The organism is Pantanalinema rosaneae CENA516 (assembly GCF_050753385.1).
In the GTDB taxonomy this organism is placed as follows: domain Bacteria; phylum Cyanobacteriota; class Cyanobacteriia; order Leptolyngbyales; family Leptolyngbyaceae; genus Pantanalinema; species Pantanalinema rosaneae.
In genome coordinates this window covers 1-57,671 of sequence record NZ_JBLZFZ010000036.1, presented here as the reverse complement: position 1 = coordinate 57,671, position 57,671 = coordinate 1, and the positions used below count along the sequence as shown (strand labels likewise).

General features: G+C 49.4%; 43 protein-coding genes and 2 pseudogenes (1 of these 45 running past the window's edge). 13 read left to right on the top strand and 32 right to left on the bottom strand.

The window, feature by feature from the left end; all coding sequences use genetic code 11:
• Together ACN4EK_RS19905 and ACN4EK_RS19900 are read right to left on the bottom strand one after the other, a co-directional pair.
• Positions 1–213: the 5' end (the start) of a putative glycolipid-binding domain-containing protein gene (locus ACN4EK_RS19905; protein WP_431659940.1), read on the bottom strand. Its footprint begins 348 nt before the window's first position; the window shows 213 of its 561 coding nt (coding positions 1–213); it begins with the start codon at positions 211–213; the stop codon falls past the left edge of the window.
• Positions 214–219: 6 nt separating this feature from the next.
• Positions 220–717, bottom strand: a complete 498-nt coding sequence (locus tag ACN4EK_RS19900) for an anthrone oxygenase family protein (RefSeq protein ID WP_431659939.1) — start codon at positions 715–717, stop codon at positions 220–222.
• A 91-nt stretch (positions 718–808) separates the two neighbouring features.
• Here ACN4EK_RS19900 and ACN4EK_RS19895 point away from each other — a divergent pair, with 91 nt between their 5' ends.
• A complete protein-coding gene (locus tag ACN4EK_RS19895) occupies positions 809–1,708 on the top strand; it encodes a transposase family protein (RefSeq protein WP_431659938.1) in 900 nt (299 codons plus the stop codon).
• Positions 1,709–1,981: 273 nt separating this feature from the next.
• On the opposite strand, the gene pyrC is transcribed toward ACN4EK_RS19895, so the two are convergent.
• Positions 1,982–3,010 (bottom strand): dihydroorotase, encoded by a 1,029-nt coding sequence (gene pyrC / locus ACN4EK_RS19890; RefSeq protein WP_431659937.1) that lies wholly within the window; start codon positions 3,008–3,010, stop codon positions 1,982–1,984.
• Between the two features lie 314 nt (positions 3,011–3,324).
• On the opposite strand from pyrC, the gene ACN4EK_RS19885 reads away from it, so the two are divergent.
• Complete coding sequence (locus ACN4EK_RS19885; RefSeq protein ID WP_431659936.1) at positions 3,325–4,446, top strand: site-2 protease family protein; 1,122 nt, start codon at positions 3,325–3,327, stop codon at positions 4,444–4,446.
• A gap of 62 nt (positions 4,447–4,508) precedes the next feature.
• On the opposite strand, the gene ACN4EK_RS19880 is transcribed toward ACN4EK_RS19885, so the two are convergent.
• Positions 4,509–4,688 carry a manganese catalase family protein gene (locus tag ACN4EK_RS19880; protein ID WP_431659935.1) on the bottom strand — a complete coding sequence of 60 codons (180 nt, stop codon included), beginning with the start codon at positions 4,686–4,688 and terminating at the stop codon, positions 4,509–4,511.
• Between ACN4EK_RS19880 and ACN4EK_RS19875 the strand changes: the two genes are divergently transcribed.
• Positions 4,682–5,095, top strand: a complete 414-nt coding sequence (locus tag ACN4EK_RS19875) for an AraC family transcriptional regulator (RefSeq protein ID WP_431659934.1) — start codon at positions 4,682–4,684, stop codon at positions 5,093–5,095. The genes ACN4EK_RS19880 and ACN4EK_RS19875 overlap by 7 nt on opposite strands.
• A gap of 90 nt (positions 5,096–5,185) precedes the next feature.
• Positions 5,186–6,574, top strand: coding sequence for a transposase (locus tag ACN4EK_RS19870; protein WP_431659933.1), 1,389 nt, complete (start codon positions 5,186–5,188; stop codon positions 6,572–6,574).
• Between the two features lie 217 nt (positions 6,575–6,791).
• Here the strand turns inward: ACN4EK_RS19870 and ACN4EK_RS19865 are convergent, their stop codons facing one another.
• Together ACN4EK_RS19865 and ACN4EK_RS19860 are read right to left on the bottom strand one after the other, a co-directional pair.
• A complete protein-coding gene (locus ACN4EK_RS19865) occupies positions 6,792–16,334 on the bottom strand; it encodes a Tc toxin subunit A-related protein (RefSeq protein WP_431659932.1) in 9,543 nt (3,180 codons plus the stop codon).
• A 514-nt stretch (positions 16,335–16,848) separates the two neighbouring features.
• Positions 16,849–24,681: a SpvB/TcaC N-terminal domain-containing protein gene (locus ACN4EK_RS19860; RefSeq protein WP_431659931.1), complete on the bottom strand. Its 7,833-nt coding sequence runs from the start codon at positions 24,679–24,681 to the stop codon at positions 16,849–16,851.
• Between the two features lie 389 nt (positions 24,682–25,070).
• On the opposite strand from ACN4EK_RS19860, the pseudogene ACN4EK_RS19855 reads away from it, so the two are divergent.
• Positions 25,071–25,608, top strand: a pseudogene (locus ACN4EK_RS19855) (IS1 family transposase); the annotation flags it as partial.
• Positions 25,609–25,613: 5 nt separating this feature from the next.
• Here ACN4EK_RS19855 and ACN4EK_RS19850 read toward each other — a convergent pair.
• Entirely contained in the window at positions 25,614–25,760 is a 147-nt protein-coding gene (locus ACN4EK_RS19850; RefSeq protein ID WP_431659930.1) for a DUF5996 family protein, read from the bottom strand.
• Between the two features lie 498 nt (positions 25,761–26,258).
• On the opposite strand from ACN4EK_RS19850, the gene ACN4EK_RS19845 reads away from it, so the two are divergent.
• The 3 genes from ACN4EK_RS19845 to ACN4EK_RS19835 are packed head-to-tail and all read left to right on the top strand — an operon-like array spanning position 26,259 to position 27,457.
• Positions 26,259–26,744, top strand: a complete 486-nt coding sequence (locus ACN4EK_RS19845) for a VOC family protein (protein ID WP_431659929.1) — start codon at positions 26,259–26,261, stop codon at positions 26,742–26,744.
• A gap of 4 nt (positions 26,745–26,748) precedes the next feature.
• Entirely contained in the window at positions 26,749–27,132 is a 384-nt protein-coding gene (locus ACN4EK_RS19840) for a nuclear transport factor 2 family protein (protein WP_431659928.1), read from the top strand.
• A gap of 22 nt (positions 27,133–27,154) precedes the next feature.
• Positions 27,155–27,457, top strand: coding sequence for an isochorismate lyase (locus tag ACN4EK_RS19835; protein ID WP_431659927.1), 303 nt, complete (start codon positions 27,155–27,157; stop codon positions 27,455–27,457).
• Between the two features lie 41 nt (positions 27,458–27,498).
• Here the strand turns inward: ACN4EK_RS19835 and ACN4EK_RS19830 are convergent, their stop codons facing one another.
• From ACN4EK_RS19830 to ACN4EK_RS19800, 7 genes are all read right to left on the bottom strand, one after another.
• Entirely contained in the window at positions 27,499–28,560 is a 1,062-nt protein-coding gene (locus ACN4EK_RS19830; RefSeq protein ID WP_431659926.1) for a hypothetical protein, read from the bottom strand.
• A 128-nt stretch (positions 28,561–28,688) separates the two neighbouring features.
• Positions 28,689–28,877 (bottom strand): PEP/pyruvate-binding domain-containing protein, encoded by a 189-nt coding sequence (locus ACN4EK_RS19825; protein WP_431659925.1) that lies wholly within the window; start codon positions 28,875–28,877, stop codon positions 28,689–28,691.
• Positions 28,874–29,389, bottom strand: a complete 516-nt coding sequence (locus ACN4EK_RS19820; RefSeq protein ID WP_431659924.1) for a GNAT family N-acetyltransferase — start codon at positions 29,387–29,389, stop codon at positions 28,874–28,876. Before ACN4EK_RS19820 ends, ACN4EK_RS19825 begins: the two co-directional genes overlap by 4 nt.
• Positions 29,390–29,445: 56 nt before the next feature.
• The gene (gene blaOXA / locus ACN4EK_RS19815; protein WP_431659923.1) at positions 29,446–30,330 is read right to left on the bottom strand and encodes a class D beta-lactamase; all 885 of its coding nucleotides are present in this window, start codon (positions 30,328–30,330) and stop codon (positions 29,446–29,448) included.
• 274 nt (positions 30,331–30,604) lie between these two features.
• Complete coding sequence (locus tag ACN4EK_RS19810; RefSeq protein WP_431659922.1) at positions 30,605–31,165, bottom strand: protein-tyrosine phosphatase family protein; 561 nt, start codon at positions 31,163–31,165, stop codon at positions 30,605–30,607.
• 82 nt (positions 31,166–31,247) lie between these two features.
• Positions 31,248–32,120, bottom strand: coding sequence for an MOSC domain-containing protein (locus ACN4EK_RS19805; RefSeq protein ID WP_431659921.1), 873 nt, complete (start codon positions 32,118–32,120; stop codon positions 31,248–31,250).
• A gap of 284 nt (positions 32,121–32,404) precedes the next feature.
• Positions 32,405–33,549, bottom strand: a protein-coding gene (locus ACN4EK_RS19800) for an IS3 family transposase (protein ID WP_431659920.1) whose coding sequence is annotated in 2 segments (ribosomal slippage) — positions 32,405–33,279 and positions 33,279–33,549 — 1,146 coding nt in all. Because the reading frame shifts where the segments join, the coding sequence is not laid out codon by codon here.
• 92 nt (positions 33,550–33,641) lie between these two features.
• Here ACN4EK_RS19800 and ACN4EK_RS19795 point away from each other — a divergent pair.
• From ACN4EK_RS19795 to ACN4EK_RS19780, 4 genes are all read left to right on the top strand, one after another.
• Positions 33,642–34,088, top strand: coding sequence for a Uma2 family endonuclease (locus ACN4EK_RS19795; protein WP_431659919.1), 447 nt, complete (start codon positions 33,642–33,644; stop codon positions 34,086–34,088).
• A 92-nt stretch (positions 34,089–34,180) separates the two neighbouring features.
• Positions 34,181–34,546, top strand: coding sequence for a hypothetical protein (locus ACN4EK_RS19790; RefSeq protein WP_431659918.1), 366 nt, complete (start codon positions 34,181–34,183; stop codon positions 34,544–34,546).
• A gap of 153 nt (positions 34,547–34,699) precedes the next feature.
• Positions 34,700–37,117: a DISARM system helicase DrmA gene (gene drmA / locus ACN4EK_RS19785; protein ID WP_431659917.1), complete on the top strand. Its 2,418-nt coding sequence runs from the start codon at positions 34,700–34,702 to the stop codon at positions 37,115–37,117.
• On the top strand, positions 37,110–37,403 hold the full coding sequence (locus ACN4EK_RS19780; RefSeq protein ID WP_431659916.1) for a hypothetical protein: 294 nt from the start codon (positions 37,110–37,112) through the stop codon (positions 37,401–37,403). The genes drmA and ACN4EK_RS19780 overlap by 8 nt, the downstream gene beginning before the upstream one ends.
• 28 nt (positions 37,404–37,431) lie before the next feature.
• On the opposite strand, the gene ACN4EK_RS19775 is transcribed toward ACN4EK_RS19780, so the two are convergent.
• The 10 genes from ACN4EK_RS19775 to ACN4EK_RS19730 form a co-directional block, all read right to left on the bottom strand.
• Positions 37,432–37,830, bottom strand: coding sequence for a hypothetical protein (locus ACN4EK_RS19775; protein WP_431659915.1), 399 nt, complete (start codon positions 37,828–37,830; stop codon positions 37,432–37,434).
• A gap of 67 nt (positions 37,831–37,897) precedes the next feature.
• Positions 37,898–38,815, bottom strand: a complete 918-nt coding sequence (locus tag ACN4EK_RS19770) for a CPBP family intramembrane glutamic endopeptidase (protein ID WP_431659914.1) — start codon at positions 38,813–38,815, stop codon at positions 37,898–37,900.
• Between the two features lie 98 nt (positions 38,816–38,913).
• Positions 38,914–40,887 (bottom strand): alpha/beta hydrolase, encoded by a 1,974-nt coding sequence (locus tag ACN4EK_RS19765; protein ID WP_431659913.1) that lies wholly within the window; start codon positions 40,885–40,887, stop codon positions 38,914–38,916.
• On the bottom strand, positions 40,884–41,201 hold the full coding sequence (locus ACN4EK_RS19760; RefSeq protein ID WP_431659912.1) for a hypothetical protein: 318 nt from the start codon (positions 41,199–41,201) through the stop codon (positions 40,884–40,886). Before ACN4EK_RS19760 ends, ACN4EK_RS19765 begins: the two co-directional genes overlap by 4 nt.
• A complete protein-coding gene (locus tag ACN4EK_RS19755; RefSeq protein WP_431659911.1) occupies positions 41,191–41,619 on the bottom strand; it encodes a hypothetical protein in 429 nt (142 codons plus the stop codon). Before ACN4EK_RS19755 ends, ACN4EK_RS19760 begins: the two co-directional genes overlap by 11 nt.
• A 19-nt stretch (positions 41,620–41,638) precedes the next feature.
• Positions 41,639–42,901, bottom strand: coding sequence for a PrsW family intramembrane metalloprotease (locus tag ACN4EK_RS19750; RefSeq protein WP_431659910.1), 1,263 nt, complete (start codon positions 42,899–42,901; stop codon positions 41,639–41,641).
• A 120-nt stretch (positions 42,902–43,021) separates the two neighbouring features.
• Positions 43,022–43,228 (bottom strand): hypothetical protein, encoded by a 207-nt coding sequence (locus ACN4EK_RS19745; protein ID WP_431659909.1) that lies wholly within the window; start codon positions 43,226–43,228, stop codon positions 43,022–43,024.
• The gene (locus ACN4EK_RS19740) at positions 43,225–43,395 is read right to left on the bottom strand and encodes a hypothetical protein (RefSeq protein WP_431659908.1); all 171 of its coding nucleotides are present in this window, start codon (positions 43,393–43,395) and stop codon (positions 43,225–43,227) included. The genes ACN4EK_RS19745 and ACN4EK_RS19740 overlap by 4 nt, the downstream gene beginning before the upstream one ends.
• A gap of 58 nt (positions 43,396–43,453) precedes the next feature.
• Positions 43,454–44,116 (bottom strand): SH3 domain-containing protein, encoded by a 663-nt coding sequence (locus tag ACN4EK_RS19735; RefSeq protein ID WP_431659907.1) that lies wholly within the window; start codon positions 44,114–44,116, stop codon positions 43,454–43,456.
• Positions 44,117–44,686: 570 nt separating this feature from the next.
• Positions 44,687–45,391 (bottom strand): response regulator transcription factor, encoded by a 705-nt coding sequence (locus ACN4EK_RS19730; protein ID WP_431659906.1) that lies wholly within the window; start codon positions 45,389–45,391, stop codon positions 44,687–44,689.
• Between the two features lie 89 nt (positions 45,392–45,480).
• On the opposite strand from ACN4EK_RS19730, the gene ACN4EK_RS19725 reads away from it, so the two are divergent.
• Positions 45,481–48,885: an ATP-binding protein gene (locus ACN4EK_RS19725; RefSeq protein WP_431659905.1), complete on the top strand. Its 3,405-nt coding sequence runs from the start codon at positions 45,481–45,483 to the stop codon at positions 48,883–48,885.
• A 75-nt stretch (positions 48,886–48,960) separates the two neighbouring features.
• Here ACN4EK_RS19725 and ACN4EK_RS19720 read toward each other — a convergent pair.
• From ACN4EK_RS19720 to ACN4EK_RS19685, 8 genes and pseudogenes are all read right to left on the bottom strand, one after another.
• Positions 48,961–49,380: pseudogene (locus tag ACN4EK_RS19720) on the bottom strand (IS630 family transposase); the annotation flags it as partial.
• Positions 49,352–50,119 (bottom strand): glycosyltransferase family 2 protein, encoded by a 768-nt coding sequence (locus tag ACN4EK_RS19715; RefSeq protein ID WP_431659904.1) that lies wholly within the window; start codon positions 50,117–50,119, stop codon positions 49,352–49,354. The pseudogene ACN4EK_RS19720 and the gene ACN4EK_RS19715, both read right to left, overlap by 29 nt.
• A gap of 46 nt (positions 50,120–50,165) precedes the next feature.
• Complete coding sequence (locus ACN4EK_RS19710) at positions 50,166–51,332, bottom strand: glycosyltransferase (protein WP_431659903.1); 1,167 nt, start codon at positions 51,330–51,332, stop codon at positions 50,166–50,168.
• 9 nt (positions 51,333–51,341) lie between these two features.
• The gene (locus ACN4EK_RS19705; RefSeq protein ID WP_431659902.1) at positions 51,342–52,538 is read right to left on the bottom strand and encodes a glycosyltransferase; all 1,197 of its coding nucleotides are present in this window, start codon (positions 52,536–52,538) and stop codon (positions 51,342–51,344) included.
• A 27-nt stretch (positions 52,539–52,565) separates the two neighbouring features.
• On the bottom strand, positions 52,566–53,609 hold the full coding sequence (locus ACN4EK_RS19700) for a glycosyltransferase family 4 protein (RefSeq protein WP_431659901.1): 1,044 nt from the start codon (positions 53,607–53,609) through the stop codon (positions 52,566–52,568).
• 131 nt (positions 53,610–53,740) lie between these two features.
• Positions 53,741–54,898, bottom strand: a complete 1,158-nt coding sequence (locus tag ACN4EK_RS19695) for a glycosyltransferase family 4 protein (protein WP_431659900.1) — start codon at positions 54,896–54,898, stop codon at positions 53,741–53,743.
• Between the two features lie 2 nt (positions 54,899–54,900).
• Entirely contained in the window at positions 54,901–56,316 is a 1,416-nt protein-coding gene (locus ACN4EK_RS19690) for a hypothetical protein (RefSeq protein ID WP_431659899.1), read from the bottom strand.
• A 32-nt stretch (positions 56,317–56,348) separates the two neighbouring features.
• Positions 56,349–57,581, bottom strand: coding sequence for a glycosyltransferase (locus ACN4EK_RS19685; RefSeq protein ID WP_431659898.1), 1,233 nt, complete (start codon positions 57,579–57,581; stop codon positions 56,349–56,351).
• Positions 57,582–57,671 lie beyond the last annotated feature (90 nt).

Genomic DNA, 57,671 nt, shown 5'->3' with positions numbered 1-57,671 from the left:
GGATTTACCGACATAACCTGAAACGTTTGCGGTGCGGGTTTCCCAGTTGCTATCAGTATTCACTTCGTAGGATAGAAGGCAGGGCTTTTGCTCGAACAGGAAGATGGCTGTTCCAGATAGTTGCCAACTATCACTAGACTTGCGAAGACAACAACTATCGTGTCCAGGGCAATCTAACCTGCGCCAAAGAATCGTATGTTCCAGGGAACTCATCGACCTCTACAGTTTTGATGGAGCATTGAGTGCCATTGTGAACAAGGCTGCTGCGATAAATGCGGCGATCGCCCGTACATGATTCCAAAACGTCCAGTTTGTCAGGTATCTAGCCCAGAGAGTTGCACCTTCTGAACTGTTGGGATTGGCAACCGCTAACGCATCATTCAGCGGAACGTTGAACACCATCGTCACTCCAAAACAACCGACCAGGTAAAACAAAGCACTGACCAGCAAATAAGCCGCGCCGGGTTGTTGCCATCGGAGGAGTGAAGAGGCAATTAAAATCAGACAAACAAGGCTCGTCCCCAAAAATGCAGTCATAAACCAGGGATTAATCACCGTGATGTTGATGGCTTGCATCGTGGCAATTCCCTGTGCTGATGGTTGTTGAGCCAGAGCCTTCATCACAAAGGTCGAGAAGGCGAAAAATACTCCAGCGATTAACCCACATCCAAGGGCTGCAAGCAGTTTCAGAATATACAGATATGTAATCCCTACCATAATCAGTACTGACTCCTATGCAGCAACCAGTTCAGTAGACTTGTTGCGGAATAGGAGATAATCAAGATAACTTCATCGAGTTTGAGCCTGCATGATCAACCTCCATCGTGCCTTGAATAACGAGCGTTTGCTGCGTGCTCTGACCGGTCTAAACCGGAAAGCTTTTGATGAGCTATTGCCAGCGTTTAATCAGGCATGGGATGCCCAAATGCGAGCGCAGGTGCGACAACGTGCCCCGGGGGGAGGACAAGCGGACAAAGCTCGATTGTCGAGTATGTCAGAGAAACTGTTCTACATCTTGTTCTACTTCAAGTGTTACCCCACCTTTGATGTGGCGGGATTTCTGTTTGACTTTGACCGGAGCCAAGCCCACCGCTGGATGCACCGACTGCAACCGATACTCGAAGCAGCCCTGGGGCAAACGATGGTACTGCCGGAACGAAAACTCGAACGGATTGAGCAGTTTTTGCAACGCTACCCGGAAGTCAAAGAAGTGATGATTGATGGGACAGAGCGACCGATTGCTCGTCCAAAAGACCAAGAGCGGCAACAGGAGCATTATTCGGGAAAAAAGCGGCGATACACTCGGAAGCATCTGGTGGCGGTGGATGAAGGCAAACGGGTATTGGTACTCACTCAAGCCCGAGAGGGAAAAGTGCATGATAAGCGGTTGCTCGATGAGGTAGAGATGGTTGAGGGAATTCCCGATGAGATTGTGATTGCCGTCGATTTAGGCTTTTTAGGGTTACAGAAGGAGTATGAGAACATTGAGATGCCTCACAAGAAACCGCGAGGAGGCAGCCTCAGCGAAGAGCAGAAACAAGAGAATCGTGAGAAAAGTAGTCGGCGGGTGCGATGCGAGAATGCATTTGCGGGAGTGAAACGATACAGGATTGCCAGCGATGTGTACAGAAATCGTGTGAGTGATTTTGATGACCGTTCGATGTTGACGGCGACGGGGCTATGGAACTTCTATTTGATGGTCGCTTAACTTCGACGGAAGTAACAAGAGCAGCACATTTCCCTTAAAAATTCTTATTCCGCAACAAGTCTACTGTTTAAGTAAGAAGTTTCGGCTTCATATCACTTCAGCCAGGGAATAAGTGTTAGTTTCAGAATTAATTGGTACCTTTTCTTCAAATCGGTCTGACCAACTACAGCAAGCGATCGTCAGCCAGTCAAATTATGCGATTAACCCTCGTCCAGTGACCACAGCTATCCACGAGTTCCCGATGAGCTTGACATTTAATACACAACACAAATTTCACACCATTTGCCAGGTCATTTCCTGCCCTGCCCCCAGAGGAACAAGCCCAGATTCCATAAATGGAACTTCATCAGGAACGCGCCAGGCCGTTTTGGACAAGGTAATTCGCTCTGTATTGCGCGGCAATCGATAAAAATCTGGGCCATAGAAGCTAGCAAATGCCTCCAGTTTATCCAGGGCATTCATGCTTTCAAATGCTTCGGCATACAACTCCAGGGCATGCAGAGCCGAAAAGCATCCGGCGCAACCACAGGAACTTTCTTTGCTGGTGCGGGTATGGGGAGCACTATCGGTGCCCAGAAAGAACTTCGGGTTCCCCGATGTGGCTGCTTGCAACAAAGCCTGACGATGCTCCTCCCGTTTCAAAATGGGCAGGCAATAAAAATGGGGGCGAAGACCGCCTTGAAATAAGGCATTACGGTTAAACAACAAATGTTGTGGCGTAATCGTTGCCGCGATGGTATCGGCAGACAGAACATACTGCACCGCATCGGAGGTGGTGATATGCTCAAGCACTACCCGCAGGTTGGGGAATCGCTGCTTGAGGGGAATTAAATGTCGCTCAATGAACGCTTTCTCCCGATCGAACGTATCAACATCGTGATCAGTCACTTCCCCATGCAGTAATAGCGGGATGTCCACCTGCTGCATCGCTTCAAAGACGCGATCGCACTTCCGAATGTCTGTCACACCAGAGTCCGAGTTGGTGGTTGCTCCGGCCGGGTAGTACTTAACTGCTTTGATAAACTGGGATTCTTTTGCCTGGAAAATGTCGTCGGGGCTAGTATTGTCAGTGAGATAGAGGGTCATCAAGGGCTCAAACTGTTTGCCCTCTGGAATAGCGGCGAGGATACGATCTCGATAGGCTACCGCATCTGCCACCGAGCGAATGGGGGGCTTTAAGTTCGGCATGATAATCGCACGGGCAAACTGCCGCACCGTGTAGGGCAGAACCGCTTTCAGGGCCGTACCGTCGCGGAGATGCAGATGCCAATCGTCAGGTCGGGTGATGGTAAGCTTTTGCATCCTTTCAGTATAAAACGGCAATCAGGGGTTCAGGATCATCGAGGCGATTCTCCAGATCGGGTGATTAAACAGTGCTCTGTGGCATTCCGTAGCTAGTGACCGGAGATGTTGAGCAACCGCCGATTGGAGCGAGTGCCGTGATCCCTACACCAGACAAGCCGAGTCCCTTGCCCTGACGCGAATCGGCGAACCGCCCCACCTATAGCCGGTAATTACTCCACCTCTAAGCTGAATCATTCATTCATACTTCGTTACATTAAGACTATGAAGCCTAAGGACGGTCATAAGCGTCCATCTATTCGGAGGTATCCGATATGAATAATATTCGTGTCGGCAGTTTGTTTGGGATTCCGTTCTACGTCAACCCGTCTTGGTTTCTGGTGCTGGGATTAGTGACTTTGAGTTACGGGTCGGGACTCGCCGCCCAATTTCCCACACTCCCGCCCGGAGTTGCCTGGAGTTTGGGCTTGACCACGGCATTGCTCTTATTCGGCTCTGTGCTCGCGCATGAATTGGGTCATAGCTTTGTCGCCTTGAAACAGGGCATTGCGGTGCAGTCCATCACGCTGTTTTTATTTGGTGGCTTAGCCAGTTTAGAAAAAGAATCAGACACCCCTGGCGATGCCTTCTGGGTGGCGATCGCTGGTCCCCTGGTGAGTTTCTTGATTGCAGCCGGGGTAACGGTGATGGCTGGGTTCACCGGAATTTCGGGACCCCTGGCGGTCATTTTAGGAGTGCTGGCTTCGGTCAACCTGGCATTGGGATTGTTTAACCTGATTCCGGGCTTACCCTTGGATGGGGGCAATATTCTGAAGGCATTGGTCTGGAAACTGACGGGCAACCCTTACAAAGGCATGCAATTTGCTGGACGGGTGGGTCAGGTGTTTGGTTGGGTGGCGATCGCCTCTGGTCTTCTGCCCTTAGTCTTGTTTGGTGCCGGAGTGAATTTCTGGAATGTGTTGATTGGTTGGTTCTTGCTGCAAAATGCCGGCCAAGCGGCTCAATATGCCACTGTGCAAGATCGCTTAGCTGGGTTAACAGCCGCAGATGCCGTGATTGCCGAAAGTCCGGTTGTTGCAGCGTCTTTGACCTTGCGAGAGTTTGCCGATCAGCGGGTTTTGGCCAACCGCAACTGGCGAAAGTTTCTGGTCGCGGCTGAGGATGAACAACTGCTGGGCACGATTGCCGTGGATGACCTGAGAACAATTCCCAGTGACCAATGGGCAGACACAACAGTGCAAGCTCTCATGACACCGATTGAATCGTCGCTGGTCATCGACAGCGATCGCCCATTGTCGGATGTAGTGAAGTTGTTGGAAGAGCGCCAAATTACAGCCATGTCGGTTGTGCGCGAAAATGGCCGTCTCGTTGGCTTACTCGAGAAAGCGGCGATTATCCAGTTACTCCAACGAGATCCCGTCGCCACTCCGGCTTAGCTCGTTCATTGTCAGTCGGTTGCTGATTGCAAAATCACGTTCCCCCCACCTAGAATTTCGGTCTAGGTGGGGGGATTGCTGAGTGATTGCTGTTTGGCGAAACAGTGCTGAACGTGAGAGATTTCACGCCTGAGGAGATGCACTAAAGTCTGCTTCGTGCCTTCATCTGAAGCCAGTTTAATCAAAGATTCATAAGTCTGACGTGCGCCAGCCTCGGCTGCAATGTTTGCCGTATATGACATCAGATTCAAAACCACCAACCTGCTCTAATACCTTAAACCCAAGCTATCTGTTTAAAGGGCTAGAAGGCACTGGCTGTCGGGCGAACAATGATTTCATTAACATCCACATCATCGGGCTGGGCTACACCGATACCCGGGGAGACGGTGCCCATCAAACGGCGATCAGTCAGTTAGAATTCATGCGGGAATCGGCTGCTTCCACCGCAATCCGTGGTGTCTTTGAACCGGTTCTCGCGATCGTGATTCAGGGCAAAAAAGAAGCCTTGCTGGGTGAGGAAACGTATCAGTATGGTGCCGCTCAGTATCTTGTCATCTCGGTGGATTTGCCGCTGAGTGGATTTGTGACAGAAGCGACACCAGACAAGCCCTATTTAGGGTTTAAGTTCAGCCCTCTAAAGGTCATTTGAGAGCTTCTTAATATTTTCTATCATCCCTGTTATCACTGGCTTTCAGACTTCTATTCTAAAAGCTGAACGTTTAACACCCACGTTTGAGCCATGATTTTGGGAGAAGTGTTTGAGCGGTTCATCACTGAGAGTCCGTTCAGCGTGATGCTGAGGGTGCAGCTAGAACAGAGTCTGCCTGCTGAAGAGGTTGATGCGTTGTTTGAGCAGCAAGCCCAACGACAATATCACCGGGAATTGTTGTTTTCGACGGTTGTGAATTTAATGAGTCTGGTGGTGTGTGGCATTGTACCGTCCGTCAACGCGGCCTACCAAGCCAAAGCCAAGGGCATCGGGGTGACCATTCAGTCGGTCTATAACAAACTCAATGGGATCGAGCCTCAGATTGTCGAAGCCTTACTGCGGCATGTGGTCAAGCGGGTGCAAGGATTAGTGGAGGTGCTGGGTAGCACTCTCCCCCCGTTGCTAGAAGGCTACCGCGTCAAAATCCTCGATGGCAATCATCTGGCGGCGAGCGAACGCCGCTTGGAGGTACTCCGTTCCATCAACAGTGCGCCTCTGCCGGGTCATGGGCTGGTGATTTTAGATCCAGCGTTGATGTTAGCAATCGATGTATTTGCCTGTGAGGATGGCCATGCCCAGGAGCGGTCGCTGTTGAGTCGTGTGTTGGCGACGGTGGCGAATGGCGATTTGTGGATTGCTGACCGCAATTTTTGTACCCTGGGATTCCTCTTTGGTCTGCATTGGCGGGGAGGCGCTTTTGTGATTCGTCAACACGGGTTGTTACCCTGGCAAGCGCACACTGAGATGGTTTTCGTGGGTGACAGTGAAACCGGAGCCGTGTTTGAACAATCGGTGCAATTGATTTTCAACGACACGTTAAAGGTGACGCTGCGACGCATTGTGGTGCAACTCAATCAGCCCACTCGAGATGGAGACAGCGAAATTGCCCTACTCTCCAATCTACCGACAGCCAAAGCGAATGGGTTGCAAATTGCCGCACTGTATCAAAAGCGGTGGCGGATTGAACGATTGTTTCAGGTGCTGGAACAATGTTTCCGGGGTGAAATCAACACTCTGGCTTATCCCAGAGCCGCCTTATTTGGTTTTGTCATGGCACTGATTTGTTACAACCTGCTAGCGGTCGCTCAAGCCGCAATGCGGAGTGTGCATGGAGCCGACAAAATCGAAGCGGGCATTTCCCCCTATTATCTAGCCGATGAAGTTCGCCGCGTTTATGAGGGCATGATGATTGCCATTCCTCCACTGCAATGGCAACCGTTTGCTCAACTCGATGTAGACTCCAGCGTTCAATTGCTCCAACAGTTAGCGGCTCAGATGGACTTGGCGAAATTCCGCTCTCACCCCAGAGGAGAGAAAAAGAAAGTCCCCAAACCCGAACGGCAGAAAGACAAACCTCATGTCTCTACTGCTCGATTGCTGAGTGAATCGAAATCTAAAAAAGATAAAAAAGCACCTTGAAAGGGCTGGTGAAGAGGCTTATGCGGGAAAACCGCAGGCAGGCTTTTGTGAGGGAGAGGCTTACAACGATGCAAGGCTGAATCTTGTGGCATTCTCGATACCGAAAGGCGAGAGAAATAGCGAATACGAAGCAAGCCTAAACATCGAAGCAGTCTTTCCTACTCGACAAACTAAACCATCGAGCATCTTTTCTTATCCAGAGAATACGAATGGTGAGTTAGTTGGATACGGAATATTGACAAACAACAAAGATATCTTCGAGTTCGTCAGGGTTGACCTCACTTGCTGTTAGTGTCCAAATGCTGGAGTCATTGACTTCGCTGGATAAATTAACAGGTGCCCAGGGTAAGGGGCGATCGGGCGGGGTAGGGGTGAAGTTGTTCACATCTACGGGTTGACTATCAGGCGGGGCAAGGGTCACGTTGTCAGGTCTGCTTTCAATTCCCTCTTTAAGTTTCAGGTGAAGTTCGATTGAATTGATGGTAATTGTTTTCCTTTGGAACAGGAAAGGAAATCGTTCCTTGTTTAGAGTTAGTTCTAGCATATGGGGTGATCTCTCTGCTGCTGGATGCAAGAACTGATACCACTCGCCGGGGAACTCATGCTTGGCGCTGAACATACGCATCAGAGGAATTTCTGTCGCAGTAGTTTCAATCATATTTTGAACTGTCCTAGTAGCTGCCTCCCTAAGAACAGATCCACCCTCTCTAGCTGTATAGCGAATATGAAGAATGACATCTGATATGGTTTGGTAGTCGAATTGCTGAAATCCTTGAGGTCGCCCATTAACCAAACGCCAAGGCAATTCAAATCGCCATCTACTGATAGCTCCTGCACCTTCAAAGGGGAGGTATCGCTCATCACGAAAATTGACTTCAAAGAGTCCGCTATCATTTTGAGCATTACTTGTAACAATGGATTGGATTGCTCCGATATTATCCCTGAAGCGCAGGTCTTCTTCTTGTCGAGGATAGTTGTTGGCTCGTTCCAGGGAAGCATTGCCTGAGACTATGCTGCTGGTTCGAATTGAGTTCTTAAGAAGCGTTAGGGTGCAATTAACGCTAACGTAGGGACCAGTAACACAGGGAATAGTTAAACTCACTGATTGAATTCGGCGTAAATAGTGTCCAGGTCCATCCAGATCAAATAGTGTTTCGGGAATGTTTACTTCACAAACACCAGTTTCTCGAAGTTGCAGGAGTGCGAAGGGATTAAGCAATGCTAGAGAAATGTGTTTGGTCATTTCATAGTTGCGGCGGTTTTGCTCCAGATAAGCAATCTCCATTCGTTTGAGGTCTTTATAAAGGCGATCGCCTGACAATAAACCCTTCTTTAAGCTATCCCAATAGCCAAATTGAATGAAATTACTGTTCTCAATCTCTAGCTCATAGCGGAAACACTGTTCTGCCCGTTTTGCTAAGTCATACGCCATCTGGTAGCTCTGGAAATATAGGGTTGAAATCTGGGTAATCATCCAACTATAGAGCTGTTGAGTAGTGTATTTGTCTTTCATAAATTGAAAGACTTCCTGAGAGTTCTGAATCTGAACAATATGACTTTCCAAATCCTTTTCAGCGATTTCAATCCGCACCCTTGCTGCTAGAATTTGTTGACCAACTTGTTCTATCTCTTTTAGAGCTAGGGCAGCTTGATGCTCCCAATCTTCAGCGCGACGCTGATAGCCTGCTTCGATAGAAGCCATTGTCGCAGCATGGGAGTGTTTTGAGGCAAGGTAACTAAGAACTGCACTCTCTGCACGATACATATTTCCAATAAATGTTCCCCCAAACTGGAAAGTTAATTCTGGGCTACTAATCCCTTGAACTCCAAACTTTAGGTCGGGAAATAGATAGGCAATTGACGAAGCAATGTTGAGCAGTTCTGCACCTTCCTGCAAACCACGAGCTAATTCCAATTCGCTAGTGTAAGTTTGTTCTTGCTGATTAGTGTACTCACGACTACTGTAATACTGATGTCGTATATCAGCTAAATCTCTTGATTTTTCTAAACTGATAACTGACTCATTTGCCTCTTCAATCGCTTTTTGCTTCATTTGCTGAATTGATTGAAGTACCTCCACCTCATGCCCGGCTCGAATTAGAGAGAGTTCTTCTGCATCTCGTTTCTCAATCGCTGATAGTAGGCTATTTCCCAATGATTTGACTTCGTTGCAAAGCTCTAATGCCCTTGGCAGCATATAACTGAAGCGATAGTGAGGTAAAGGAGCGTTCAGATCGCTCAAAGCACTACTCAAGTCAATTCCGGCAGCCACAGCTTTAACTAACAAAGCTGGGTCAATGGGCGGTTCAAATAACGCTAGCGATCGCGTCACTCCTTCAATATTCATGCAGTTACGAATTTTGAATAGGCGATCGCCCACTGTATCCCAGTAGCCCAACAGTTTATCGTTAGGGAGAATACAAAAGTAGAGGGTAGGCGTTGGTCGATCAGGGGTAGGAGTTCGACTTACGAACGTCATTGTATTGGCAAGAGCCACAATCGCATTGGCGGGTTGAAGTGCAACCAATTCTTTTTCGCTAGTTTCAAGCGTGACATTATTTCCAATCCTGGACTTTAAGAGTTCTGCTTGAAACACAGCTTTGGGTTTCAGTGCAACTTTCATCTGGTTCTCTAGTGCAATTAAGGGACTGAGTCTTTGATTCGCATCAGAAACCTGAGCATTACTGAGTTCGTCCAGAAGCGATCGCAATTCTGCAAAGCTACGAGCCTCCACATTTCGTGCTTTCACCTGTTCTGGTTTACGTCCCAGAAGTTGGGCTGCCAAAATGTAGAGTTGAGTTGCTTCGTTGATGGACTCGATCGTGTCTTGCTTGAACAGATTGTCACCCCAGGCAATCAGGTTATCCAGGTATTTCATAACAACCAACTGCATGTAGGCAACCGTTCTTAGACGGGCAATTAGATGGGGATTGAATGGGTTTTCCTCCCACTGTTCAATCTGTTCTTCGTATTCTGGATCGCCTTGATTAATCAGGCGAACGATCTCCTGAATCGTAGCTGCACCACTGAATTGATAAAACGGCTTGAGTTTCCAGAAACGACGTTGCCGTTCATCTGTATCTAATCCCTCATCATCGGTTTCTGTGGGGTCAAAAATGTAGTGATACCAGCGTTGGGCTTCTGCAAAACGTTGATTCTGAGAAAGCTGGTTCGCAATCAGCATGGGAATATGAAAGAACAGTTCCCAGTTATATTGGCTATAAGCGCCCTTGTAAGTGAAATCAATATTTTCTATGGGGGAGTTGAGAGGTAAGGGAGACTGAGGACCGTAGATTGCAGAAAACTTAAATGGTGAGTTAGGCGTAAGTTGGCGGTGCAATTCTACTAGTCCTTTACCCTTGGGGTTAGGTTTTAGCAATCCTTCAATTCCAAAACGGTTAACCTGTTCGATGAATAGACAGGTATATGGGTGATAGAAGGTACGAAAATTATATATCTTTAACGGAGTTCCATTGGTAACTATATCAACGTCACGTCTTTCATTTGTAGGTGTTACTCCCGTCAAAGCAGATGGGATGATAGCAAGGGTAGACATTTCGCTAGCTAATTGATCGGTTTCCTCATCTAGTTCTGTAGCAATACGATTGGTTCGATTGATGACAGTATTTTGATCGGTTGCAGTGAAGATGCGATCGCTTCTCCGAGGGGTAGCAAGACGAGTAGTGCGCTCAGGAACAACATCTACACTTCTGTTAACAATGAATTGTTCAGCACGAATTCCTGCTAGTGCTCCCAGATCCAACTGAGAGTTCTCTAACGATCGATAGGTTCTAGAATCTCGGGAGCCAGAGTTAGATTTGTAGACAGTTTCTGGAATTACAAAGAATGTTCGTTCAGCATCCTCATAGAAGAAAGGGGATTGTGAATGAAAATGGAGGTGTTGGTGAGGTGGAGTAGTGTAAAAGGAGGAAGGAGCTTTAGACAGTATCTTTTCAATTTTGCTGTTTTTACTAATAATTTTGCCGTCCGCATCTACCTCAATATACGAAAACATTGTCATTTTTGTAGCTTGCTCAAACTTCATATAGCTTCGGAAGCTAGAGTTAGGTACCCGATAAGGAATAGCTTTCCTAATATGAACTCCAGATTCAGGACTTGAATAGGTATCACGGATAATCACGGGGCTACTGTTACAACCCTCAAAGCGGAAAAATTGATTAGGCTGATTTACATCGAAAGGATTGTTGATTCGGATTCGACGAATCATGCCTGGTAATCTAACAACTTCATAAACACGCCCAATGGGATAATGGAAAAATGGGAAAATCTCCAATCTTCCCGTCGAAGAAACTTTAGCCCAGAAATAATATCTTTTCTGGTCTCCCCTTTCAAATCCTTTACTCATGGAGCGTGTGTTTGTGGAAATATATCCCTCAGATGTTTTGGGTGTACTCCACTTGCCATTTCGCAACTCACTCCAGGAGAGTTTGATTTCCCAATATTTTTCAGGAGAATTGGGAGGACTCGATTCTAATTGCGATGATGAAGGAGTTACAGCTTTCTCTGTAAAGGTGGGCCACAGCAACCAGAGACGACGATTATAAACAACTGGAAGTAAATGATTGCCTTCAATCGTGATGTCTACCTTCTCCCAGGCAGTAAAGTAGGATTGATCGACCCAGCGACGGTAGTAATAAATGGGCGGCACTCCTCTAGTGCGGGCAAAGATGTGAACCACTTCATCTTCTACATACAGTCCACTGATTTCTAAACGGGCAACTTCATCTAAGCGCCTGAGATACGTCAAATAAGCGCGTTCAACCGCATCAGCCGTAACTTCTTCCTGGAGTAGGGCTTCGCGTAGTTCTTCAAAGAAGGGGGTTTTGTCGTCCCGCAGTTCTGGTTCAGCGTAGTTTTCGGGATACAAGAATACTTTGCGGTTAGCTTCCCAAACACGGTAGTTTTTGCGCCATGCCCATTGCTCCGCCTCATCGCGATCGAAATGAACATTGGGTTCCAACCCCAGAAAAACGCGGTGAACGAAGAGTTGAACTGAAGAAATGGCTTGTCTAATACGAGAGGTCATGAAGCAGGGAGCCATTTCTGAATCGATCAGAAAATGAGCGTAAAGATCATCGGCATCTCTGAATTCACTGTGAGTAGCGATCAAATAATCGCGGAGCGCATTACGACGTTTGATACGCAGACGATCGCTCAACTCTGGCGCAATCTCTAACCACTGCTGAACATCGTAACGGGCTTTAGCCGCATTGCGAATTTGTTGGGCGAGATCGGAATTGGCATTCGGTGTATTCCAGCGCCAGATTTGAGAGGCGGTGACCCCTGATTTCTGAATTAAATGAAATGCTTGCTGCAACCGCTCTAGCCAGCGCTCGTCTTGAAAATCTTGGGGAAAACTGAAGTTATAGCCGCGATCGCCAGTCAAAAATCTTAGGGCAACAATATTCCATCCGGTTTGCTCACTCAGCATTGCCAACATCGATTCCCGGTCAATTGCGCCATTGTGAATTAAATTGAGCAATTGAACCACTGAAAACGTTCCGGTAAAAATCTGTCGATTCAACCGATAGCTATCACTCAATCGTAACCAGGCTATTAGATTTGGGGACTCAGCTTGTTCGATAGAGGCAATTGGAATATTTGCTAAGTCATACCAACCGATTGAATTCCCCAGGGTGAAAACGAAATCTAGTTCTGAGGTGGGAATAGTCAACTGTTTGAAGATTCTAAATAGCTTTGCCAATCGGTAAAAAATGGCGCGAGTATTCTGGAGCCGAAGTACATCAACTGGATCTACATCTGCGGGCATGGGGGCTGCATTCAACACAGCAGCAATCGCTTCTGCCGTATTGAGATTGCTGTAGATGAACGCTTCATCGAGAAAAACAGCGATCGCCCGCTGATTTGTATCTTGAGGATGGGATAGGTGCCGTTTCAGTAATGCTTCACACACCTCTGTCTCCAGCCCGATTGCACTGGTTAACTGTTGAATCACCACATTTTGGGAAAGGAAATTCAATAGGGGTTGAAGGACAAACAAAATACGCGCACTCGACTCAGTTAAACCATCCTGAACCAGATTTTGAATCGCTAATGGAATATCTAGGAAACTAGAAAAGTTTTCTTCCAGGTAAGTTTGTTGTGCTTCATCAGTGAGGTCAAAATCGGGGTCAGAAGTACCCTCGATAATTGCGATCGCAGTTTCAGTATCTTCAACGATTAGGGGTAGTTTCTCAGCTAATAGTTCTTTCAGTTCAGCCGGTTGCAAACTCGCTAACGGTTGAGAAAGCCTAATCTTTCTCAGTTCGGTTTGTAGTTCTGCCAGAGTGATGGCGATCGCCTCATTTGTAAACGGTAATGGAAAGGTGGGTAAGAACCGATGGACAAGCAAATAATCCAACTCTTGAATTTTGAATCCGGAGGCAGTCAACGAGTCAAATTGTTGGATAAAATTCCAAGTGATCTCAGGTGTAGCGGGTTGAGATGTGGCATCAGATAAGTTGAAGTGGGTAAGCCCCTGTTGCCCCGTCAGGCGTGCTAGAACCAGATAATCCTGAATGGAAATCCTGAGTGCTCGTGAGAAGGATGCAACACGGTAGAGATGGGAGAGATTTGCTAGATTGATGTTGTCGTCAGGTAATGTTTCTTGAATCAGGAGCCGCAGTTCATCAGCCGAGATGTTAATGGCTGCCAAAATGAGTGGTGTAATTTCTGGCTCTAGCTCTTCCTCAGTCAGGAAAAACTGCCGCTCATTGGGTCTACGTATTTCAGTCCTGTTGGTATTTAATGCAAACAGTTGATTAATTCTATTGGGATTTTGCGGGTCTCGTTCTTTCAAATCATTAACAGCCGGATTGAGAAATAGCCGCTCGTACCAGGACTTCTCATCACCAGAGGAGTGAGTAGGAATGTTTGCCCACCAACTCAGTAATTCTGAAATCGGCAGTTTAAACCGTTCTTTTAACTGCTTCAGATAAGCCAGTTGGATCAGGAAAGCATTATTAATAGTGCGATCGCCAATCACGACAATTGCCTGATCGAGATCTGTGATTGACCAACCAATGAGTCGATATAAGCGGGTAAACCGATGCAGGCGATCGCGTTCATCAGTCGTCAAATCTAATGTGGCATCCTCCAGGGCGCAGGAATCCCCCTCGAACTCGATCGCTTTATGGGTGGGATTAAAGAATCGGGAGATGAGCAGATCGTTGAGGGTATCGTAATCCAGTTGCGATCGCTTCAGCATGGGTAGTATTGCATTACTGGTGCCCAGTCCATGTTCGCCTGTTTCTCCGGTGATGATTCGACGTTCGATCAGAGTCATTCCCAATGCTGCCATTGCGCGATCGATGGCTTCGGGTGCTTCGCCGGGACGATGGAAGGTATCCATGAGTTGAGAAACGCTAATACCCAGGTGATTGAGATAAATTTGGCGTTCCTCATGGGAGAGATCAAAAGGCAGCGACCAGGTAGGGTTCTCGCTCAGGAGAGCGAGAACACCGTCGTAGGCTTCTGGACGAATATGCTCTGGATTGGCGCGTAACTCTTCTGTGGTTAGGGTCGTTTGCGGCGTGTCTGCGATGGAGAGAGTCAGCCCGTTAACAACTGCGTTTTCCAGCACCTCATTCACCAGATCAATGTAAGGCATAGCGGTATTGGTATTGGCGCAATCCAGTTGAATGTGTGCCAGGTCAGGGCGTTGCCGCAGTAGCTGATCTAGCCCAGAGCGATTACCTGCATTGGCTTGATCTAAAAATTGCAGCAAATCAACTAGGTAAGCCGCAGGGCTTTGAATCGAACGGCAGTGCTGGCATTCACAAAAATCGAGAGAGCCAAACAGGGTGCCCCAATCAGGTATGTCATCGGGTAATTGCTTGGGTCCAGTCCAATTCAGGGCATACATTTGAATCGGATTGAACACCTGTGAATATCGCATCAGCGTGGCAGTTGTGACCGCCGCTTTGTGTTTGGCGTAGGCATATATTTCCTTGGCTTGCTCTGCTTGCAGTTCTCCTTCAAATTGACGAACAAAGGCACTTTCGCCTAGACGAACAATGCCAAAGGCAGAATTGGGTACATCGCTCCGCCAGAGGGTTCGCAATGCATTAAACTTATCGTCCTGGGGAATGAGGCTGAAGAGGCGACTTATACCTTCAAGTTGAGCAGTTAGTGCTTCGCGATCGCGCACTCCCTCTAGAGCTTGGGGATTATCTCTAAGATATTTGCGAACATTGGTTGTCTTAAATTCAAACTCTCCATTGTTACGGCTAAAGGTAGCGATGTCTTCTGTATTGACTTCAGGATCAGTGGTCCACTTGTGCAGAAGGCGCGTTGTGGGGAAGGACTGGATGGCTAACTCCAGCATTTTTCCGGCATAGTTTCGTTTACGCTCGGCGATCGATACCCCTTCCACTTCTTCTGGTGGATCTACATTGGTCATTAAGTCCAAAAGATTATCAACCTCCAGGGTGGCAACCTGCTTCGCATCACGCACTCCATTCTGTAGGAGGCTATCAGCCATTCGGGTATGCCCTAAACTCAAAATGTTCAATTGAGTAACTCGCTGAATTTCGCTGACTTCCTCATTTTGAAAGTCATTACTCTGGCGCAGAGTAGTCCAGAATTCTTGAGGAGACGATTTTTGAGCAGTCCAGGTGCGTAGAAAGGTCTGTTTCTGTTCGGAAGAGAGGCGAGTGCGGTTCAGTACGGCGCGGATGGAAGGTTGATCCGTGGGTTCCTCGCGATCGGCTAAGGTTTCTTCAATTGCTAATGCTTGCAAACGGGCAATAATGTCGTCAATTTGCGGCTCATAAGACTGACCGATAATGTTAGCCGCGATCGCGTCTGATAACTGAGTTCGGTGAATCGTTTCTCCTTCTGCCAGTAAGATTGCCAAGTCAAGGGAAGATCCCTGACTAAAAAGGGCAAACCAGATAGCGGGATCAAGACTGGTGTGTTCAGACAAGCGGAATGCCTGTATCAGGTAGCTGGCTTGTTGTTCAGTCATCTGAGCTTTTTGTGCCAGCAGGATAATATCGCGGTCAGTGAGGGTATTAAGGCTATCCGCAGGAATATGGGGGGATAGTTGAGAGCGGAGTTCAGCGTAGAGGGAGAGTCCGCGAAAATCTTGATCGGGGTCAGGGAGCGCCAGGTTAATGGTTTCTTCTGGATCGGCGTTGAGAATGAGGGGTGACGTAACTAGCGGACGCGGAGGACGACTGATTAAAACGCCAAACACTTCTACCACCAGGTTTGCCCGCTCTTGCCCTGGTTCTAACTGGTTGCGAGAGTACTCAATTTCGTAACTGCCATCTGTCTGAATACGTTCGGAAGCCAGGACAGTAGTTCTGCCAATCCCTTGATTGGATGCCCGTACAGTCAGGCGTTGAGTTGGCGGGGAGCCGTCGCTGGTGACAATGTGACCGCGGACAATAAAGGTTTCCTGAGTACGGGCGATCTCAATGGTCAGTCGGGTGATGGGATTGACGCCATCGGCACTGAGTGACCAGGTGCGCGTGCTGCGGGTGTCTTCCAGTAGAAAGTCGCCCTGATAGATGTTGAAAAATAGTGGAGAAGGGATCTGCCCTGCGTATGCCTGCAAATCTAGGTCGGTAAACTTCATGGTGAAGTTACCCTGCTCATCAGTGGTGGCGCGAGCAAAGACATCGTCGATGGTTCTGACGTTGATAGCAGTGGCAGTGATGGTCAGATTAGGGATACCATCTTCAGTTTCGCGATCGACAACACGACCTTGAATGGCAAATTTTCGAGCAGGCATGGTGGGGGCTCCTTCTGTTAAGGAATTAAGTTCTAGCTAAGAGATTCACTGAGTTTGCTCAGCTTCTACGGTGTATCGGATGAATGAGGTTTTGGCTCCAAAAGCGGTCAGTTTTGAGGCAGGATCGGGGGGAGTATGTCTAGAACCAAAGGGGGAGCCTCCCTGTTTTTCCCAATGAACGATCCAGGCGTAGTCGTGCTCAGAATCGGGGGATTCATTTTTCAACAGATACTGAGCGGTCACAATGCCACCGCGAGTCTAGTTGTCCACTTCCACTGTTGAGAACACGTCTGTTTTCATTAGTTCCTCCAAGGCTGCGCGATCAGCATCTGTAGGAATTGATATTTGATAGGTGCCGACCGTATTTTTCATCTGAATTTACATTTTTCGCCTTTTAATTCTGATGCTTTTAACGCTTTGTTAGTACTTGGTTAATGTCAGGTTTCGTTGCGTCAATCCAACTTATGAGATCGGGCGATTGCACATCTTGACGACGAGCACAGTCCCGGTTCCATCATTTGACTCCCCCGTTTGAGAAAAAGACCTTTACTGTCCCTTCAAATAATTCCTCAAAAGCCGTCGCCGCTTCCTGACACGCCGAGCAAGGAACTCTTTCAGAGAAAATTGTGATTGTGCCGCGAACACGAGAGCCACCTACAGATTTCGGTATGATTCGGGCGAAGTGTTCAAGGATAAGACGTTCGCTGTCAACAGGCCGACTTTTTGAGTTCGCTGGCGGTAAAGCTCTACTCTTTGGTGCGTTTACATTGTTAGGGAGATTTGGTTGTTTTTGACCACTTACTGCATTTGCTGAAGACTTGACACCCTCTATATTTGCCCGGCCAGTAGCAACATTTCTAGTTGACTTTAATGTTTGACCTGTCTCGGCAGCTATTCCACGCAATTGATTTGTTTCCGTTAATCCTGCTTCTTTAGGTATCCTACGTAAATATCCTGGAATTCGAGGAACGACTTGACTGAGCTTCCCAAATATACCGCCTAATAAAGTACCATAAACAGCACCTTCTCCTCCTTCTTCAGCAGCACGCAATAGATCTAAATCTTCATCAGCTTCAGACTGTCGAATAAGTTCTTCACCTCCGCTATATGTTCCGCCTCCTATACCACCACTAACGCCACTACTGACAACTGCTCCACCACCCACACCTGCTGCTGCCCATACGCCCAATAATGATGTCCCTACAAATAAAGCAAATCTATTCACAAACCCTTCAGCATTGCGGAATTTTTGGCGTATTTGATTTATCTCTTCTGCTTTTTGTGCCGCTTGTGCTTGAGCAAACTTGTATTCCTTACGTAACTGAGGCAGATTGTTCCGAAATCTCAGCAGATCCCGATATTCTTGTCGGAGTTGCTGTTGTGCATATCGAATATTGTCTTCAATATCTGCCTGAACTTCTGGTGAGTAATTCTCACGGCTTGATTGGAAGTCTCTATTTGCCAAATCAACCTGGGTTGAACTTTTTTGATACTGTCCCAGCGCAGCACGATAGGCAAGATCTGGATCGCTGTGGACAGTTATCTCAGAATTGGTTCCAGAGGGATCGATTAAAGTTACCGGATTGTTCCGAGTATACCTGTAAAGATTAACTCCATCTATCATATTAGCGGGATCAACCGCAGTCCATCGTCCTAACCACGGCGCATAATACCTCGCCCCGTGATAGTACAACCCCGTCTCTTCATCCCGCTCCTTACCTGTATAGCGATACCGCTTCAAACTCACCTCAGCTATACTGCGCCCAGCCTGATATGCCGTTGTGCCATAGGGATGATATTCCTCATAGGAAATCACCGCTCCGCCCGCATCCAGTTCCAGAGAAGCAGAGCCTAAATGATTACTGAGTTGATAGCGACGGATGGGCGTGAGTAAGTCCGTAGGTGGGTTAATGCCGTCTCCCACATCAATAGCTTTGGTTTCCACTACCGCAATCCGCTGCTGGTCATCCATCACATGCAGCGTTTCCCGCTCCAGCGTTACCGTACTGCCATCGCCGCTGTATTCCCGATAAATCTCAAACCCACCCAAATAAATCCGCTCTTTCATACGGGTCGGTTCTACCCCTGGGTCGGCCTGCCGCTCCGTTACCTTCCGTACCCGCTGTCCGCCTGCATCGTAGACATAGTAAGTAATTTCCGGCGTACCGCCATCAGTGCGGACCTGCTTCGACGATGCCTGAAGCTGGTCTTTGAAATCCCATTCCATCAACGGTAGGTGGGGCATTTCAGTCATGTTGCCGTGGTCATCGTAACCATAGTTGCCCCATTGCTCCTGCGGTAGGCTGGTTCGCAGCAGTCGGTTATTCTCCTCTGCATATTCATAGTTGCGCGTCCAGGTTCCACCATTGGCAGCGTGAATCATCGCCAGGATATTGCCCACCGCATCATACCGATACTGCTCGGTATAGGTTCGCATTGCCTGACCATCATGGGGATGGGGCAGATTGCGCCGAGTAGAATCGTTGAAATCGTAATGGGGCTTTAACTCTGGGCGATTTTCTTGAGGATCGTTGGTCGTCTGTCCAACATGTTCTCGCCCGGTAGCCTGCCGCAGTTGATAGATGGCATCATAGATGTAGTCATTACTGGGAGATACGACTTCCCCATTAAAGAAGATCGTCTGCTGAGCCTCATCGCGAATCGAGGTGATATTTCCCACCGGATCGTAGGTGTAATGCAAATTCTGTAAGGACGAATTGCCATTTTCCCCGACGCGGGTTGTGCGTAAATTCGTTAAACGGAAGGTTTCTCGCTCATAAAAATATTCCGTTCGCACACCGTTGTCATATTCAATTAACGTGCGTTGTCCCTTCTCGTTGTAATCAATATTGGTTACGAACGGAACAAATTCTCCTGTACCCCGCAAGCGTACCGACATCTGCTCCAGTAGATTTGCCTCGTTATAGGTCGGTCGTGCTTCACTGCCATCTGGAGCAATCACGCTAATCGGTCGATTCAAAGCATCGTAGACAGTGCTAACGGTGAAGTTTTCTTCTACGAGGGGGGTGATCGCCTGAGCGATCGCCTCACGATCCAAAACATCCGTTGGCTCAACGGGTAACTGAGATTCAATGGTTGCCCAATCCATCTGTTGCTTGTATTCACGGGCAATTTGGCGACGACTACGGAGAGAATTTCCCTTAAAGTCATAGGCTTCTTCAGTGTTCGTCGCTGGGTTTTGTCCAGCATTGATCACAATGCCAGCACTATCAAAACTCATGAAGGGCTTGCCGCGCAGGTTCAAAGCCACTGCATTAGCGACCTTCTCGCCATATACCGTTCGTTCCACCAGCCTTTCTGAGGTGTCGGGCGACTCGCGCACAAATAAGTGAGTTGGACGCTGCAATTCGTCATACAGCAGCCGGGTCTCAAAACCTCGACTATTCCAACCCCGAATCGGATTACCCGCCACATTATTCAGCGTCCACCGTTCCCCCGCATCCGAACTGAGGGAATAGAGAGAATGACTCAAGAGGTTATAGGCAGTAGCTTCAAGCAGGGGATTGCCATTGCTATCCCGCAGCGGTTGCCCCTGCTCATCGCGAGTCACCATCGCATTCACCATCACCAGGTTGCCCCGTGCATCCTCCACATACAGCGAGTTGCCTTCAATATCCAGCCCCACTCGCGTTTCGGGGAATTCGTCTACCAGTGTGTCGTTCTCCTCAAACCGATTGTGGGCTACGGTCAAAATCGGACGACCCAGCGTATCGAGATGAACCGTACTGCGGGTTTCTGCATGGGCTTCTGTTCTTTGAGCCGCCCGTTGTTCCTCTACTCCACGCCCTCCACCAATGCGCTGCTCATGCCACGTTGGCAAATACTCGCTTTCGTCTAATCCATTGAAGAAACTCCCCACATCCTCGTCTTCTGCTGGATTCAGTAACACGGTATCGTTGACATCCCAGGTCGTCTGTTGCCAGGGGTCAAACACCACCTTCTCGTAGGTGTGGTTGGGGTGCAGCGTCGCCATCACTCGCTGAATCGGGTCGTAGAACAGCGTAGGACTGACACCTACCTGTTTGGCAAACTCAAACTCATGGGTGGCACTGAAAAATGGTTCGTATTGCTTAACGGGTTTGCCTTTATTGTTGAAGATCGTCCAACCCGTGCCAACCCAATGAGGATCGACAACTGGTGCATTTGGATCGCTTAAATCAAGAGAACCGGGTTCCGCCTGAATCTTTGTTTGGATGGCTCGACCAAACCCATCTGAGTAACCAAAACTTACTTGAATTTTCAGTCCATCCGGTGGCAGTGGATCGCTCACATGGGTTTCTCGCACCAGCGTTGCCCCAAATACGGGTTCGCTCGACGTTCTAAATCGTTCCAGGTCATAGATAATCCGGGTTGTCGCATTGCCCAGCAGCGATGCTGCCATACCCAATGGATCGGCAGCAAACGCTTCAATCTCCTGGGGCAGCAAATCTGCCCTGACCGTCCCATCCAACAAATCTCCCTGATTCTCGTCCGCCTTGCCCATCACGGCGGTTGCCACCACCATACCCAGCGCATCAAACAACACCTGGGCACGATTGCCATTGGGGTCAGTCAGTTGCCTGGGTTGCAGCACTCGATAGTCATTGTCAACGGTGACAACATTGTTTAACGGATCTTCCGTCTGAACCGTCAGCAGATCATAGTTGTCGTAGGTTGTGGTGTAGGTTTGCCCAAACGGGTCAATAGTTTGAATCGGCAGATAAAAATGATCTGGGTCAAAGATCGTGTGACCCGACGGCATCCACCACAGTCCATCCTGCTGAATGTAACGTCCTTCTTCACTAAGCATGGTGTCATTGACACGATCGCCATAAACTCGCTCCAGCAGCCCAGGGGTAAACGCCAATCGATGGGCTTCAAAGGGCAGCGCCAAAGATTCAACTGCACCCAATGGCAATGCACCCGATAAATCATTGCGGTAATAGAGGATGCGATCGCGCTTCACTAATCGCTTTTGCACCACTTCCGAAGCTGGTTGCACCTCATAGCTAATTTCTGTCGCCGCTTGAATGGCTTCCCGTAGCTCATCCAACGAGAACCGTTCATCCTCAGCGGTCGATACCGTGATTTCATAAACTCGCGTCTCAGCAGGCACCCCAATTCGGTAGAACATCTCTGACTCAGGGCGATGAATCACATCGACTTCCGTGTAGGTGATGTAGGTTTGGCTCTGGGCTTCCCGGACTCTAGGATGTTCAGGTAATGCGTCTGAGCGTCTGGGATAGGCAACTGCCGCAGACTTCTTGACCGTACCGAATTCATCGACTTCTAGCGTTAGTTGGTGTCCTACCCGTGGATCATCGGGATTGCGATCGTAGGCATAGCTGATTGCCTCACTCGGATGCACAAAGAACACTGCATACTGCCTATCCTGCTTCGGTTGCAGCCTGCGAATCTGGTAATCTTGCTCCGATACGCTGTAGGGATGCTCACTTTGATTTGACTCGTCTAAGGCATATACCTCCTGCCGCAACAGACTACCCTTTAAGGCACGACAGGCTTCATGCTCCTCCTGAGCTGTCAAGCCAGTAGGCAAATGGGTATCGGGCAATAGCGATGCCTGAAATCGGGCTTCAATCTCCGCTCTTTCTGCCTCGGTGGCATTGGGTGGAATGCGATGACGTGGCTCCCGATAATATTCCTCAGTGAAGAGTTGGGAGATGTGATTGCGATCGCGGTAAAACCCTGTATGGAACCACGTCTTTGTCCGCACTGGCGGCACATGGAACGCGGCATCTGTAGCATTCGTTGCTCCTTCACTCTGGAATGCCGCAAAGGATTCCGTATCCAGTTGCTCCACGTAGCCAAAGCCGCGAAACTCCCGTTCTTCTCCATCAAAATAGCCGTGACGATAGCGGTAACTGGTGACAAAGCGATTGCCGGAAAGGTGGTCGATCGTCTCCACCCGTTCCACCACATGCACCGGAAACGGAATTTTCGTAATCCAGGGTGTTCCCGCCTGTTTGTCCTCTAAATAAAACTTCGTCGATGCCGCATACTGTAACCACGTCTCTGCGCCCAGGTTATTTTGAATCATCCGCAGCAAATGGGGCTTCTGTCCGCCCATCAGATCAATGTACTGCATCCTCTGATGGAACGCCCCTGGTAACGGTGATGACCAGACCAGACAAGCCGTACCATTCCCCAACAAATCCACTGTCTGCACCGATGCCAGGTTATCGACCCTGGGGAAATTCCGCAGACGATGCGGCTCACCCCAGCTATTTCCTGCCTGATTAAACCAGAGGCTGACCGCTTCTCGTCCCAAATAGATAATATCCGTCGCGCCTGACCCATCAATATCTGCCAGGCGAATCCGTCGTTGCTCAAATAACTCTGGATGGTCAAAGTAAGGCGGTTTGCCCATCGTCACCTTGGCACCAAACCGCCCGTAGCCCATGTTGGACCAGTAGCAAACCTCGCTGTTGCGAATTCGCACAATATCATTCAACCCATCCCCGTCCATATCTGCCAGGTAGATAGATTGAGTGCCATCAGCAAAGACCAGTGCTGCCCCCTGTTCCTCATCCCGTAACTTGCGGGCAATGGACGAATCCCCAAATCCTTCCTCTGCTTTCGAGGGATACCAGACAAACACCTCATGCTCTGAAATTAGAATATCCGCATGACCATCGCCATTCAGGTCAATCCACCGCAGATTGGGGTCATTCCAATCCAGATTGGGAATGGACTTGAAGGGTTTAAAAGAAGTCCAGTTTTGCTGATGTCCTCGCTCATAAAATCCGGTCAGTCCCTTACTCAGCAACACCAGATCCTGCTGCCCATCGCCCGCCAGATCCATTAATCGCTGCTGGCTGTCCTGCAAATTCGAGACTGATGGTTTTGTTGCAACTAACTGAACAGGTGCAAACTGCGCTTCCCCCAGATTCGCTTTATAAAACCAGCCCTCCGCCTGCTCCGTCAGAATGCCAGAAATCCCTTCTCCATCTAAATCCAGCCATTGATAAATAGCATCGTCCAGCCCGATCGGTAGATTCTTCAAGCTTTCTGCATCCATGGTTTGGATGGTTTCGTTGATTTGGGGGCGATCGTAGGTGAGTTGCAGAGGAGGGAGCGATCGCCTTCGATACGGCTCTGTTGGTGCGTCTCTAACATATCCCATCTGTGTTGCTGAAACCAGATAGGTAGCAACCGGATCTTTGTCATACCGGAAATCAGTCGATCGCACCAACGTCCAATTGGCTCCCAGTTCCTCAAATTGATGGAACATCAACACCCGACGGCATAACCGCTGGGTACGAATCTCAAACCCAGAACGGAAGGTGGAAAACGCATCTGGACGATGGAGCCAAGTTTGATCTTCATTCGGTGTTGGATTATCAGATGCCAACCGCTCCTCTAGAGGCAACTCCTCTAGCGTGCTGTCATCTAACCGTGGATCATTCGTGCCGTGCTCCCCATAGTCAAACACCACCCCAAACAGCCAGTTGTTGCGCTGGTAGGGGTTCTGATTCCCGTAGAAAATTTTCTTCAGATACTTGTTGGTATAGCTATGCCCATTAGCCAGCCGATTCTTCTCTTGGATCAATGCAGGATTCACATTGTCAGGGTTTTCCTGCTTGTACTGGTAAATAATCACATTACCTTTATCGTCATAGCTCTCGCAGAGTAGCCACTCAAACACTCTAAAGGGTTTGAGCGGATCAACAACACGATTCTCCAAAGTCTTGCCGTAAACACTAGTGATATTGTCTTTAGTTACAGAACGCCAGTGAACGTCTCCAGTTTCCTGATGCTGCCATCGCTCAATTCGAGCAAACAAACCTTCAATTCGAGGTTGATAGCGCTGAACCGTATAAGTGCCCAAATGGGGATAGCTGGCAAGTACAGACTCGATGCGGCTCGGCGGCAGGTCTGAGTCAAGCACTTGCTCAGGCACTAAGATAGGTTGAGTATCCCGCACCCAGGCACTTCCCTGCTGTAGCAGAGCTGGAACCAGATCTTCTGCTCCTGAAAGGAGAAAAATATCCGAATCTTTTGCATCTCCATACTGGGGCAATCCCTTCTGAGTCTTACGGGTGATCGAAGGAACGCCTAAATTCCAACCCAATCCAAACGCCCCATTCCCTGAGCTAGAGTCATAGCTGAGAGAAATCTGCGGAGCAAAGCCCGCTCGCCCCGGTGAAACTGCGATCGGAATACTTAAAGAGCCTGTTCCGGTTACTGGATTGATATCAAACGTTTCGCCGATGCCCTGAATTGCCCCTCCACCCTTGGGTAACGAGACAGCAGGAGGTGGAGCCACATACCCATTCTTGCCGTTGGCAGATTGATTATCATCAGCTTTGGCAGACGAGGAAAGCATACCAATTCCCTTTGCAGTAGGCTTAATCGATGGAGAAATGTCAGTGATCCTGAACTTAAAGCGACAGTTGCTGTAGCAATAATTTAATTCTGAACAAACTGCTTCTGTATGTATTCACCCTCAAGGGTACCTTCTGAAAATCTTGAAATCAACTATTTTGATACTAAATGTTGTACTTCAAAAAATTGCATAAATATGCTATTTTTTGCACAATCTTGCTATAGCTTCGAGTGTAATTTAGAAATTATCTGTAACTTGCAATGCTTACAACCTACGCTTAGAAGAACCTTTGCCGCCCAAAATTACTCTGGTAATGTTCTAGACATGGGGATAGGGATCAGGGAAAATAGAACCACCTGAATCAATTAGAGTTGCTAAAAACAACTACGATGGTACTTAAACCTGTACATTGTCCCACTTGCGACAGCACTAACATTGTCAAACACGGCAAGACTGCTGAGGGCAAACAACGATATAAATGTCGAAATTCTGAATGCACTCGCCATAGTTTTGTTCTAGAGTATTCCTACCGAGGTTACTTGTCTGATGTGAAACAACAGATTTGCGAGATGGCGCTCAATGGCAGTGGTATTCGTGATACGGCTCGGGTACTCAAGATTAGTCCGACAACAGTCATTGAAGAATTAAAAAAAAGATCGTCATCTTGAACAAGTCAATCGTCGATTATTGGAACAACTCAATCCAACTGCTGTGACCATTGTGAAACACATTGAGGAAGCCGAAGCCGACGAAATGTGGAGCTTTGTCGGTTCTAAAAAACAGGAGCGTTGGTTATGGCATGCCATTGACCATCAAACCGGTCAAGTGTTGGCGTATGTGCTAGCAGACCATAAAGACCAGGCGCTGGTCAAGCTAAAAGCATTGTTAGAACCGTTTGGCATTCAAACCTTTTACACGGATGGTTGGGAAGTCTAATGATTCACTTGAGGAGCAAGGGACAACCGAATCTTGCCAATGATTTGTGTCCACAGGTGAAGGGTTGTATTAGTATCTTGCCCAGTTGCAACGGGCAACGGTGTCCAAATATCGGTCGATGGGGATGGCGGGGGAGTAGCCACGATAGAAACCTCAATGCAAATGAAAGCCAGATTTGGTAATCAACGTCAGGGCTATTTGTCTCAAGGATATGTCTTAGGAGGAATCTATCTAACTTCTGGCATCTTTCGTCAACATGACAGCAGTGACACTCGATGAAACATTTCCAGACTTGAACGCTGTTGAGCGGGGCGTAACTCCACTGCACACTTATCTCTCGCAGATGGTGCAATCAAGCGATCGTCAGTAAGATGACTGGAAGCCCGTATCCAAATGCCAGTCAGTTAACATATCTCTTCTGCTTCAGTCCTCTCCCATAAAGTCGCTGCATCGGAACGCCGCAAGCTGATCGGTTAAGTATTCAAAGTTGTCTGCGTCGGTGATCTCGGTCGTTATCCAGTCTATGTGAAGCGCAGTGAAGCCACGCTAGAATGGGCGAAACTGTCGTCCGAGCCAATATTCTTCGACTGAGCATATCGTTGACTCCGGGTTTGGGTGGCTCGTCTTGATGGAGAAGTGACATGGAAAAGCCAGCAAAGAACACGATTTGCCTCTGGTACGATGGCACCGCCGAGGACGCAGCGCGGTTTTACGCCGAGATTTTTCCTGATTCGTCCGTCGATGCCGTGCATCACGCACCGGGAGACTTTCCATCGGGAAAGCAGGGAGACGTGTTGACCGTCGAGTTTACCGTGATGGGAATTCCCTGCCTCGGACTTAATGGCGGCTCTGCATTCAAACACAACGAAGCGTTCTCGTTTCAGGTCGCGACTGTTGACCAGGCTGAAACCGATCGCTACTGGAATGCAATCGTCGGCAACGGCGGGCATGAGAGTGCCTGCGGCTGGTGCAAAGACAAATGGGGATTGTCCTGGCAGATTACACCGATCGTCCTGACGAAAGCGATCGCTGATCCTGATCCGGCTGCTGCCAAGCGTGCGTTTGATGCCATGATGCAGATGAAAAAGATCGATATTGCTGCGATCGAGGCAGCGCAGCGTGGTTAATCTTATGCCAGATCAACCTGCTCTAGAAATCGAACTGCTCCGCGCCGCATACGCAGCCTTCAACGCGCGTGACCTTGATGCCACCCTTGCCCTCATGACTCCTGATGTGCACTGGCCGAAAGCATTCAAAGGCGGTTTTGCCCGTGGGACGGAAGAAGTCCGCGCTTACTGGACAGAGCAGTGGAGCGAAATCAATCCCCACGTTGAGCCGATTGCCTTTCACGTAGAGGATGCTGGGCAGGTCTTGGTCGAGGTGCATCAGGTCGTGTGCGATCTTGCTGGAGCCGTGCTTGCCGATGAATACGTGGGGCATCGTTTTACCATTGAGCATGGCTTGATTCAAGCGATGGAAGTCTGTCCCCTTTCATCGTCCGACCTCGGTGCTTAACCACACACTCCAGTGAACGCCTATGAAGACCCCCGAACAATGTGAGAGTATGCTAGACATTCGAGCCGAAATCGATCGGTTAGACCGTCGAGTTGTTGCGCTTCTGGGTCAGCGTTTCGCCTATGTCAAAGCGGCCTCTAAGTTTAAGACGAGTGAAACGACCGTCAGAGCACCGGAACGCTTGCAAGCGATGTTGCAGCAACGTCGGGTCTGGGCAGACGAGGAAGGATTAGATGCGGATGTGATCGAAAAAATGTATCAGGATTTAGTGAATTACTTCATTAACGAAGAAATGAAGCATTGGAAACAATCCGAAATTCAGTAGACGCACCACGTAATTGGGGCATCGGAGGGGAAAAACTTGCATCAATCTAGATATCCCAATCCCAGAAGGATAAACAGAAGTAGGTTGGTGGTTAACGCGATCGCACCAACGCCACATCCCAGACAGAGAAATCTTTTAATCGATTGATGGGTGTATCGTCCAATCAAGATAGCCGCCACAAATGCCAGGACAATTGAAATGGCTGTAGAAAACCACATCAATGGATAGCCCTGCTGTACCCAAAGGGTGTTGGATAAACCCAGGAAATGGAGGACATAGTTTGAATTCCACATCAAAGCCCACCAGCAAAGACTGAAAATTCCGGCACTACTGCCAAGGCTGATCAGAATTCTGGTGAAGAGATTCAGGTTACGCCAGAGCAGAAGTGCAGTCGTGATCAGGGTGATCAGGCCAATGGCGATCGCTCCCGCCGGTACCACCCTGTTCCAGGTATCAGGAGTCAATCCATAGGGTGTAACAGCGTCATAGGGCACTCGACCCAGGACTCCGCCCATTAACTGATACATGCCAAATCCACAGGCAACACTGGCAAACCCTTTGCTCAAATGACCGGGATGGAGCCAGGTGAAGAAAGCCGCACCGATGCCTGCCACCAACGCTAGCCCGGTACTGATCCACAGCAAGCGATCGCCCAACTGTGCAAGAGCAGTTCTAATCCAGTATTCTTGTTGAATTGTTTGCGTTTGTTGAGGACTCAAGCCCAGATTTGTAATTTCATACAGATTGGACAACATTGGCGCGTAGGTTTGCCCGGTTTCCTGGCAACCAACCGATCGCCCATCGTAGGAAACGCGACAATTACTCAAGTCATATTGATAACCCTGTCCTTTGGTCGCATTAATTTCTAGCAAACGGTTTTGAAGATCTGCCTGACACTGAAATTGCTGGGCTGTCTCTGTACAGCTAAAAATTCGATTTGGTAGGTGAATGACGGTGTTCTGTTCAGTCCGAATGGATATCCCAGCAAAGGGGGTATTCGATGCGCTGGGAGCATTTTGCAGCAGTATTACCAGAAATGCGCCAACCAGCACGACCCATAGGCTAATTAAAAACTGCGAGAGAAATGTGGCTGCTCGATGCATTATTTCTGGCTCACTCGTTGATAGGGTTGATCGATAGTTTTTGCAAAGTGCAAGTTCCAGTTATTTCTGTCATCACGGCCTGCTTTATAAAAAGTTTAAAGTTTCAGGATAAATGAGCGCGATCGCAATCACCAGTAATTTGTTAATCGACGATGTTTCTTCAATGATTTTTTGAAGGGGATCGTAGCAATACAAAAGCCATCTGGTACGAGAATTCCTTCAATCTTGGAGAGTTCTCCCAAGTTTGCGCTTTTACCTCCAACAACCCCGATTTTTGTTTTGTCAATGTCCTGAAAACCAAGCACATCCAAACTCATAGCTTGACCTCTTTTTCTTCTAGAAGATGCCAATCCTCTCGATTTAGGCGATAGACAAAGCAATCATCGTCTCCAAATTGGCGACGCTCTACACGTTGAAATCCCAACCGTTCATAAAAGCGATGAACGCGAGTATTGCTGACCAGCGGATCAACGAGGACTGCCGTTACCAATGGGTCAGAAAAACAGCGGGTCAGGGCAAGGTGCATCATTTGAGTCCCATAACCTTTACCTAAATCGGTTTCCGCTCCAATCCAGATGTCGATCGCCCGGAGATTTTCTGCCGCATCACCCCAGTAATGGCTCTCCTCTCGTGCCGGATCGATAATTTGAATAAATCCGATCGCCCGACCGTCGATCTCTGCAATCAATTGTTCTCGCCAATCAGGAGTGCGATCGAGTTCTTCCTCCCAATTCCAATCATCGTTTGGATCAGAGGCGATTACATGGGGTTGCTCATCCCAGTGTCGCAGAAGATCTAAATCAGCAAGAGTGGCAGAGCGTAAATTCATTGCAGGGGTAATTTCTGAATTGGAGGGAGGAGCTTTAAATTGCTACTGAAATTTACTTACAGCAGCCCTAATGCTTGAAAACTACGACGAGTGACTTCTAATCGTTTAGCAGCATCTTGCGAATTCGATATCACAATATTTGTGGCAAAGAAATAGACATTGTTTTTCTGTTCCAAATATCCCACAATCCAGCCAATATTAGGATCGACGCTGTTGATCCAACCCGTCTTACCACGCAGGGTATAGTCTGGTGTTTTCTCAATAATCATCATGTCTTTGACCAGATCGATCGTGCGTTGCGAGAAGGGTAAATCGTTTTGCTCTAATCGTTGTAAAAACTCAATCTCTTGCTTCGGCGTAATCTGCAACGGACCATCCAACCAGAAATGATCAATTCGATCCGGCGTACCAATCTGCTGATTTCCATAGTTCACTTGCTTAACAAACTGCTGCATTCGTTCATGCCCATTTTTGCGAGCGAGGACTTGATAAAACCAAACTGTCGAATCTTTGAAGGCTTGACGCAGGTTTGTATCGTGATTCCAGGCTGGAATTTCGCGTGTAATGCCATCCCAGGTTAGCACTGAAACATCATCTCGAATGACTCCCGTTTCAAGAGAAATGAGCGCATTCAAGATTTTGAAGGTCGAAGCAGGAAAAAAGGTAGTTGTGTTGCGAGATGGATTGTGTTCGTAGAAGCGTTGATTGTTTTTGTCGTAAATGACGATCGCGCCTTCGATTCCTAATTCCTGAAACGCTTGCCCAAAGTCAGGAGTTTGTGCGATTTCAGCAGCAGGCTCAAGTTGAGTAGAGGTAGATTGCAATCCTGGAGAGCTAGACAACGCCGAATGCGCCGAAAGACTGATCAAGCTACAAATCAACAGCAATGCGATCGCCCCACTCATCAGTCGAAAGGGTTGAATGAACTTGAATAGGTGCATTTTTGCCTCACAATGACTGAACTTGCAGGACTACACTGAAGCTAAAGCAGATTCCAGAAATCTCTGATATGGCTTTTTCAAAGTAGCGCGCAGCAAAGCTGATCCGGTACAGATCGCGTTCGCTTTCCACTTCACCCAATCAGGTGAGGCTGGTATTTCTCTACCTTTTGATAGATTGTTATTGCTAGAGTCCTTTATGCTGTCAGTTTTTACAACATTTTATTCAACTCGTTTCCAATTTTGTTCTGTCGTTTCATCTGCGAGAAATAGACATTCAATTCTCAGTACTCTTACATCGCTCGCATTCATGCAATAATCGATCCAGTTCCGCTGCAACTTTCCAAGGATTGCGTCCTGTGAAAAGAGCGGCAACGATCGCTTCGTGGGGATTTCTCCCAGTTTGCTTGACGGCTGCGATTGCTGCCTGAGGGGAGAAGCCTCGTCCTGCCACTAACCAGGCAGCTAGAACGTGTCCTGTGCGCCCAATTCCACCTGAGCAATGAACCACAATCCGCTCATTTTTCTGATTAGCAGTCGCTAAGAACGGTAAAATTTGATGAATCAGTAAATCTGGATCGGCATAGTAAAAGTCTTCGATCGATGCCCAGCATACCTGGTCAATCCCAAACGTTTGTCGATAAACGTCAAGCAGAGGTTCTTCCGATCTTTTGGCATAGCGAGCGAGTTGAGATTCGGGGAGCAAACAGCATACTCGCTTGATCTCCTGGCGCTGCATAAACTCAATCCATTCGTTGACTTGCTCGTTGCTGTATCGAGGGCGGGCAGAGCCGAACACAATGGTTTCACGCTCTGAGGCAGCGGAAAATTTGTACATAGTGAGCATATTCAATCATTCAGACACCTGATCCTAACAGTTAGGGTTTTATAGCGGCTTGCTCACTGTTCTAGTGGAACTCTTACTGCAAGCCGATGAAATCACCCTGGCAAATTTTTCCTTCATGAAGCACCGTTGCATAAACTCCAGCGATCGCCGGAAGTACCTTTCCGGGAGCAAGAGTGAAACTTTCGACCTGGTTATGCTGTGCGACAGTTCGTAAAATACCCGTATCGTGGGGTAAATTTCCCTGGGGTAGGGTGGTTATCACACAGCGAGGACAGGGATCAATGAATTGAAGTTGGACACTCATTCCAATGGTTGCCCGACACCCTAACCAGTGATTTTCAACAAAGCCTGATTCAGTGGTATTGGTTTGTATCACGATGTTCGGGCGAAATCGACGTACATCAAATTGTCCTGAAGGAAAAAGTTTTTTGAGGCGATCGATCGTTGCAGTTGTCAAAAGATGAATGGCGGAATAATCGAAAAATGTTCCTGTCGGTGCAGCAAACGCAACTTTTTCCTCGCGAATTGTTTCCTCACCAGAATTATCCAGGGGTGTTCTATCCGCTTCACGGGTTGGATTAGCGGGAGCCTCTGCCAGTAATGTCACATCACGTCCCAACTGCTGTGAGAAAACTTGATTGATATTCGATTGGGTACTGCAAACTATCTCGCCATTGGGTAAGGTAATCCATACAGGTGGCAGAGGTTTGCCTGGTTGGGGTGGTTCAACAAATCGAGCCTGGCACTCTAGAAGCTGGCTCCATTTGCGAGGATATTTTGCACTGGCGATGTACCCTGTCTCTCGATCAACGAGAGCATAAGCGCGATCGCCTAACACGCCTCGTTCTGTCACCTCGACTCCATCAATTTCTTCTCCCTGCATCGATTTAATCGGGTAACGTCGTATGGAAAGAACGCTTCCAGCGATGGTAGTTTCAGTACCCATAGTGTTCGTTTCCAAACTCCTGAACTTTGATAATTGGCGGGTCGGGTTCATCTGCCCAATAATCTGTGCTTTCAAATTTCCCAACCTTGCCCATCGATCGCGATAGCCACTTGTCCAAGTCGGGAAAGTAACAAACCTCATAAGGCAAGTTTTCTCCCATCATTAGGATATCCACAGGCTCATCGGTGTGATTGTAAAACTGATGAGCAATGAGGTGGACCCAATCGGTTGGACAATTCTGAGGGATCTCTAAGCTCTGAAATGAGAGATCTCCAAGTCCATATTCAAGCTTTTTCTCCAAAGAGCGATCGCGTTTCCCAATAAACGACTTCTGGAGTGCGATACTTTAATGCTTGATGTGGACGCTCTTGATTATACCAATGAAACCATCGTTGGACTTCCTTGTTCAAATAAATTCCATCTTCAAACGCCATCAAATAAATCAACTCATACTTCAGCGATCGCCACAGGCGTTCGATAAAGATGTTGTCATGACATCGTCCTCGACCATCCATACTAATCGCGATGCCAGATGCCTTGAGGCAGGCTGTGAACGAGTTTGAGGTGAATTGGCTACCTTGATCGGAGTTGAAGATCTCAGGTTTGCCATAGAGAGCGATCGCCTCCTGAAGTGCCTCCAAACAAAAGGTGACATCAAGCGTGTTAGAAATCCTCCACGAGAGAACTTTGCGACTAAACCAATCCATCATGGCAACCAGGTAAAAATGCCCCTTCAACACTGGCAAATACGTGATGTCAGTACACCACACATGATTAGCCCCAGTCACCTTGAGATCCCGCAGCAGATAGGGATAGACCTGATGCCCCGGATGAGCTTGAGAGAGCCGAGGTTTGGGATAAATCGCTTCAATGCCCAACTGGCGCATCAAGCGTTGTACCCGTTTGCGATTCACTGCATAGCCCTGTTGGCGCAGCATCACGGTCATCTTCCGACTCCCGTAGAAGGGTGTTTCCAGGTATTGTTGGTCAATCAGCTTCAATAGGGTCAACTCCTCCTCGGGCAGCGCTTGGGGTCGATGGTAAAAGCTGGAACGGGCAATGCCGAGCAATTGGCATTGGCGCACCACACTCAGTTGCGGGTGGTCAGACACTACCAGGGCTTTTCGTGCTTCAGTCCCAACTGTGCTGACCTGCTGGCTAAAAAATCCCGTTCCACCTTCAATTGCCCAATCTGCCGATACAACTCATTGATTTGGGCTTGCTGGTTTTCATCGGCTTTCGTCGATTCGCTCCCCTTCTCAAACAGACTGCTGGCTTCCTCCAACACCTGCCGTTTCCAGTTGTTGATCATCGTCGGATGCACTTCGTACTGACTAGCCAACTCAGAGACGGTTTTCTCGCCTCGAATTGCTTCGAGGGCGACTTTAGCTTTGAATTGAGGGCTGTATTGCTTGCGTTTGTTACTCATGAACTACTCCTACCATTTCTTGAGTCGTTCAGAGCTTAACCCTCTGTCCAATTTTTGGGGACCACCTCAAGCATGGAGCCATCATTCGCTTCTTGACGCAGCAGTTTGAAGACACCATTACCCAAACCGAGCAACCCTGGGTGGCATTGCCTGCTTTGGTAGGCGTTCGCTCCCCACGCGGTAGACGCTGGGATACCTCCCGCATTCCCGACGTGACTGTTCTGCCTTTGGTGCAGTGGGAAGCAATGGAAAACCGAGAAGCTGTGATTGACTTCAATGAGCCACCGCCCCTGCTGGTGATTGAAGTCGTTAGCCCTTCGACCCAACTCGATGACTATCGCTCCAAACGCTCGGAATATGGACTCCTAGAAATCCCCGAATACTGGATCGTCGATCCGCTGGACGCGAAAGTCACTATTTGCCTTCTCGATCACGAGTTCTACGATTTAACCGAATTTCAGGGCGAAGACGTGATGCAGTCGCCCCTTTTCCCGGATCTGAAGCTGACTGCCGCTCAAATTTTGGCAGGCAAACGATGAGCGACACTCCCGCGCATCTTCTCTTGCCTCACCTTCAGCTTTGTTGAGACGGCATCTACCGCATTAGCCTGCCCCATACTAAGGTTGCTCCTGTGCCCACAACCGCTGCTGACATTCGCTCCACCCTAGTCGATGCCCTACAAATCGATTTGGTTGGTCCTAAACCTGATGACACAGAACATGCAGAGGAAGTGCTAACCCAAGCACCCTCTAAGTGGTATCTCACGGGTTTCCTAGCTCCCTTTGGCGCAAAACCCGACGATCGGGCTGACGATGAAGGGGATACGGAAGTGGACGAATTAGGCGATACGGCATCCAGCGAAGATAGCCAAACTCCAGACAAGTCCCCTGCCCGAAAAGCCTTATTTCCTGCCTCAATGGGACTGAGCTTTTTGCTGACAAAGGACACGAAAGCACTGCAAACAACGGTGAATTGGGGAGACTATATCCCTATATAGCCGTCCTCGATGATCCTTGAAATCACAGAGCCGTATGAAGCAGGGTTTGTACAGAATCCCGTTTCACAGTCTAGATAGGATCGCTATATCACTGGAAAAAGACAAAATTGAGGTCCCGGAGTCAGAGGAGCAGCAAAGACGTAAGCCAATGGGTTGGCAGCGAATCCCTCAGTCTGTGACTCTCAGGGCAAGGTTGCCCAGGATTTGTTGAATCGTGCCAGTCGCGCCTGCGATCGCATCGCCGCCGGGCTGAATGCTTTAGATGATCCAGATGTTCTGGAAGCCTTTCGGATTGCCAACCGGGCTGTCGCCACTTCCCGTCGTCGTCAGCTCAGCCAAGAATTAGGCGGTTCCCCAGATAGGTTTGATCCACCCGAATGGCGACCGTTCCAGATCGCCTTTATGCTGCTGAATCTAGTCAGTATTGCCCAACCGGATCACTGCGATCGCGGTATCGTTGACCTGCTGTTCTTCCCCACGGGTGGCGGTAAGACTGAAGCCTATTTAGGACTGGCAGCCTTCACCCTGGTTCTCCGCCGCCTCAAACATCCAGGAATTCAGTCGGCAGGAATGAGCGTCTTAATGCGCTACACCCTGCGCTTGCTCACCCTGGATCAGCTTGAGCGGGCATCTCGTTTGATTTGTGCCTTAGAGCTGGAACGACAAAAAAATCCCAACCGACTAGGTGACTGGCCCTTTGAAATTGGGCTGTGGGTGGGACAGAGTGCCACGCCGAACAAAATGGGTAAACGGGGCGATCGGGATGAATACTCAGCGCGGGAACGAACCCTGGCATTCAAACGGGATAGCAGAAGCAAGCCCTCCCCAATTCCTTTGGAACGGTGTCCCTGGTGTGGGGAAAAGTTTTCTTCCAATTCCTTCCAACTCCATCCCAACGAGGATACGCCCAAGAATCTAACCGTCGTTTGTGTCAATCGGGGCTGTGATTTCCGTAGCCGTAATCCGCTCCCCGTACTGGCGGTGGACGAACCCATTTATCGACGATTACCCTGTTTTGTGATTGCTACCGTTGATAAGTTTGCTGCCTTGCCCTGGGTGGGTCAAACTGGCGCATTGTTTGGGCGAGTGACCCATTATCAGGAAAAAGGAAAACCTGAGGAAGGCTTTTACAGCAAAGGGGATGCGACCGTTGCGGGTAAGCCATTGGCATCCTACCTGCCCCCGCCCGATCTGGTAATTCAGGATGAGTTACATCTGATCTCCGGGCCACTGGGCACCATAGTGGGATTGTATGAAACCGCGATCGATACCCTCTGTTGCTACACCAAGGACGATAAACCGATTCGCCCCAAAATCATTGCCTCTACCGCAACTGTTCGGCGGGCTAGTCGTCAGATTCAGGCACTCTTTGGACGCAGCCACGTTGACATCTTCCCGCCACCCAGCCCCGATCGGCATGATTCCTTCTTCGCTAAAACCGATTTTAATGTCCCTGGGCGGTTATACCTGGGCATTGCGGCTCAGGGGCGCAGTCTTAAGGTGATTCTTTTGAGAGCGTATCTGGCAGTGATGGCATCTGCCTACAAGCAGTATGAGGAACAGGGCGGCAAGCGGAACAAGGAGAACCCTGCTGATCCTTATATGACCCTGCTGGGCTACTTCAACTCCTTACGGGAACTGGGCGGGAGCCGTCGCATTGTCGAGGATGAAGTGAATTCGCGCCTTGCCAAGTATGGCGATCGCCTGCGGTATGGCGAACTGGTGGGTCCATTCATGAGCCGCAAGATTGATGATGAACCGGAAGAACTCACTTCACGGGTTAGTACCAATAAAGTGGCAAACGCAAAACGTCGCTTAGCGCTGCCTTTCCACGAAAACGAACGGGTTGATGTTGCCCTAGCCACCAATATGATTTCGGTCGGTCTTGATATTGTTCGACTGGGATTAATGGTTGTCCTAGGGCAACCCAAGACGGCTGCTGAGTATATCCAGGCCACCAGTCGCGTTGGACGGGATTCCAACCGTCCCGGTTTAGTTGTGACCCTGTTGAATATTCACCGTCCCCGCGATCGCTCGCACTACGAACGCTTCCAAAGCTGGCATAACAGTTTCTATCGTGCCGTAGAAGCCACCAGCGTGACGCCGTTCTCGCCAAGAGCGTTGGATCGGGGCTTGGCTGGAGTCGTTGTCGCATTGGCTCGTTTGGGGATTCCAGAAATGACGGCTCCCCTCGGGGCTTCTCATATTGGTAGCCAGCGTCCAGCCGTGGATGCCGTGATTGACGCGATCGCCAGTCGGGCGGAGAGCCACAGTCCTGATTTAGATGCCACAACATCAGGCGACCTGCGCCAACGGGTCAGAATGCAGGCAATGGATCTGATTGATACCTGGCAACAAATCGCCGATCGCGATCAGCGGTTGCAATATCAAAAGGAAGCGGATTTAGCTCCCCCCCTCTTGCTGGATGCCCTGAATCCAGATGCCAACAGAGAACCCCTGGAACGGCAGAAATTTAAGGCTTACCGGAGCCTACGGGATGTGGAGGCAACGGTCAACTTGTGGGTGAAAGACCCTTATGGCATGACGATGGAGGAGGAAGGCAATGAGTAATCCAAGACGGAGAGCTAAACCCAGTGGGGAGTTGCGTCAGAGCCAGGTGTTAACCACCTTTGGACCTGGTGCAATGGTTGATTTACCGAACCGTTCCGTCGTCATCTCAGGTTTAACCTATTGGAGAGGGGAACGACAGTTTATTCGGGAAGATCGTCTGCGGTATAAAGTTTCAAAAAGTTTGAATCTTGCTGATGACCAGAACATTCAGCTTTACACACCGCCCCAACAATCCAATGATCCCCAGGCTGCCATTACTGGGATTGATGCTTTAGGTCTGCCATGACCATTGTGGTCTGGGCATAACCAACCCACTACCAAAGCCCTCTGACAGATCCCCCTGAATTCCTCCCGTAGGGAGCGGTATCCCAATAGACATAGATGGATTGGTTCGAGAGACGAAAGATCACTCCGCGATCGCCCAAACCAGCATTGTCACGGGTAACGGGTTTGCCATTTTGATCCACATACTTTTCGGGCTGGTCGCCAACGGGTCGCAGGTCATAGCGCCGACCATTAGGTAGTTGAATGCCGACCGCACCCTGTCGCTGGGAGTAGGTGCAGAGACCAGAGGATATGGCGCGATCCTCTCCGGCAGGAAAGATATCGCAACGGGCATCGACGGTATCGGCTTTGACGGCAACAGCAGTCCCCAGGGTAGCGATCGCAGTCATGGAAACCAGTAAGCAAGCATTTACACGGTTGTTCATCATTTCATTTACCTCTTTGTACTCAAGACTCAAAACCAGGTTTGCGGTCGCAAGATATCGCCGGAACACTCTAACTATGTTGGACTTCGGCTCCGGATTTGTGCTTCCAGGATGGGGGCACGATCTTGCCGCGCCGCACCGCCAGAACCAGCACGACCACAGTGAACGTGAGACTCACCAGCATGGCGATCAGCGATCCCTCTAAGCCAGCGTTGCCGCCAGTCAGCCATTCTGGACCTGTGACAATGGTCTTAAACAGTCCCTTCGCCTCATTGCCGGATATATTGACGGAGTAAATTGCGCCCATCGTGTAGTTCCATGCGATATGGAGACCAATGCCCATCCACAGGCGGCGGGTGAGTATATAGGGCGCTGCCAGCATCGGACCAAACGCGAGGACGATCGCCGCGATTCCTACAAAAGTCTCGCCTTCGTTCCCCAAGTGAATGAGACCGAACCACACGGACGAGAGCGCCAGAGCGCCCCAACCGCCGAATACACCCTCAAGAATGCGAAACACCACGCCACGGAACATCAGTTCCTCGGAAATGGGTACCAGTAGCACAAACCCTGTCACGGCCAGTGGGTTTTGCCAACTGTCAATCCCCTCGATGCGGTAGAGGCCGAGAACCATAGCGATCAAAATGCAGAGGGTGATCAGTCCGAAGCCGAGCAACAGGCCGAGACCGAGTTCGCGACCCTTGCGGGGCAGAGTCAGTTCGCTGACCCGTCGGCGTTCCACGAAATGTCCCCAACTGAAATAGACGAGCATCAGGTTCGCGACAACCAACACGCCCCCAATGAGAGATTGCACCTGGTTTTGGAAGATTGCCGGTGAAATCAGATATGCGAAGCTAATGTCCCTCGCCTTGGACATGAGGTAGTAGAGCACCAGCAGGTTGACGAACGGGTTACGCAGAATCCGCAGTAACCGGCGAATTTTTGAATCAGTTCGTATATCCATTTTTGAATCGGTTGATGTATCCATGTAATGACGCTCTGTGGGAAACAAGGATTGGCTCAGGTATTAACAAGATCAGGCAGCTTGGCGATCGCCCAGGTGCCAAAACGTTCTCGCGATCGGGTTTACTTTGCAGGCGGCAGCACAAACTGCGGGAACAAGTCAGCCGTACAGCGCGTATCCGGGGTGCGAGTCGGATTATTCACAAAGGCGACGCCGATATCCTTGGCGCACTGGGAGAACTCGATCACTCCATGACCGGCGCTGGAAAACTCCACAAAGGTGCCGTTACGCAGCCGCTCCATCACCTGAACGCCCATGCCACTGTGGGTCATGGTGTCGTAGCGCCCTTGCAATACCAGGGTGGGGATGCGGCTGTCAGTCGGGGCACGTTCGCTAGCGGGAGCAGGTTCAACGGGCCAGAAGGAGCAGATGTCGTAAACTTCTTGGGCAGATTTCAGCCACCTGACCCCAAGTTGGGGGATCCGCATCTTGTTGTAAGTGGTCTTGACCTGGTTCATGTCGGGTGATTGTTCGCGGCAGTTGACACTGCGGAACATCCCCCAAGTAATCAGTTGATCGATGGGGATAAAGGAGTCAGTGAGGGCAGACACCACCTCGTAGACATGGCGCACTTCGAGGTCAGACAGGGCATTGACGGCAGCGGTAAGGGTAGCGGCGGTGTCCCCCTTAAATTCTTCGGCAACAAAGGTGCGCAGGGTTTCCCGATCACGCGGGGTATCCAGGTAACCAACTCCATAGAAATTCGCCAGCAGCAAGGTTTTCTGCGGTTCGGGCAGGCTATTGATCGCGGCCTGCACCTGCTGCACCCAGCGACTGGCAGGGCGGCTCGTTTCAGCGGCGGCAGCTCTGGCACGCAACAGCTTGTCGGCTTTGGCTTCAAAGTCACTGGCTTGTAGGCGATAGGACTCCGGCGAGGGTTCCAGGGCGGGGGACGTCGGGGCATTGGCAGCGAGAGATCCGGTAATAACCCCCTCAAAGGTCGTGGTCTTACCCTGCTCTAGCTCATGGACAATCAGCGGCAGGTAGGGGGCAATCTGCCGGGGGCGCGAGTTCATTGCATCAATCAGGGCGACAAACTCGGCTGGGGTGACGCGATCGATGGGGGTGGAGTTCCCCTGAGCGGTGATGGGTTTTGCCAGGGGAATCGGGGTTTTCTCCAGCTTGGCGAGTAGGGCTTGGGTGCGCGGTGCCAAGTTGGGGTAGGCGGCGCGGCAGGCGGCATTGGCTTCGCAGTCTGCGACCAGATTGAGGAAGCTAACTTCCTGAGAGCGCACATCGAAGGTATACGTGTTGACCTGCATGGGTACCGTGGAGTCGAGCACCACGCTGCGAACCCGATCCGGGTGGTTGATCATAATCCGCTGTGCCAGGTAGGTGCCGTAGGAAATGCCGTAGAGGTTCACCTGCTTGTAGCCGAGGGCAGCAGTCAAGTTCACCACATCCTGGGCGTTGTTAGGGGTGTTGTAGTGGCTCAAATCGTTGCCATGTTTTTCTAACACGCGAGCGCACAGGGCATGCATGGCATAGAGTTTTACGGTGCTGTCGTCGGCATTGGGAAAGCGCGATCGCAACTGCTTCATCAGGGGATCAATCACGCTCACATAGGCACCGCTGGGGTTGAGCAACAGACCAAAAGTAATTAGTGCCGTCGGGGCACAGCCTAAGCGATTGGAGAACTGAGTGCCCCGCTGATCGAGCAAAATGAGGTCGCGAGTTTGGCGCAGCGGTTCGTAGTTTTTTGCCCGTGTTTCCAGCACCGACGCTTGCAGCAAGCTACCTCCTGGGCCACCGCGCAGATCCATAATCGGGTCGGGGGCAGGGGAAAGGCTGCGGCTCCGCAGGACAGCGTAGGTCAAGTCAATCTGGCGACCTTTGGGGTTGGCGTAGTTTTCTGGCACAGTGAGAATGCCGCAGGTGATAGTTTTGCCCTCAATTTCGTTAGGGGGCAGCACCGTGGGGCAGGGGATAACGGTGAGGGGGTAGCGAGACGTTTGGGCAGAGGCGGGAATTTGGGCGGCGAGGCTAGCAGCAAGGGCAAGTAAGGGAAGGGTAAAGATGGGAAGTAGGCGTTTCATGGAGAGATGGGGTGATGAGGGAGATAGGGAAGTGGGGTGAGGGGGAAGTGGGGAAGTGGGCGATGCGGTGAGCGATGAGTCGAACCGAGATAGGGCGATCGCAGTTTGGCACTTTGTTGAATCGCGATCGAATCTTGAATGGCCGTCAGGTCAGCACCAAAGGCAGATTCAACCAGTTGAGTGGGGTCATACAATTGCCGCAGTTTCACCTGCTCGGCTTGCAATGCTTGCTGTGTCAAATGTTCGTGCCCAAATACTGCCGCGATCGTGGCACCTAATCCAGACCAGAGTAAAAAGCGGCGGTTAAATTTCATCTTGCTCACCGGATGCAGGAGAACGGTTTGAAGTTAAGGGGAGTTTGCTCACATAAAAATGATTGACCGCCTGCCCCACGCCCCAGAAGTAACAGAAGGCAGCTATTCCCGGTGCTAATGTCCCAACCAGTGGCACTACAGCTCCCACGGCGACAACCAATAACCAGACCAGAACCCCCATCAAAATCGCGCTCGCGATGCCAAACAGAATGCCAATCCGGGCTAAGAGATCGCCGCCCTGCTGAAATTGCCAGAGGCGGGCAATGCTAATCACCAGCAAACCGTTGAGCAGCATCAGGGCGATCGCTTGCCAGATGCCAATGTTGGGAATCGGCAGCAGGGCAATGATCGCCGCACCCAGCGCATAATCCAGAATCAGGTTGCGGGCTTTGAGGTTGACTTTAGCGGGATGATCCATAGCGATCGCGATGGATGGACTAACTAAATGGGTGCCGCATTTTCGTATCCCGCAATCGCTGTAATTCTGATCGCCAAGATGTCACCAGGTGATCGCTGTCCACATCCTGCCCCTGTTGTTGTACCCGCCATTTACGAAATGCTAGTTCATTCTGGGCTTTGACAATGGCGGCAGAGGTGCGGCGATCGTATTGGGGAATACGGCGTGTCTGAAAACTGCGATCGCGCTTCACGGCTTCATACTCTTCCGGCGTAATCACAGGTTCCGACTCATCGGCAAGCTGTTCCCGGATCACGCTTCGTTCCCAAATGCCGCTCTGCCAGAGCATCACCCCCAAAATCACAAAAAACGGCAAAAAGCCGACCAGTCGCAGGGCACTATGCTGCACCCACTGATTCAGCAAGGGTTCCACAACGACGGGGGCGGCAGCAGCTTTAGGGTCATCTACAAATGGCTTACCGGTGGTCAAATAGACGAACAGTGCAAAGAGTAACCCCAGCGCATTGTTGAGAAAATGACCCGAAAATCCTAGTAGCCAGCCGCCAATGGGTGCCGCAATGCGTAACCAGCGTCGCGTCGTTTGACGGGCTAACCCCAGGCCCATGCCAAACAGTCCCGTGTAGAGAGCATGACCCGCAAATCCAAACAGGGCAAAGCGATCGGCGATTTGAAAATACAGCGGCATATCACCCGTGGAGTGAAACCCATTGGTAATGTAAAGCGGCGTTTCCAGCAAATTAAAGCCAACGCCGACCAATGCACCATAAATAAAGCCGTCGCGCACATTATCAAACTCACTGCGGAATAGCCAGAAAAGTAGCAAGACTCCCAGCCCTTTCAAGGTTTCCTCGACAATTGGACCAGCGATCGGAGGTGCCAGAGTCCTCCCAGCACCTTCGCCCAAAATGGTTTTGATATTGGGGTAGAGCACCACAAAATCATCTAAACCCTTGAAAATAGCAGCGTTAATGGGCAGAGCAATGGCGGTGGCAATCACGGCTCCCCACAACACGGCGATCAGGTAAAGCCAGCGAGATTCGGGTTCGCGGCGATCGAGAAACCAGAGAATGGCAAGGGGTAACAGGGTCATGAGCAGGACGGCAATCTGACTGATGACAAAGACCTGCACATCCGCTGGGGAGAGGGCTGAGAAATAGTTACGAAACAGCGAATAGAGGCTAAATACCAACAACGTTGCCAAGACGATAATGGCAAATATGGCATTTTTAGAACGGCTGAGAGGCGAGCCGTAGAGAATTCTGGCAATATCAGTCGATGTCATAGAGCACTGGTGATAAGGGGTAAGATCGCCAAGCGATCGCATGAATCCACCACTCACGCGATCGCTTGGAGTAAAGATATTCACGACTCGATCAAAACTCGCGATCGCAAACAAATTTGACTAGCGATTGCAGTCCGCGTCATTGGTATAGACGATCGAGTCGTACTGTCCTTGTGACGTGCGAATTGAAACATAGGAATTACTGCCCGATTCACGCCAAAAGCTGTATTTATCAGGAGGAGCCGTAATCGTCTTGACAAACTCATAGCCGCGATTCTCTAACGTAGCCTCTGCCTGTCCGGCTCTAGCTCCTACCAGATCGCTCAAGCTCGATACCGGATGATATTGCTCGTTGCGACTCCCATTTCTTCCGCTGTGCTACGGATGCAGGCATTTCTGGAGCGTTGGGGAATCGCTTGTGCCACTAGGGGGACAGCAACAATCAGGGCGATCGCGGCGATTACACCAGTGCTTAAAACACTCTTTAATTGCATTACGAAAGGAACTCCTCAACAAAATCTCCGAACGAGTACCGATTGACTGAACCAGGGGTCATTCACCCCCATCGGCAAAGATGATGAAATCACTACGAATCCAGCCAATCGCTTTCGACTGCACAAATTGCACCTTGCACCAGTTCAAATCACTGCCACGGGTATCTTGATCTCTGACGCACTGAATCACCTTCACTTTGTCACCAGGCAGCCCGTAGCTGGGTGAACTGGAGTTAACCGTTGGCTGCGATCGCACATTAATCCGGGCGGTAGCACTGCTGGCCTTTAAGGTAGAAACGCCACGAGCAGCAACTGGGGTGCCAGAACTTCCACTATTTTGTGTGCCAGAGTTTTGTCCAGAGGGAGCAGTGTTCCAGTAAACGTAGATGGATTCAGTGGCAAGGCGGTAAATTTGCCCCTGGTCGCCCAATCCAGCTTGCCGATAAGCGGCACGACCATTTTGATCCCGATAGTTTCCAGGATTATTGCCCACTGGAACCAGGTCATAGCGTTTGCCATTTTGCAACTGAATACCGACAACCCCCTGCCGTTGCGAAAAGGTACAGGGGCCTGAAGCGGTGGCGCGGTCTTGCCCTTTGGGATACACATCGCATCGAGCCGTCACCGTATCTGCTTTTGCGGCTACAGAAATAACCACCGAGGCAATTGTGGAGAGTGTAGCGATCGCCAGCCTGAAATACGATTTTGCAAATGTAACCATGTTCAAACTTCCTGTAACACCAGAGAAAAATCTAACGCAGATAAAAGTGCTGAAATTTTCTTTGATCGTAGCTTAAGGCAAGGGTGCATAAATGAAGACGTGATCAAAATCTCTTAAGGTCGATCTGGAACGTTACGCAACGGCGAACCGAATCCTTAAGTCTCTTCGATTCAAATGTAGAAGTTCAGCAGCAGCAAATTTACCGAAAAGTTGTGGGATTTTTATTTACTCTGACCAAATTTTATTAAGCTATAATGTTTCCTGCTGTGTACCCACAAGTCTCTAGATGTGGCTATACCTTAAGTTCAAGCGCTGAAAGCAAATTCCTGGCTTGGGTGGCAGCCCACGTTCAGGGCTATCCATTACGCAAAACTTGCTCAAGCTCCTGGGCCAGCTTGGGTCTAGCTAACTTTGCCTCTGAACCTGAAGACAGAGCTTTTGGGACACACCCAAATCCCCTCCAAAAGGTCCAATCGGCTCTGTTGCAAACGAAGTGGTGAACCTGCCCTCTGGAGTCAAGCCGCTCTGCAACTCCGGAGAAGAATAAACTGGTGAGATGAGGGCAAATCCTCAGCGTCCCAGTGGCTTTAAGCGATATCCTAACCCATGCTTAGTTTCAATGAATTCTTCTGCCCCAACCTGCTTTAGCTTCTGGCGCAAGGTCTGAATATAAAACCGGACTGTAGCATCCGCCCGTGAATCATCTCCAGACCAGAGGCGATCAACAACGTGAGAGGGGCTGAAAACCTGAGTTGGATGTCGGAGCAGTAACTCTAACACCCCATATTCTTTCGAGGTAAGAGGAACGACCTGATCCCGAAACTTCACTTCATAATTGCTGGGATCAAGCAGCAACTCACCCCATTTCAGCAGGGGCGATCGCTGCCCCATTCCCCGACGCAGCAGCGCCCGAATTCTAGCCATTAGCTCATCTAAATCGACGGGCTTCACGACATAATCATCTGCTCCCGCATCCAGGCAAAGAACTTTTTGTGCGGTGGATGATTCTCCGGTCAGCACGAGAATGGGAATTTCTTGATTCAGCTCAGCATCGGTAACCTGTTCAGAACCCCTGCGAATTTTCCTGCAAAGCTCAAGACCGTTGAGTTTAGGGAGATAAAAATCCAGCAGAATCAGGTCATAAGCTTTCAATTGAGTCAGCGCCAAACCGGCTTCTCCGCCACTCACCCAATCTACCTGATACCGTTTGCAGGTTAGACCCTTCACGAGAGAAGCCGCTAGATCTTGGTCGTCCTCTACCAGAAGAATTTTCATCTGAGGTCAAACTCACCGGAACTGTGGGCAGTTTGTCTCTAATTTACCTCCTAAGATAAATATTAACAAGTTCCTCTCCTGCTGCAACCATGCCTACGTTCTGCCTTCGCCCGCTTACTCCGATTCCACTTCGCTGGGTTCTGATTGTGCCCTTTATCCTGCAAGCAGCGGGTATCGTGGCATTAGTGGGGTATCTGTCCTACCGGAGTGGACAGCAAACGGTTTCGGATCTAGCAGAGCAGCTGATGGTTGAAGTGGGCGATCGCACCACCCTTTACCTCGAAAAAACCCTCGAAGTTCCTCATCTCATCAACCAACTGAATGCCGATGCCATTCGTTTAGGGACAATTCCCGGATTTGAAAGCATCAATATCGCCACCCTGGAGCAGGTTTTTCTGCAACAAATCAAGCGGTTTCCCACCATTGGAACGATCGCGATCGGGAACGAACGGGGAGGCATGGTCGGTTCAGCCCACAACAAGTCAGACTTGAGCGTTTATCGCACCCAGGGATTTGCGAGGGGCATCTTTTCAATTTCTTACATGGATGCTGTAGGCAAGCGGACCCCTGCCCTTCTCATTTCTAAAAATTACGATGTTCGTAAGCGGGATTGGTATCAGATTCCTAAGCAAGCGGGGCAAGCCACCTGGAGTCCGATTTATCAACTGATTGCTCCTGCCCCTTTACTAAGCGTTTCTGCGGGGTTTCCCTTCTACGATCAATCCGGCAAATTTCAAGGGGTGCTAGCGACCGATATTATATTAGACAATTTCAACCAATTTCTGGCAAACCTGAAAATTGGTAAATCTGGACAGGTCTTGATTATTGAGCGATCGGGGTTGTTAGTTGCCAGTTCAACAAATCAACCCCTGTTGACTCCACAAGCAGGAAAATTGGAGCGAGTCAGAGCAATCGAAAGTGCCAATCCACTCATCCAGAATACAATGTCCCAGATTGCCCAATCGCTGCATCTGGAAACCCTCAACACAGCTCAGCAGCTTGTGATTTGTCAGGAAAACACGCCTCAATTTGTGCGGGTCATTCCCTTTCGCGATCGCCTGGGGTTGGACTGGTTGATTGTCGTTGTGGTGCCTGAGTCCGATTTCACCGCTCAAATTCAGCAAAATATCCGGACTACGATACTACTGTCCTTGCTGGCATTAGCAGGGGCGATCGCCTTTGGAATTGGCATTTCCAATCGAGTCACCACTCGCATCAGCCGCTTAGATCAGGCCAGTCGAGAGTTCGCCCAAGGGAATTTAGCCTACCCTATCGCTCAACCGTTACCCACCGATAGCTCCATTACCGAAGTCCAGGGATTAACCCAATCCTTCAACCAGATGGCGGAGCAGTTGCAGCAGTTGTTTCAGACGAAGGTTGAAGCAGAAGCCAATCGCCAGAGCGAAGCCCGATTTCAACAGTTAGCCGCGGCGGTTCCTGGCATGATTTATACCTTAACTCGGTATCCCGATGGCGCTCAAAAGTTTGAGTATGTGAGTTCGGCAAGCCGCACGCTGCTTGAACTGGAACCCGAACAGGTGCTGGAAAATGTTAGTGATGTGATCGATCAGATCCATCCCGACGATCGCTCATCCTACGATGCAGCCTCCACTCAAAGTATTGCGTCACTGGAACCCTTCTCCCTGTCCTTCCGAAATATCACCCCGTCGGGCAAGATCAAGTGGCTAGAAGCCAGTTCTCGCCCCTTACATAACGCCAACGGCAGCATTACCTGGTATGGCATTTTGTTGGATGTGAGCGATCGCAAACAAGCAGAAGTTGCCCTTCGACAATACGAACGCATTATCGCCAGCACAACGGATGGAATTGCTCTGATTGATACCCAGTTTCGTTATCAAAATGCTAACCCGACCTATTTAAACTGGTACAACAAATCCATTTTTGACATGATTGGGCAATCCGTTAATGAAATTATTGGTCAGGATGTATTTGAAACTCTTTTTCATCCCTACCTTACGCGTTGTCTGGTAGGTGAAACGATTGAACACAGCGCCTGGTTTGAAATCCCGACACTGGGGAGACAGTTCTTCAGTGTGACTTACTCGCCCTACCTGGATGAAACTCTGGCGATCGCTGGGATTGTGGTTAGCTTGCGGAATATTACCTCACTCAAACAGACAGAACAAGAACTGGAGAAAGCCAAAATCGCAGCAGAAACAGCCAATCAGGCAAAAAGCGTTTTTCTAGCAAACATGAGTCACGAACTTCGCACACCACTGAATGTCATTCAAATCATGACTCAGATGATGCATCACGCCACCATCCAGATTCCAGAGCATCAGGAATACATTGATCTAATTTCGCGGAACAGCGATAATCTACTCAGATTAATCAATAATGTACTCGATTTATTCAAGATTGAAGCCGAAAAAGTTTCATTAGAGAACAGCACAACAAATCTTTCTGAGCTACTTCAGGCAATCTACACGCTATTTAAACAGCAATGTCTTGAAAAGAACATCCAGATCAGCTTTGAAGTTGATGCAGCAGTACCAGAATACATTCTGGTCGATGCTCAAAAACTCCAGCAGGTTCTGATTAATCTCATCGGTAATGCGGTTAAGTTTACCGAACAGGGAGTAATTAGATTACAGGTTACGCTTGAAGCTGTTGAGGATGGAATGCAACAGCAGGACGAAACCATTTCTCTGGCTTTCGCAGTCGAAGACACTGGCGTTGGCATTGCACCCGAAGAGTTAGATCAGATCTTTGATGCCTTTGCCCAAGCCACTGCCGGACGACAGATCACGGGCGGTACAGGCTTAGGATTGAGCATTAGCCAGAGCCTAGTGCGTCTGATGGGAGGAAACATTACCGTTCAAAGCACTCTGGGCATCGGCAGTACGTTTCAGTTCGTGCTGCCCGTTCAATCTGTGACGGCGGCGATCTCCCAGTCTACTCACTTGAACCAGCACATATCAAGGTTGGCTCCGGGTCAGCCAGTTTACCGTATTCTCATTGTCGATGACCAGGAAGCCAATCGGATGCCCCTGATCCGGTTGCTGTCCGAAATCGGATTTGAGGTAGAAGCGGCGGCAACCGGAGAAGCGGCGATCTCTCTCTGGCAAAATTGGCACCCCCACCTGCTTTTGATGGATTTGCGAATGCCGGGACTGACTGGTTGGGAGGCAACCAAACGGATTCGGGCAGAAGAGATGGATGAGCAGGTGCGCCAGGTGAAACGAGAAGCAATGGGTAATGATCCCAACGCCTGTCCAACCTGGCCCGTTGTGATCATGGCCGTGACAGCTCAGGCCCTGGAGGGCGATCGCAAACTTTCCCTGGCAGCAGGCTGCGATGACTATCTCAGTAAACCGATTTCTCTAGAACTTTTACTGAACAAAATTGCCCAACACCTGAATCTCACTTACGGGGATGGTTTGACTGAGTCAGGCAGTCGCCCACCCGACTCGTCTGCAAAAACGGACCCCAAACTTCGTCGGGTAGCACAAAGGCGGGGTCAATGTCTGTGAAGCTCATAGAGTCCTAATCGCTAAAACCGAGTTATTGCAATCCTCTCACACTCCTAGAGGTTTTCGGATAGGCTTTAATTGCTTGGTTGCCTCATCAATACAAATCACAGGAATTTTGGGGTCATAAGCCGTTTGATACACCTCCAACACGCTTTCCATACGCCAGACAAACTCGGCGGATTGTTCAGGCGGAATTACCCAGCACTCTTGTCGCCAGGGTTGCAGTTCGTTTTTTCAGTACTTGTCGCACACTCTCGTGGCTCAGTTGCTCAACATAGTTCAACTCAACCATCCGATCTGCTAGCAACCGCAACGTCCATCGCCCCTTTCCCTTCGGTGCCTCGCTACAGCACAATGCAATCAAATGCGCCTCGACTTCGCCATCTAATTTTCGTTTTCGACCGCCACCGGGACGACACTTGAGCGCCGCTTCCAACCCTTCCTCGACAAATCGCTGACCACTCGCTCAATCGTTCGGATACTCATGCCAAAGGCATTGGAGTGAGAGCAAAATTTCAGCTAAAACTCGTTGAAAGGCATAGTACCACCCTGCCCGACCATCTAAAAGTCCGCGATTGAGGATTAGGCAATAGAACAGAATGATAAAAGGGGCAATCACTTTTTGCTTCCGGAGACGATCGCCTAAACTTAATTGCTTAGTTGGTGTTGCTAGTAGTTTTTGAGCTTCCAAAATGGCGTAACGATTCTGTGCCCAAAGCCAATGACTGAGGGATTTGCGATCGTCGTGATGGATGTAAGCTGATAGTTGCCCTGTATTTCCATCAACCTTTAGAAGCTGAGTGTGTCCATCATCAAAGTAAGTGGCGCGATCGCGGCGAAAAAGAACGGCACGAGGGGGTAATAACGTTGCTCGCAGCGGTTGACCAAATACACAATACTTGAAGCGAACAAAATAGGCATTTATAATTGAGTCTGAAGGGAGACAATTCATTTCAGTTATTAGTTCCTCTGTGATGTGATAATCAGCATCCAGGCTTAAAACCCATTCAGTCTGTACTTGATGTAGCCCATAGTTCCACTGATTAGCGTGAGTGTCAAAGGTGCGTTGAAATACTTGTACTTGAGGATAGGCAGATAGAATTTCTAATGTCTCATCTGTACTACCACTATCGACGACAATAATTTGCTTAGCCCAGGTTAAAGAGGTTAAGGTACGCACGAGATTTGCAGCTTCATTATAGGTGAGAATTACAGGCGTAATCGTGTCCAGCATAAAATGATTTAGGAGGGTAAAGGTAACGAAAACTTTAGGGTAAAGATTATTGGTAGTATTTGACTAAGCTTGATACAGTCCAATTCCAGCTATAGTGCTGACTAATTATTGTGCGGGCATCTTCGCCCCTTTGTTTTGCCTGGGCTCGGTTGTTGAAAAAGTGTTGCAGGGTTGCTGCGATCGAGGTTTGATCTAAGGGGGTTACCCAACCAAGCCTCGATCGCTCAACTAGGGGAGCTAACGCCACACCGGGTGTCACCAAAACAGGTAAGCCATTCGCCATTGCCTCCAACACAGCAATCCCAAAGTTCTCCGAATGGGAGGTTAGGGCAAATAAGTCTGATCCTTGCAGCAGCAATGCTTTGTCCGCTCCAGTAACAAAGCCTACTCGGCAGGTGCGTCCTGCTAATCCTGTTGTTTGCAGTAATTGCTGAACGGTGACTTCATAATCCGGTGATGCATTGCCAGCCAGAACAAACGTGAAGGGATAGTCGCGCAATTCACTTAACGCAGCAATGAGATAATCTAAACCCTTTTTAGGGTGCAAGCGGGACAGGAAGAGAATAATCGGCTCATCCGCTGGTAAACCTAAGGTGGTTCTCAGCCTTGCTCTTGCCTCTGGCAGGGGTGATGGTAGCTCCAGACCGTGGGGTAAGACAAAGCTGGGAGTGGGTAACCCCAGTTGGCTGGCTTCCTGTTGTTCCTGGTCTGACGTGAAGTGAAGATATTGAGCATGGTGCAAATTAGCTCGTTCAATCAAGTGCCAATAAAGTTGCTTTTTCCGATATCCCTGTTGTAATGACCAGTGACAGAGTTGCCCCAACGGTCGAACAATGTAGGGAATGTTTTGCCGCCGAGCGATCGCCATTGCTACAGTAGAAGCCCAGGAGAAAATAGCGTGAACATGGACGCGATCGTAGCCGGCAATATGCTGCCAGAGCCAGGTTGCCAACGATGACGAAAAGGCAAATTCGCGGATGGGTGCGATCGGTGGAGAAAAGCGAGGAAAGAAACGGATTGGCACTGGCGTATGAGGGGGATACTCCAGCGGTTTATATAACGGCACATCCAACACGCCATCCCCATGATCGTTGGTAGTCAGAATTTCTGCCTCAACATTTTGCAGGCGTAATGCCTTAACCAGTTGCAAAATAGCTTCACTTGGCCCGCCGCGTAAGGGTGAGATGGAGGGAATCACATGTAAAACTTTCATAGGCTATTTCTAACTAATGGGTGCAGATGGTTGGAATTTGCTTTCTTTGGGGAACGGGTTAATCAGAGGTTGATTGAAGTGGGAAGCGAGCAATTGCCCCAATGTTCTGCTAAATGATGTGTAACCAAATTGATCGATCGCAACTTTTCTGAGATTTTCCGGTTGGTACATCAATAGATTGGGATAGTTACCCTGCAAGATAGTGATCAGCGTTGTCGCGATCGCCTGGGTATCATCTGGATCAACCAGTGCGCCAAACCGTCCCTGTCCTAGCGGATCAACCGCCCCGTCTAAACAACTGCCGAGAACTGGTTTGCCAGATGCCATTGCCTCTAAAAAGACGATGCCAAATCCTTCCAATTTACTCGGTAATGCAAATACATCACACAGGTTATAGTAATCAGCCAGTTCATCATCAAAGACAAAGCCCGTGAGGGTAACACAGTCTTGCAGTTGCCGTTCTGCAATCAGGGCTTCTAAGCGTTGCCGATCGTTGCCTTCACCCACAATCAGATAACGCAGATCGGGCATTGTTTGACGCATTTGCGGTAAGGCATCCAGTACCCGATCGTAGGGATGATAGGCTTCCCCTGCCGCCAACCGATTGACCGTTAAAATCACGGGTTGATCCACCTTAAGGTTATATCGCTGAAGTAGATGAGTCGGTTTAGCCGCCAGTTGAAACCGTTGTCCATCAAAGGTATTGGGCAATAGAGACACTCGCTCCGGCTCCAAATGTTGCTCCTGTAACAGCCGATCGCGAGTATAGGTACTCACCGCCAACACGCGATCGGCATGGACAATGGCACGCTTCAGATCTGGACGTTGCACATCCCAGGCTTCAAACCCGTGTGCCACCACCCAGTAGGGAATCCCCAGCACCTGCTTTAGCCAGTAGGCGGCAACCGCAAAGTTTAAATGCGTGCTGATTACCAGATCGGGGGGGTGGTTAATGCTGGCTGCCAGAGCTTTAGTCGCAAAAGCAGGTGCCCGGAATTGTGGGGGGAAGGTTCCCGTAAAATGAAAGCGTGATGGAGCCTCGGCTGGCTGCTGCCAACCCCGATCGTGCATGAGACAAATCTCCGGTCGGAGTTCTGGATACAGGTCTTTCAATGCCTGGAGCAAGAAACCAGAGTAGGTTTCAATGCCACCTTTGAGATCAAACAGGCTGGGAGCCCAGAGATGAATTGAGGGAGTCGTGTTCATGGTGAAGCTGGTGAAGAATCAAGAGAATTAGCGGAACTGAGCAGCCGTAGGTAGCAAAACCCGCCAGAGCGGAAAACTGGTGATCACGAGCAGGCAAGAGGTAAAGCAAAGGGCGATCGGGCTGTGAGGGATGGCAAGCATCAGCATTGCCCAGGTAGCAAACCAGGCGGTGAGCGTCCAAATCAACCGGACGGCTGCCCGGACTGAAAGCTTGGCTTGCAAAAGTTTGTGGTGCAGATGGCGTTGATCGGGGAAGAAGGGTGATTTTTTATCCCATAACCGACTGGCAATGACTCGCACCATATCTGCAATGGGAACTGCCAGCACCCAGAAAGGAGTCATGGCTACCGCGAAGGTTGGGGTTTGCATTAAACCGACGGCTCCGATCGCTGCTAACGTAAATCCAATAAAGTACGATCCCCCATCGCCCATAAAGATGCGGGCAGGGTTAACGTTGTAATACAGAAAGCCAACCAATGATCCGGCTAACGCTAGCGCCAGCAACGCCAGGGGCGGATAATGCCAGCAGATCAGGCTCAAGGCAAGGGTAGCGATCGCGCTCACACCACCCGCTAACCCATCCAGTCCGTCCAGCCAATTAATCGCGTTGGCAACTCCAGCTAACCAGAGGAATGTCATCGGTAGACTGAAAATCCCCGTAGGCACTACACCGATCAACGGAACAGGTAGGATCTCAACTCGGACACCCAGCGCCCAACTGAGACATGCCACTACTCCCTGTAAAAATAGCCGAATAAAGGGTGAAAGCTGAAACATATCATCAATTAATCCAATCCCAAAAAAGCCTGTAGCGCCTAACAGAATGCCGATAATGGGAGATAAAGAGGTCATTGATGAATTATCAAAATAGTTTGATAAAAGCATCAGTATGATTGCAAGTAAGGTTCCTAGAAAGATTGCAATGCCACCAATCCGCACGATCGATTGTTGATGGATTTTGCGCTTTCCCGGTTGATCAATATAATTCCACTGTAAGCCTAATCTTTGAATCAGTGGCGTTAAACTCAGAGTGGCGGTCGCCGCAATTACTGGAACAATCGACAAAAACATGAAGCACCTCAATCTGGTAATTCAGTAGTTGCTTCTACTATGAGACTGAGATGTTCGCGATCGTGTTTTTGTAAGCGGTTAGATCAAGTATACGTTTGTGATTTATGCAAACATCACGAATGAACAACTCACTACAATTGCATTGCATCTAGCAATCCTTGTGTAGTTCGAGCATAGTTGTAATCACGAATGATGCGGCGGCTCTGCTCTCCCCACCGTTTGAGCCGATCGCGATCGGCAAAAGCTGTTTGCAAAAACTCCGCAAGTGCTGTAACATCTCCAGATGGGAAGATCAAACCATTTTGTAAAGGCTGTACCAGGTCGGCGGCGCAACCCACATGATCACTGACCAGTACGGGTTTCGATAAACACATCGCCTCATTGATCGCCAGACCCCAGGTTTCCCCAGAGCCATAGCTGGGTAACACTACCAGATCCGCGATCGCGTAGGTGCGTGGCATCTGGCTCTGATTTTGAAAGGGGGCAAAGTAAATGTGGGTGTGATTCACCGCCGCTGCTCTCAACTCTGCTTCCAGTTTTCCGTTGCCGACAAACAATAATGAAACATTGGACAAGTTTGCCGCTAAAAAGGCGTGTAACAGATCCAATGGGCGCTTTTTGGCAATTAATTTACCCGCAAACAGAATCACGGCATGGTGCGCTGGAATACCCAACTCCTGTTTCCAGAGAGCCGCTTGAGTGGTGGCTGGAATAGCCTGGTTAAAAAACCGATCGTTCTCTACAGCATGGGGTGAAAAGAACAGGCGTTGCGGTGAAACCTGGTGCGATCGAAAGTAGTGGTAGTTCGCTTGACCAACATAGAGGCAGGCTGAAAAGTGCCGAAAGAGTTGGGTAATCCATTGTTGCTTGAGCCAGGGCTTGAAACCGCGATCGGGGACTAACCGATGAGAATCCCCCCGAAATAACATAGGAGTGTCTTGCCACTGCCAGAGAAACCGATACAGACTGGCATAGTTGTAATTCATCAATAACACGGCATCAGGCTGATACGCCTTGACTTGGGGGATCAGGGAGGGATTCTGTAATCCCCAAAAGTGTTGAGTGCCAGGAGTCGGACTGACGTTGGGCACGAATTCCCACTCGTAGCCTGCTAACAACGGAATATCCCACTCAATCACTTGTTGAAACCCCGGATCAAGCTGATCACTCACACCAAAATCCCACAGATAAAACACCCGCAATTCACATGCCGCCTGATGGGTCAGATAGCGAAACCAGGGCGCATAATATTGGATGGGATGGGACGTAATAATAGCCAGTCGTTTCATGATCAGGAAGGCAGTCGGTGGGTGGATAGGGGACGTTGCAATTTCATAAAGGCGACGCGAATCCCCAAAATCGGCACAGACGACTGAAACAGCGTGGCTGCATACACTCCCGCCGTCCACTCGGTAGAGGCCAGTGCCAGACTTAACACCAACACACAAAACATGGTGCGGGCTGAAAAGGCAGGCATCCCGATCGCTAGCCGAGTCACTGCTCCATAGAAAGCTCCTAAGAGCGCCCCAATGCCAGCACAGCCAATTAAACCAAAATTGGCATAGGCTTCTGGTAACAGTCCCCAGGCGATCGTGGTTTTCAACGTGTCCTGATAGGTTTGGCGATGAATGTGGATATTCAGCATGTGCGTTCCTTCATGACTGCGAATCTTGTTGGGTAGGAGAACACGGGGCACAAATAACAGGGGAATAATGGCATAAGTCTGCCCGCCCACATAGGAGTATTGAGCCGGAATTTTTTCCTGGGCCATCATCAGCATGTGAATGACGCTAGACCGTTCGATAAATGACTCTTTTTTCTCTTTTTTGGGTTCGTAGCGTTTCGGTTGGGGGTTCAGATTTTCGGCAGCATACCCAGACCATTCCTGAAACCAGGCAGGATACTCCCAGGGCTGCACATAATGAGACTCACTACCTGACCAGTATTTATGTCGCATTTCATGTTTGCCGTAATGTAATGGCATCAGCAACACTAAACCAATCAATACTGCAACTAATGGTAACTTTCTGCCACCAATCACATAAGCAATCGTCGATAGTAAAAATAAGGTGAGAGCTGTTTTCAAAATTAACGAGGCGGCGGCCGATAGAATATTTAAGGCTAAAAAGATCACGAAGGTTCTGATTTTCTTGGGAGGAAGTGACCCTTCCCCACACCGATATGCCAATACAAAAATCCCTAAAAAACTTAGACCTAAGATAATGCCGCGAACGATCGTAAATAAGTTATCTGGAATACCTTGCCACCCCCCAATCACATACATATTTAACAACGCCCCGGCTCCCACGATCGCAATAAAAAACGTTTCTGCTGATTCCGTCTTTAAAGCACGATAGGATTTTTTAGAATTATTTGGTGTCCTCACCAGTTGAATCCAGACTAACGTCCCACTCAAGAGAAAAAATGCTGTAGCGATTCCAGCATAGAGATGTTGCTCAGGCGAGTACTTCAAAACATTAGGATTCTCACTTAACAGCGGTAGGCAAAAAGTCCACAAGTAGGTGAGTGAGAAGAACGGAAACACCGGCATTCCTTGCACCTTGCCATCACACCAGAGGTAGACAGGATACATACAGACTGCCCCAATCAGTACAGTCGCACAGGCAGTCGTGGGCGCAACATGGAGTAACGCTTTGCGATTAAAAAACAGCAATAACCCAACCCCAATCCAGAAAATCTGGGTCATTGATTTTTGCTTTGGCATCATCACTTGACCTCTCACCGGGCATTACCAGTAGTCTGTAAACCGCGATCGAACACGGTGCATAATTTGCGCGTCATTTCCCGAGCGGTATAGCCTTGAAACGCGGTCCAATTAATTTCCGGTTGATATCCTTTGGCAAACTCTTGGAATTCACGTAAATAAGTGGTCAATTGAAGGTGTAAATCCGCCGGAGTGTTCGCACTAGAAAAGGAAATCACTCGACCAGCATGACACTGACGCAAGATATCGACAACGGAACTCTGGTGATGGAAAATTGCCAGAATCGGCTTGCGAGCCAGGATACCGGGATATAGTTTCGATGCCGTGTAGGTGGGATCATCGGAGCCGATCAGCAAAATGGCATCGCTGTCTTGTAAAACTTGTTGCGCTTCAAAGTAAGGCAGGCGTTGGGGATGTTCAGTTACCTGATCGGCAATCCCATATTCCTGCGCGATCGCTGCAATCGGCTGATGTAATTGGTTTGCGGTATAACTGGTTCCGACAAAATGCAGCCGCACCCGATTCCATTGCTCCGGTTGGCGATCGCGTTCTGTACGGATAGCGAGAAACAGCGATCGCAGCGCCAATTCCATATCTGTGCCCCCTCGACCCACATACACCCAATGTCGGTTGCCATCTTTGGGATCAAAAATCGATTGCTGAATCTGAAGCGATGCTAACTGGGCAAAATCCTGTTCCGGGGCACCGAAGGGGAGAACGGTAAATTGCTCAGGACGTAGCCAGGGGTAGCGCTGTTGCAACTGGTGGGGGTAAGCAGGTGAAACACTGACAATTTGACTGACCCGTCGCAGGGCTTGGGGTTCCAGGATGCTAGCCATCCATTTATCCACGGCATACCGCAGTCTACCGCCGGGACGCTGCCGAGTTGGGGCGGCATCTACTCGCCAGGGATCTTGAAAGTCCAACACATAGGGGATTCCAAATTTCCGCTGCCAGCGATCGCCCAGGATCATTACCGGGAAGATCGTGGTCGAGAAAAATACCAGATCAAAGGATGAAGTCGCTAGTAAGCGATCGCCTGCCTGTGCTAGAAAGGGCAGACACCGCAACCCTAAATTTCCTAGACCAAATTTGCGCGTGAATTGAACCGGAAATGCCCTGCTGTAAGTAATTCTCAGATTTTTTGGGAGAGCCTGATACAGCCTGTCATCGCTGGCATGTTCAACCTGATCCGGTTGTACGGTCAGAATATGTGCCTCCCAACCAAACTCCCTGAAATACGGCAATGCCGTTCTGATCCGTTGATGATCGGGGGCGTTGATCGGGGGGAAATGGGGGGAGACGATGAGGACACGGGCTGTCTCTTATACACATCT

Excerpts from the sequence above, each read along its gene's own strand:
- ACN4EK_RS19715 (WP_431659904.1), bottom strand. The coding sequence starts at position 50,119 with ATGCTGGACACGATTACGCCTGTAATTCTCACCTATAATGAAGCTGCA.
- ACN4EK_RS19825 (WP_431659925.1), bottom strand. The coding sequence starts at position 28,877 with ATGAGTTTGGATGTGCTTGGTTTTCAGGACATTGACAAAACAAAAATC.
- ACN4EK_RS19690 (WP_431659899.1), bottom strand. The coding sequence starts at position 56,316 with ATGACCCAGATTTTCTGGATTGGGGTTGGGTTATTGCTGTTTTTTAAT.
- ACN4EK_RS19705 (WP_431659902.1), bottom strand. The coding sequence starts at position 52,538 with ATGAACACGACTCCCTCAATTCATCTCTGGGCTCCCAGCCTGTTTGAT.
- ACN4EK_RS19780 (WP_431659916.1), top strand. The coding sequence starts at position 37,110 with ATGAGTAATCCAAGACGGAGAGCTAAACCCAGTGGGGAGTTGCGTCAG.
- ACN4EK_RS19840 (WP_431659928.1), top strand. The coding sequence starts at position 26,749 with ATGCCAGATCAACCTGCTCTAGAAATCGAACTGCTCCGCGCCGCATAC.
- ACN4EK_RS19875 (WP_431659934.1), top strand. The coding sequence starts at position 4,682 with ATGACATCAGATTCAAAACCACCAACCTGCTCTAATACCTTAAACCCA.
- ACN4EK_RS19765 (WP_431659913.1), bottom strand. The coding sequence starts at position 40,887 with ATGAAACGCCTACTTCCCATCTTTACCCTTCCCTTACTTGCCCTTGCT.
- ACN4EK_RS19695 (WP_431659900.1), bottom strand. The coding sequence starts at position 54,898 with ATGAAACGACTGGCTATTATTACGTCCCATCCCATCCAATATTATGCG.
- ACN4EK_RS19700 (WP_431659901.1), bottom strand. The coding sequence starts at position 53,609 with ATGTTTTTGTCGATTGTTCCAGTAATTGCGGCGACCGCCACTCTGAGT.
- ACN4EK_RS19880 (WP_431659935.1), bottom strand. The coding sequence starts at position 4,688 with ATGTCATATACGGCAAACATTGCAGCCGAGGCTGGCGCACGTCAGACT.
- blaOXA (WP_431659923.1), bottom strand. The coding sequence starts at position 30,330 with ATGCACCTATTCAAGTTCATTCAACCCTTTCGACTGATGAGTGGGGCG.
- ACN4EK_RS19735 (WP_431659907.1), bottom strand. The coding sequence starts at position 44,116 with ATGGTTACATTTGCAAAATCGTATTTCAGGCTGGCGATCGCTACACTC.
- ACN4EK_RS19845 (WP_431659929.1), top strand. The coding sequence starts at position 26,259 with ATGGAAAAGCCAGCAAAGAACACGATTTGCCTCTGGTACGATGGCACC.
- ACN4EK_RS19860 (WP_431659931.1), bottom strand. The coding sequence starts at position 24,681 with ATGCTTTCCTCGTCTGCCAAAGCTGATGATAATCAATCTGCCAACGGC.
- ACN4EK_RS19775 (WP_431659915.1), bottom strand. The coding sequence starts at position 37,830 with ATGATGAACAACCGTGTAAATGCTTGCTTACTGGTTTCCATGACTGCG.
- ACN4EK_RS19895 (WP_431659938.1), top strand. The coding sequence starts at position 809 with ATGATCAACCTCCATCGTGCCTTGAATAACGAGCGTTTGCTGCGTGCT.
- ACN4EK_RS19740 (WP_431659908.1), bottom strand. The coding sequence starts at position 43,395 with ATGCAATTAAAGAGTGTTTTAAGCACTGGTGTAATCGCCGCGATCGCC.
- ACN4EK_RS19870 (WP_431659933.1), top strand. The coding sequence starts at position 5,186 with ATGATTTTGGGAGAAGTGTTTGAGCGGTTCATCACTGAGAGTCCGTTC.
- ACN4EK_RS19835 (WP_431659927.1), top strand. The coding sequence starts at position 27,155 with ATGAAGACCCCCGAACAATGTGAGAGTATGCTAGACATTCGAGCCGAA.
- ACN4EK_RS19710 (WP_431659903.1), bottom strand. The coding sequence starts at position 51,332 with ATGAAAGTTTTACATGTGATTCCCTCCATCTCACCCTTACGCGGCGGG.
- ACN4EK_RS19760 (WP_431659912.1), bottom strand. The coding sequence starts at position 41,201 with ATGAAATTTAACCGCCGCTTTTTACTCTGGTCTGGATTAGGTGCCACG.
- ACN4EK_RS19810 (WP_431659922.1), bottom strand. The coding sequence starts at position 31,165 with ATGTACAAATTTTCCGCTGCCTCAGAGCGTGAAACCATTGTGTTCGGC.
- ACN4EK_RS19725 (WP_431659905.1), top strand. The coding sequence starts at position 45,481 with ATGCCTACGTTCTGCCTTCGCCCGCTTACTCCGATTCCACTTCGCTGG.
- ACN4EK_RS19755 (WP_431659911.1), bottom strand. The coding sequence starts at position 41,619 with ATGGATCATCCCGCTAAAGTCAACCTCAAAGCCCGCAACCTGATTCTG.
- ACN4EK_RS19770 (WP_431659914.1), bottom strand. The coding sequence starts at position 38,815 with ATGGATACATCAACCGATTCAAAAATGGATATACGAACTGATTCAAAA.
- ACN4EK_RS19830 (WP_431659926.1), bottom strand. The coding sequence starts at position 28,560 with ATGCATCGAGCAGCCACATTTCTCTCGCAGTTTTTAATTAGCCTATGG.
- ACN4EK_RS19730 (WP_431659906.1), bottom strand. The coding sequence starts at position 45,391 with ATGAAAATTCTTCTGGTAGAGGACGACCAAGATCTAGCGGCTTCTCTC.
- ACN4EK_RS19865 (WP_431659932.1), bottom strand. The coding sequence starts at position 16,334 with ATGCCTGCTCGAAAATTTGCCATTCAAGGTCGTGTTGTCGATCGCGAA.
- ACN4EK_RS19900 (WP_431659939.1), bottom strand. The coding sequence starts at position 717 with ATGGTAGGGATTACATATCTGTATATTCTGAAACTGCTTGCAGCCCTT.
- ACN4EK_RS19805 (WP_431659921.1), bottom strand. The coding sequence starts at position 32,120 with ATGGGTACTGAAACTACCATCGCTGGAAGCGTTCTTTCCATACGACGT.
- ACN4EK_RS19885 (WP_431659936.1), top strand. The coding sequence starts at position 3,325 with ATGAATAATATTCGTGTCGGCAGTTTGTTTGGGATTCCGTTCTACGTC.
- ACN4EK_RS19820 (WP_431659924.1), bottom strand. The coding sequence starts at position 29,389 with ATGAATTTACGCTCTGCCACTCTTGCTGATTTAGATCTTCTGCGACAC.
- ACN4EK_RS19750 (WP_431659910.1), bottom strand. The coding sequence starts at position 42,901 with ATGACATCGACTGATATTGCCAGAATTCTCTACGGCTCGCCTCTCAGC.
- pyrC (WP_431659937.1), bottom strand. The coding sequence starts at position 3,010 with ATGCAAAAGCTTACCATCACCCGACCTGACGATTGGCATCTGCATCTC.